The sequence below is a fragment of the Paraburkholderia sp. CNPSo 3076 genome (genome assembly GCF_026343935.1).
Taxonomy (GTDB): Bacteria; Pseudomonadota; Gammaproteobacteria; order Burkholderiales; family Burkholderiaceae; genus Paraburkholderia; species Paraburkholderia nodosa.
Genome location: NZ_JAPMAL010000004.1, coordinates 171,231 through 227,455, shown reverse-complemented (window position 1 = coordinate 227,455; position 56,225 = coordinate 171,231). Strand labels below are relative to the sequence as shown.

The following is a 56,225-nucleotide window of genomic DNA, read 5'->3' as shown; positions in this document are numbered from 1 at the left end:
CCTTCGGCAACGACCCGCTGCCCGAGGCAACGAGCGATGGAAAGGATCGCCTTCACAAGTTCGGCATGGCGCCGGTCAGTCGTGACTCGCTGTACGAACGTACGGTCGATCTTGAGCGTATCAATGGGGAATCGGGTCAAATAGCTGAGTGCGGAATAGCCGGTGCCGAAATCATCGATCGCAATCGATAGACCCATGCTTTCAAATTCGAGGAGCGCGCTCAGGACCGAGTCGTCCTCTTCCAGCAGCAGACTTTCGGTAATCTCAAACTCCAGCCACTCCGGTCGACAGCCGGTTTCATCGAGGACATCCTTGACCGTCAGTGCGAGGTCGCGCGACTGAAACTGTCTCGCCGAAAGATTGATCGACACTCTGTGGCGCTCGCCACGCCCGGTGTTCCATTCGACGGCCGAGCGACACGCTTCGCGAAGCACCCACCGCCCAAGATCGACAATAAGGCCGGTTTCCTCCGCAAGCGGCACGAACTGATCCGGGCGAATAAAGCCCACTCCAGGGCGATTCCATCTCAACAAGGCTTCCGAACCAATGACTTCCGCGCCGCGAAGCGTAACTTGCGGCTGGTAATACAACTCAAACTCGCCCAGATCGACTGCGCGCCGCAGCTCCGACTCGAGCGAAAGACGTGCCGTGGCCTCGACGGTCAGGTCCTTCGTGTAAAAGCGAAAACCGCGACGCCCTGAGCGCTTCGCAAGGTACATCGCAGAGTCTGCGTATCTCAGCAAGTCTTTCGCATCGGTGCTGTCGACGGGATACAGCGCAATCCCGACGCTGCACGATATGAACACTTCTCTTCCGTCGAGCAGGAAAGGTTCGTCGAGCCGGCTGATGATGCTCGCGGAGATCTCCTCGAGGATGCCGCGATCGGCAATCTCGGGCAGCAGAACGGCGAACTCGTCACCACCAAAGCGGGCAACCGTGTCCCCCACCCGCACGCATGAAACCAGGCGATGCGCGGCCTCACGCAGCAACTCATCACCGACCGCATGACCCATCGTGTCGTTGACACCCTTGAAGCGGTCCATGTCGATCATCATGACGGCCGTATAGTGGGCGTGCGTGCTGTTCGCGATCGCCAGACGCAATTGCTCGTTGAACAGGACGCGATTCGGCAGCGCCGTTAACGCGTCGAAGTACGCCATCCGATGGATCTTTCCTCTGGAAGCGTGCAGTTCCGAGATATCCCGCCCTACGGCAAGGACGGTTTCCACCTTGCCGTCCGCCCCCAGTTCCGCTGTCAACCGGATCAGCTGGCACAGTTCCCTGTTCTCGTCAGGCCCCCAGACCAACTCGAATTCCCTGTCGCTTGCCGTCGCGAATACTTCCCTGAGCTGCTGCTCATAGAGGACGGACCCTGGGCCGCCTGGATATTCGGCCGGCGTCCTGCCGAGCAGCGCTTTTGCCCCTCCATTGGCGAGCGCGGCGAAAGTTGGATTGACGTAGAGGCGTCGGCAATCCCGTCCATAACGGGCGACCGTATCGGGCGAGTTTTCAACGAGGGTTCGAAATTCGCGTTCCCGGCGGGCCAGCTTTTCCTCGAAACGGCGCCGTTCACTCATGTCGCGTGCCACGCCGAGAACGCCCGCCACCGTCCCCCCTGCATCGAACACCGGCAGGCGTCGAGTTTCGAGCAAAGTACGTTCACGGGTCGACGGAGCGACCACCCAATCGTCGTTCACGCAAACATGCAGCGCATCGATTGCTGCCTTGTCGCGTTCCCGGAAGTAGTCCGCCAGCTCGACATCGAAAATGTCGTAATCGGTTCTGCCGAGAATTTCAGCTTTCGGCCTGCCGACAAATTGCTCGAAGCTGTAATTGCAAAGGAGGAAGATCCCAGCGGTGTCCTTTAGCCACACCATATCGGGGATGGTATGGAGCACGGTCATCAACTGTGCGCGCGCGTCGGACAGTTGACGCGCCTTGTCTTCGAGGCGTCCGTTGAGTTGCAGGATCCTCTCGTATTGGGCCCGCTGCTCGGACTCCGCCCGCTTACGTTCGGTGATGTCCAGAATCGCACCGATCAAGCCGGCCTGGCGGCCCTCATCGTCGTGGAAAACCGCCTTGCTGAATTCCACGTCGCGCACGGCTTTCTTTGCGTTCTGGACCTTGAATTCGTATCGCTGGATACCGCCTTTCGCGAACAGCTCCTCGTCCATGGCGAAATAGGTTTGCGCCAGCTCGGAAGGACTCGTCTCAAAGACGGTCTTGCCGATGAATCGCTCCTTGGGGACGCCAAGAAATTCTTCGAAAGCCCGATTGAGATGAAGGTACCGCCCTTCCCTGTCTTTCGAAAAGACAGGAATGGGCATGGTATCGAGCAACGATTCGAGAAACGACTCGCGTTCACGGAGCTTCGCCTCCGCACGTTTGCGCGCCGTGATGTTGAAATAGATCGCGAGCACCGCAGGACCCGCGTCCGCTGTCGGATGGCTTACGAACTGCACGAGGTAATGCTCGCCCTGCATCTGCGGCAGCCCATCGAACGGCAGTTCCAGCTCACGCGCAACGCCAGTGATCGCGACTTCGCGAATGGTATCGAGGTACTGCTGCAGCGCCTGGGGTGAAAACATCCGGGCTTCGGCATTCGTCGCGCAGGCGCTTTCGGATGCGGCCCTCATCATCGCCGCGGCCGCGCTATTCATGTAGCGCCGTTGGCCCTGCGCGTCGTAACGGATGACCGGCATAGGCAGGTTGCTGAGCGGCTCGCCGTAGTCGCTTTCTGCGTCCATTCCAGGGTTTCTCATGCTGTCAAAGAGAATGTGTGCTCGTACAACGCCATCTACGCACGCGTTCCCGGAATCGGCAACTTCAACAACGCGCAACACGGCATGCCATCAATGCGGTAACGGCAGGATACGGAAATTCTGAAGAGCGTAAAAATGGGAGCCGAAGGATTTCCGGCAAGCACATGGCGGGCATTGTCCGCGAATTCATTCAACGTTTGCGTGTGTTATCGATCACGCCTCACTCTGGCATCGCTTTAGACGACATCGATATGTTATATAGGCGCAGTGCCTACTCTCGCCGAACCTGCATGCCGCTCCTCGATCTGCGCACGGTCATCCTGATGTCTTCGGTTATGCCAGGACTCATGGCAATCGCGTTGTTCTCGCTGGCCCGAAGCTTTCCTCAGAACATACGCGGCGTCCGTCATTGGGCATCAGGTGCGCTGGTGGTCAGCGTATCGGTACTCCTCCTCGCGTTTCGCGGCAGCGTGCCGGACTGGCTTTCGATCCTGGTTGCGAACTGCGGAATCGTCTTTGGCGCGGGGCTGGGACTCGTTGGCACCCAGCTCCTCTATGGGTGCCGACCCAGTTGGCGCTTCGTCTCGCTGCTCGTCTTCGTTGCGGCGGCCGGCACGACCTGGCTGTGGCTGGTCCATCCATCGGTTGCGGGCCGCACGATCGTGATCACCGGGGTGCTCGCGGTACTCTACGGCACGCACGGCGTGGTTATGCTCCGCCTGGGTCGACCCAGCCGCACGGCGCTTTCCATTGGCGCACTGCTTCTTGCCGAATCCGCAGTTGCGGGCGCACGCTGCATCTCCGTCGCGCTTGCGACGAGGGGCCTACCCGATCTCTTTCATCCGGAGTGGATGCAGACGGTGTATCTCACCGCGGGCGCCGCGTTTTCCCTGCTCGTGACAGTGGGCCTGCTGCTGATTGCCATGGAGCGGTTACGCATCCAGCTCGAGCGGCAGTCATACCGCGATCCGTTGACAGGTTTGCTCAACCGCCGCGCGCTCGCGCTCGCATTCGAAGAGGAACGTGAACTGGCGAAGCGTAACGGGGCCGTGCTCTCCATGCTCCTGATCGACCTCGACCACTTCAAGCGGGTCAACGACGAGCATGGGCACGATATGGGAGACAACGTCCTGATCGACTTCGCGGAGCGCGCCAGCGCGGCAATACCGGCGTCAGCGTATCTCGCGCGCTGGGGAGGAGAAGAGTTCGCCGTGCTGCTGCCGGCGCTCGCCCTCCAAGACGCTCATCGGCTGGCCGAAGCGATCTGCGCGCGAATCTGCGAGCCCGGCTTCACTGCGCCCGTGATTCGATACACATGCAGCATCGGCGTGGCCTGCCTTGCCGCCGCCGAAGCGACGATCCAGCAACTGGCGCGCGATGCCGACACGGCGCTCTATCACGCCAAGCATCTCGGCCGTAACCGCGTGGAGATCTGCGACCGCGCATTTGCCGCCTGAAACAGCCAGGCAGCCCGGTAGGCGACGAAATCAGTTCTTCACCGGGAAATACCAGAGATTGCGGTCGGTATAGCCGAACTGTCTGATGATCGATGCCAGCGTGCCGTCGGCCCGCATCTCGTCGAGCGTTCGCGACACCGCGTTGTTCAGATCGACGTCGCCCTTGCGCAACGCGTAGCGCGCGTACCCGTACTCCTGCGGCAGCGGCCTGTAGTCAGCCACCATTTGCATGGCGGCAGAGGGATGCTGCTTCAGGAATTGCCCGATCTTGATGTCGTCTTCCATCGCAACGTCGATGCGCCCCGCGATCAGATCGGAGAACTCCGCCTCGTTGCTCGTGTAGAGCTTGAGTTCCTTCAGGTCCTTGCGCCCTTCGAGCAACTGGTGATTGATGCTCCCGCGCACCGTGCCGACGGTATGCCCGGCAAAGTCGTCCCACCCATGAATCTTCGACGGATTGCCACGCTGTACCGCGATGCCCGATCCGTACCAGTATGCCGGGCTGGTGAATGCCACGACGCGCAAGCGCTGCTCATTCTCGTGCAGGTTGTCGACGATGACGTCGGCGCGGCCGGCGAGCAGCGCCGGAATCATCGCGTCGAACGGCACGATATCCCACGTGACCCTCGTGATCTTGAGTCGCTTCGTGATTTCGCGGAAGATGCGCACGTCCGCGCCGTCGAACGTGTGTGTTTTTTCGTCCCGGAAGGTCGACGGCGGATCGGCGGCGATCACGAGCGTGATGCCGTTCCTGATGGCGTGCGCGTACGATCCGTCTCCGCCATCGAAACGCACGTCGCTGATTGCGGTGTTATCAGCCGCATGAGCATTGGACAACAAGGTTGCAACACCCATCAATATCGATGCAAATGCCAGCGTAGCCTTACGCATGAAACGCCCCGAATTAGTTAGTTATCCAGATGTGGTGAATCGATCGTGTTAATCGCCTTGCTGCCTCGCGCGCGAGCGCGCCGGTCATCGCGGACGCACTACGGCGTTCGCCGTGCGCGTGGTGCCCATCTTGCGCTCGAGCCAGTGCACAACCAGGGCGCTCGGCCAGGAAAATGCCAGATAAAGCGCGCCGACCAGCGTGAATATCGTGACGTACTGGAAGTTCGTCGACGAGATGATCTGGCCGGTGAACATCAGCTCCTTGACCGTCACGATCGACACGAGCGAGGTGTCCTTGAAGAGCGAAATCGCATAGTTGCCGAGCGGCGGTACGACGATACGAATGGCCTGGGGAAGCACGATCAGGCGCAGCGTCTGGCCGCCGGACATGCCGAGCGCCTTCGCGGCCTGCGTCTGGCTCTTCGGCACCGCTTCGATGCCCGCGCGATACACCTCGGCGAGATACGCCGAATAGTTGATCGACAGCCCGATGACACCTGCCGTGAACGGCGCGAAGCGAATCCCGAATGAGGGCAGCACGAAGTAGATGTAGAACAGTTGCAGCAGCGCGGGCGTGCCGCGAATGACCTCGATATACACCGATGCAATGGCTCGCGGCAGCCGCGCGCGGCTGATTCTGGCGATGGCGAGCAGCAGGCCGAACGGCAGGCTGAGCGCCAGGATGCTAAAGGTCAGTTCGATGCTCGTGAGCGCTCCTTTGAGCAGATCGGGCAGATAGCTGCTCACGTCGTGCAGATCGAAAAGATCGAAAAAGGTGGTCAGCATAGGTCCTCGCCCCGTCGCGGGGGCACCAGTGATCCGCCAGGAAGATGCGCGCCAGCTCGCCGCGTTACGCGCCAACCCGCGCGCCGAGCATCCGGCTGATGCGTTCTGCATGGTTGCGCAGCGTGCGCCCCAGCGCGTGCAGGTCGTCGTCATCCAGTCCGTTCTTGAGCGTCGTCACGCTGATCGCAGCCACGCCTTCGCCGTCGCGGTTCGTAATCGCCGCGCCGACGCAAACCACGCCCAGATTGTCTTCTTCGTCATCGAATGCGTAGCCGCGCTCGGCGACCAGGATCAGATCCTTCATCAGCTCCGCGGGTGTCAGGCGGGTGTACTCGGTACGGCGCGGCATGCCGGTATGCGCCAGCAGCTTGACGACCCGCGCCGGCGGCAATAGCGCGAGCAGGGATTTGCCGAGCGCCGAGCAATGCGGGAGTTCGCGTTGTCCGAGCGCGGACGCGATCCGCACGATGCCCGGCGCCTCGACACGGTTGATTGCGACTGCGTAGCCGTAGTCGTCGAGCACCGCAAGCCGGGATGTGAGACCGGTCGTGTCGGTCAGCTCGCGCAGAACCGGCATCGCAAGCTGGGATATGCCGACGTCTGCCGCCGCCCGGTCGCCGAGGTGCACGAGCGCAAAGCCGAGCCGATAGCGCCGTGAGCCGCCGAGGCGCACATCGGTGACGTAATGACGGGCGAGCAAGGTCTGCAATAACTCGAACGCCGTGCTCTTCGACACGCCGATTGCCGTCGCAATCTCGGCAACGGTAAGCCCCTCGTTATCGCTGCCCCCCAGCGTCTCCAGGACATCGAGCGCGCGGCTTACGCTGCGAAGCGCGTTGCGCTCCCCAATGGTTTGGTCCGTTTGTGTCATTTGTATTTCGTCTTTTATCCGCTAGCGGGCGGTCGAGCGTTTCAGCCAGCTTAGCGCTGCCAATATTGACAGTCATCAAGGTGGAAACTACCATAAATAACGCGCCGAACGACGTTCGGCCTAGCCGAACAAAATATTTATTCGGCATACGGGACGCCTGATTCATGGCGTGCCTTACCCAGGTAAATGACAACAGGAGGCCGCAGGGCCGGTGGTGCGCTCGGGGCATGCATGCGCGGCGCCATATTCCGACGGCAAATAAAGATGGGAACAGTGTCAGAAAGGGGTTTGGACGGTGGCGGGGAACCGAGAAAGTCGGGCGCCTGGTCGTCGCAAGCCGCTCACAGCGATATCCTGCACATCAAATCGGTGATTCAGCGATTGTCTGCAGAGGACCTGAACGAGTCGCGTTTGCCGCCGGCTTATTGGCGAAAGCGCTTGCAGGAAATCATGCAAAGCCATCAATTGTCGAAAAGCCAGTTCGACGAAATCGACCGGCTACTCGCGACATTGAAGGAGTAATGGCGCACGGCAACGGCGACGGCTCACACGGCCGTCTTACGAACGACTAGCAGGCAAAAAGCGAATTCGCGGCGCGCACCGATTTACGGTCAATAGCCTGCAACCGCCACTGCCATGCTGTTTCGTTGCACGCGCTGTTATCCGACCAGCGCGCATCGCCATGGCCCGAGCGGACTTCCTGCCGCTCGTTCAGGCTGAGACCGCGCATGGTGCAAAGGGGTGCATCGGTTTGCGGGGCGCATAAGACCGTCTCGTCGCCGCCACCGCGGACGTCGCCCCACGAAGGCAGGTTGACACCTTCATGTGACTCGCGCGACCAGCGTTTCTGGTCGAGATCGATCCACACTAGGGCGAATTCGTGTTTGACTGCCGGGTTGGAACCATTGATCAGGATGGTCAGTCGCATGAGCACTCCGTGCAGTGCGGCTCGTTAGTGGGATCGCGGCTCGAATCGCAAGTTGTCAGTCTAGAAGTTCCGCGATGGAACGCAAGCGGATTTTCCATATATTGGGAAAACTCCGTGATGCGGATACGCACATAACGCGTAGGTCCAACCGAGATTCGATGACGGCGGCGCAGCTTCGGTTCGCCCGGGGGTCGGAATGGGTTCTCCGCATCCTTGCGTCCGATCTGGTCTATGCTCATGAAATCATATGATCTGAATCGGGGAGACGACGTGCTCACGTCCGCCAGGGGCGACAAGTTCTGGACCGCCGGCATTTTGCGCCGCATTTATGTTCTCAGGGTCCTGGGCTACGCGATCGGCTCCATACCCGTCCTGGCCTTGCTGCACGTGCAACATGCCCCGGCGCTGCTCTTCTTCGGCGTTCTTGCCATCTGTCTCATCTGGCCGCATGTCGCTTATTTGCGGGTACGCACTGTCGCTGACGATGCACTCCGCAAAGAGAAATGGAGCCTGCTCTTCGATTCGGCTTTTGGCGGCTGGCTGGCCGCGGCGGTTCATTTCGAACCGGTCGCAACCGTCGTCATCCTGTTGATGTTTGCGCTCGACACCATGGCGGTGGGTGGTTGGCCGGTCTTCGTCGCCGGGTTGGGCGCGAGTGCGGCGGGCCTTATCGCGGGAGCGGCAATCTTCGGTATCGCCGCAACGCCGCTGGACGTACGGATCGCGCCGGTGTGGCTGCCCATCATCTTTATCTATCCACTCCTTTTCGCCAAAACGACCCATGACATGTCAGTCAGGCTTCTCGATCGGTCGCGCCGTTTACGCGAACTCAGCGAATGCGACAGCCTGACCCGGCTCGCGAATCGTTCGGCGCTCAGCGCACGATTGCAGGCACTCCTTACTGATCCCGGCCGCCACGGCGAGTCCGTCTACGTTGTGTTCCTCGACCTGGACACGTTCAAGACCGTCAACGATGCGCTCGGGCACAGCGTCGGCGATCAACTGCTCGTCGAAGTTGCCGGGCGTCTGCGAGCCTGCGCCCGCCCGGGCGACATTCTCGGTCGCTACGGCGGCGACGAGTTCATGATCGTTGCGCCGCGCGGGCGGGACGACACACGCTTCGATCTGCCCGATGCCGTGCTCGCGGCGATCGCGAAGCCGGTGCTCGTCGGCAGAAATGAGCTCGTGGTGAGCGCGAGCGTCGGCATCAGCGTGTTTCCAGCGGATGGAGACAATGTCGAAACGCTGATCTCGTGCGCGGACATGGCGATGTACGCGGCCAAGAGTCGTGGCCGCAATTGCTGGGATCGCTATCGACCCGAAATGCGCGAGAACGCTGACGTAAAGCTCATCCTTTCGGCGCGTCTGAGAAAGGCGATCGAAGCAGGTACGCTGCGCGTGGACTACCAGCCACAGGTCGACATGCGCAACGGCCGGGTGCTTGGCGTCGAATCCCTTGCGCGTTGGCACGATGAGATTTACGGCGAGATCGCCCCTGCCGAATTCGTGTCGATGGCGGAAGCTTCGGGATTTGTCGCGACGCTCGGCGAGTGGGTGCTGCGTGAGGCTTGCCGTCAGTCGGCGCTTTGGAGGCACATGGGGATTGCGCCCGTGCGCATATCGGTCAATCTGTCGCCGCTTCAGTTGCAACGCACGGATATTGTCGAGACATTTCAGGCCATCCTGCAGGAGACGGGCGTCGATCCGACGGACCTCGAACTCGAGGTCACCGAGACTGCGTTGATGAAGCAACCGGAGATCGCCGCGCGCCGCCTTCACGAATTTCGCCGCGCGGGTATCCGTATTGCGATCGACGATTTCGGCATGGGCTACTCGAGCCTGAGTCAATTGCGCGCGCTGCCGGTCGATCGCATCAAGATCGACCGTACGTTCATGCAGGGCGTCGGGGAAACGGACACCGGTGCGATCGTGAAGGCGATCGTTACGCTTGCGCAGACGCTCGGTTTATCCGTCATCGCCGAAGGTGTGGAGACGCTCGCGCAGCAGGAGTTCCTGCTCGCTCTCGGTTGCGTGGAAGCGCAAGGATTTCGCTTCAGCAGACCGCTCGATGCCGGGAGCATCACGCGTGTGCTCGCCGACGGCAGCCCACTACCGCGGCCTTCGCTTGCCACGGTTGGCGAAAACGTCATCGTCTGAGCCGCGCAGCGCCGCGCGGGCAAGCAACGCCTGAAAGTCCACGCAAGTGCATGCTATGCTGGCGTCACGTGACTTGCCAAAACCCACAATACTCCAGCGCATCAGCGACATCAAAAAGTCCGTGTGCGGTCGTTGTGAATATGCCGCCCGACCCGGCTTGTGGTCCGCACGCCGCTGATACGCTGAAAACGCAATGACAAGCGCCATGCATAAGCCGTTCTCCATTCTTTTCGTCGATGACGACGAGATGTCTCGTACCCACTTCGCGCGCGCCATCCAGGGGCTTTACCCGGTCCATCTCGCGCGCAACGCCGACGAAGCCATCGAGATACTCGAGGAACACGGAGCGGACATCGCTGTCCTGGTGACCGACTTCCGCATGCCGGTCAGCAATGGCGATCAGTTGCTGCGTGAAGCCGCCCAACGATATCCCCATATCGTGCGGATTCTGGTGACCGCTTATGCCGACAAGGACATGTTGTTGCGTACGGTGAATACGGGCGGCGTATTTCGCATCATCGAAAAGCCGCTGCGGATCGAAACGGTACGCGAGACGCTGCGCGAAGCGATTGCGCAGTGGACCGAGCGTGAAACGCGTCAGCATCAATTGCTGGCGATGGACGAGACGCTTGCGTTCCTCGCGCACGAGTTGAACACGCCTCTGGCGACGATCGCACTGATTGCGCAAACCATCGAAAACGGCAGTGCCGGCGAGTCCGATCCGATGTCCCAGAGCAAGGTCGCCGATGCGGCAACCTCAATGCTCGCCAATGCGCAGTACTGCATGACGCTGATCTCTTCTTTCTGGGCGAGCATCATGCGATCTTTTGGCGGCGGCCTCGAAATCGACTCCACCTTGGGCGTCGGGACGACCGTCACCATGCGCTTTGGCACCCGCAAGGAACGCGCGAAAGCAACTGGCACGGAACGGCCGCTCGAACCTCAGTCCTCGCTCGATACGCCCGGCTGATCGACCGGGCTTATCGCAGCCACAAAATACTGATGCAACGCGTCGGCCGAGCGGTTCCCCAGCGCGGTGGTCTGGTCGAACCAGTCGGTCTCGACCGGCCATTGGCCATCGAGAACCCGCGGATAGATCTGCTTCACATACAGGTGCAGCGCTTTCGCGCCGATGTTCCCGCTGATACCCAAAAGAACGTGCAGCGTCGCATGCACTGCCCGGATGTCACCGGCCTCTACACTGCTTGCAAGCTGCGCCAGTAGCGAGCGGATTTGCGCAATGCCCTTGAGGAAGGTCTGATCCAGCATGTCGAGCGACGCCAGTTCGTCGAGGTGTGCCTCATCGAGCAGGTCGTTTTCCGCGATCGCGGCCCGATTGGCAGCGCGATTTGCAACCCGCATGACCGGCACCACCGGCCGCTCGCGTTTCTCCGGGACGCTCGCCACGCGCAAGTGTGCAAACTGCCGTGCGAGGCAGGCATAGAGCACGCCGACCTGCACGGGTTTAGTCATGACCTCGTTCATGCCCGCTGCGAGACAGGCCCTGACCGCCGCCATATCGGACTGGCCGGTCAGGGCCACAATTGGCATCTCGCCATACTCGTCCACGCGGGCGCGAATCCACGCTGCCGTCTCCACGCCGCCCATGCCGGGCATGTTCATGTCCATCACGATGGCGTCGACGTTGCCACCGCCCTGCAGGCGCGCCAGCACGCCCTGTCCGTTTTCCGCCTCCACGACGCTGGCGCCACATCGCTCCAGATAGCTCTTCGCCACCATCCGGCTGTAGGTGTCGTCGTCCGCGACGAGAATCGTCTTGCCGGCGAATCCGTCAAAGCGTGGGTGGCGCAAATGGCGATCGCCGCTTTCCATGAGTTTCTGCAGCGTACTCACCAGCTCCACCATGCGTATGGACTTGCTGATCGTTGCGTCCATGCCGGCACCCTTCGCGAGCACACGAGCCAGGTTGTGAGCTTCCGCCGTATAGCCGACCACAAGAAGGCTGCCGCCGGCCAGGTCGGCATCGGAACGGATCTTCTCCGTGGTCGTGTAGCCGTCGAGACCCGGCATGTTGATGTCCATCAGCACGAGATCGTAGGCGGAACGCTCTCGAAGGAGCGTCAGCGCGCGTTCGCCGCTCTCCGCTTCGACAACCCGGGCGCCCACCCCTGAAAACGCGTGGCAGACTTTCTCGCGTATCACCGCGTCATCGTCCACAAACAGTATCGCCTTCCCGCTAAAGAAATCCGTGGCGCGCGCGAGAAGCGTCTGCCGGTAAGCCGCGATTTCGCTCTCCGGTATGGCAGGAAAATCGAGCGTAAACTGGGTGAATCTGCCCGGTTCCGAACGGCACTCGATCGTGCCGCCGAACGAGCGCATCGCACGCTGGCAGTAGGCGAGCCCCAAACCCGTGCCGGCAGAATTTCCCTGGGTACGGAAAGGCTCGAACAGATGGGACATCATCTCGGCTGCGATGCCCGGTCCCGTGTCGTGAACGATCACCTTGTTCCGGTCGACAGTCAGCGTAAGTGTTGCCGCGGGATGCGCCGCCATGTGATGCAGCGCATTCTTGATCAGATTGAACAAGGTAAACAGATAGACGGTCTCGTCGACCTTGAAGGTAAAGTCTTCGAGGACCATCAGTTTCACGCGGCTGCGCTCCTTCCCGCCGCTAAAGCCGTACTCGTCGAGCGCCTTGCGTGTCGCCTCCGCGGCGCTCGCATAGTTGAGATTATCGGACTGCATGGGCTTGGCGCTGACTTCATCGAGCGTCATCGCGATGATTCTCAGCCCGCGATCGATCGCCAGCTGTCCGTGCGCAACGTGCTGCGAGAGCGAAGCCACCGCGTCGACCGGCAACGCCGGCGAGGGCCTCGACTCAGCCATCGCGGGCAGCGCCTCCTCGACGCGGTCGAGCACGTACCTGAGCTGGCTGAGCGGATTCCTCATTTCATGGGCGATCGTGCCCGCGAGCGCCCGAAGTGCGCCGTTCTTTGCCTGCGCCGTGATCCCCCGCATGTTGCTGTAGCTGAATGTGAGGCCCGCACTGATGCCGAACGCAAACACCGGCAGGTAGGTGTAGAGCAGCAAATGGCCGTCGACGTGAAGGGACTCCGGATTGACAATCCACGCGCAGAAGATGGCGAGGCCAACCCCGAGGGCGAGATTCAGCGCCAGCGCGACGAACGACGGAAATATCGCAATCAGGAAAAACATCATCCCGACTTCCGCCATCGACCAGATCATCGAATAGTGGCCGGTTATCAGGTAGTAGGTGAAAAAGAACGGTAGCGTATAAGCTACCGTCAGGAAGTAATACCACGGCAGGAAAGGCACTGCTGCTGCGGGCCAGAAGCGGCGCAGCAGCAACAGCAGACAGGCGAGCGCGCCGATCACCCGCATCAGCGTGCTTTCGTTGGGTTGGGGGTCGATGTACGTCCACCACAACCAGTACAGCGGATGTCCGATTGTCCCGATGACGCCCACCGCAAGCACGCTAAGGTCCGACAACCCGTACGCGTCGCGAACCCGCTGCTTCAGATAGCGAACGCCTCCTGCAATGCCTTTCATATCGTTCTCAATAAACTGATACCGCGCCTCAGAACAGGAAGCTGCTCACGTTGAACGACATGCCGGCGCTGCCGACCCAGCACATCGCCCTGTCGCCCCGCTTTAGCTTCCCGGTCTCCTTGGCCATTGAAATCGCGGCCGGAATCGAGGCGGAAACGAGATTTCCGGTATCCGGATAGATGTGATACATCTTATCGTCGATGCCTGCCTTCACGCCGTAGCCGTGCCACGCGGCCTTTGAGGAGGCGTGCGTAAACACGATGTCGATGTCCTTTTTGGGAACGGCCAGTCTGGAGAAGACTTCGGAAAGCTCATCTGAATTCTTGTGCAGTTCGTGGCCGAACGAGGTGAACCGCATTTCGCCGTTCTTGCCGATACGGTCGGTGGGGTGGCAATACCCCTCGTAGCCAGGAATCGGAATCGTGCACAGGTCCGAGACATCCGGCTTGCCGCGAAACGCGAAGCTGAAGTTGTCCGGCTCCTTCGCCACCACCAGCGTGGCCGTCGCCGCTTCGCCTATCGTAAACGACGGCAGCGTGTATTCGACCTGGGCGTGATGCTTGAGCGCGAAATTCGAGGGATAGAGCGGTCCCCCTGCGAGCATATTGAATTCGGCATTCACGATCATCGCGTTTTTATACTGGCCGGTCTTGAAGAGGCTGTCGACAATCGACATGGCCCGCGTCCAGCTCATGCAGGCATCGACAACATCGAAGCATTCGGCATTACCAAAGCCGAGCGTGCTCGCCATCATGTGACTGTTGCCCGGCTCGAGGAACCCTCTGCCGATGCCGACGAAGATGAACAGCTCGATGTGCTCCGGCCTCAGATATGTTTCCGATAACACCTTGCGCGTCGCCATCGCGACGTGATCGATCGGCGACTCGTGGCTGTCGCACCAGCGACGATGGACCAGACCGCTCCGGTCAAGCAGTGTCTTGATGGTTCGCACGGTCCTGTCGATGTCGCCATCGAAAGCTGTAGAGTGGGACCGGATCATATCGACAACTTCTTCGTTCGTGACGAGCCTCGAAGGGAGACTGACTGCGACGTTCTTGATAAGCATAGAGAATCCGTGAATCGCGAAAAGATGGATGAGTAAAGGTCTCGCGCGTATGGCACGCGGATACCTGGACACCAGATATCCGGCCGGACGGCCCCCGTACGTTAGCGCCCCCACCGTTTATCACGAATTCCCCCTCTTCCCTACGCGTTGACTTTCAGCGGCCGGGCCTCGAGCGCCCGGCGCTCGTCGCCATGCTCCCGGGAGCCTGCCTGCCGCCCTCCCATCCTTTCAATTCACCTTTTGACTGCCTGCGCCATTCGGCGACGGCTCAGGCTTCACAGCTCATGTTCGGTGCATACTTCGCGGGAGTCACCCCGAACGGAGTATCGGCAACATTGAGTGGAACTTGAGAGTCGGGCGATCCCGTACTGCGCACCTGCGCAAGACCGGCTTAATGATTTGGAGTGAAGCGCTTCGATGCCGTACTCGCCTACATCGAAACGAATATCGATGGGGATCTCTCAGTGGAAGCGCTGAGTCGCGTCGCGAATTTCTCGAAGTTTCATTTTCATCGGCAGTTTGCCGCCTATGTGGGAGTGCCAGTCGCACGCTTCGTGCAGCTGATGCGCCTGCGCAAGGCGGCACAACGCCTCGCTTCACGTGAGTTCTGTTCGGTGCTCGATGCCGCGTTCGACGCGGGCTTCGACAGCCCTGAAGCCTTCAGCCGCGCTTTCAAGCGCGCGAACTCGTCATTCCGGGCGACCGATGTGCCGTGGTTCGGCATACGTACGCGTGTTGGAAGAACGCGCGTACCTTAGCCAAATCGCGCCGGCAAATACGGCGTGGGATCGATGAACGGCGTTTCGCCGACGATCTGCTCGGCAAGGAGGCGCGCCGTGACTGGCCCGAGCGTGAGTCCATGATGATTGTGACCGAACGCGAACCAGAGCCCCGCATGGCGCGGCGCAGGCCCAAGCAGCGGGCGCATGTCGGGCGTGCAGGGGCGCAAGCCCATCCACGGCGTTTCGTCCAGCCGCGCGCCGAGGCCGAACACAGGACGCGCCTCGCGCTCGGCCGCATCGAGTTGCGCGTAGTTGGGCGGACGCTCGCGCGTGGCAAGCTCAACGCCCGTGGTGAGACGCAGGCCGCGACGCATCGGCGCGACGACGTAACCGCCTTCGATATCCACCACCGGACGCACGAGCGGCGCACGCGCCTCGCTCGCGTAGTGCATGTGATAGCCGCGTTTGACCATGAGCGGCACGCGGTAGCCGAGCGGCTGTGTCACGAGATCCGACCATGGGCCGAGCGCCACGACCGCAAGTTCGGCGCTCAACGGCCCTTCGTCGGTCTGCACTCGCCAGCCCTTGCCTTCGGGCATCAGCGTGCGCGCATCGCCCTGTGCAAATGCACCGCCTTCACGCACGAACAGTTGCGCATAGCCCTTCGTCAGCGCGCCAGGATCCGCCACGCTCGCGGGATCGATCCAGTGAATTGCGCCCGCATAGCCCGCGTTGAGTGAAGGCTCCAGCGCGAGCAGGCCCGGCGCGTCGAACATCCGCACATGCAGGCCATGTGCGTCGGCCACGCCCTGTGCCGTGCGCATTTCACGCTCGAAGCCGGCGGGCGAGCGCCATGCTTCGAGCCAGCCGATGGGCCGCACGATGTCGCGCAAGCCAGCACGCGCGATCAGCGCGTCGTGCTCGGCCACGCTACGCTCGATGAGCGGCAGCATATCGCGCGCAGCGTGCGCAAGGCGCGCCGGCGACGACTCGCGCCAGAACGACGCGAGCCAGCGCGCGTAGGCGGGCAACGAGCGCACGTCGTAGCGCAGCACGGTCGAGTCGTTGCGCACGAGGCGCAGCAGCGTGCGCCAGTCGCGCGGAAAGCCATAAGGCACCACCGACGACGACTCGATCAACCCCGCATTGCCATGGCTCGTTTCCTCGCCTGGCCCGCGCCGGTCGACGAGCGTGACCTGCACGCCGCGCGCCTGCAGATGCAGCGCGACGCTCACGCCCACGATTCCCGCCCCGAGAACGATCGCGCTTTGGCTCATGAAGCTGCTCTGGAGTCCGAAGTCATCGACATCACTTCGCGACGATATCGCGGCCGAAGTACTTCATCGACAGCTTCGTGAGCGTACCGTCCTGGCGCAGCGAATCGATTGCGGCCACCACCCTGGCCTTGAGCGCCGCGTCGTCCTTGCGCATGCCGAAGCCCGTGCCTTCGCCGAGCGTGGCCGGGTCCTTGAGCGGCGCGCCCGCGAATTCGAAGCCCTTGCCCTGCGGTTTCGAGAGGAAGCCGTCGGTGGCGGTCTGCACTTCCTGCACCGCGCCGTCCAGGCGCCCGGCCGCGAGGTCCGCGAAAATCTGGTCCTGGTTCTCGTAGGTGACGACGTTCACGCCCTGCGTGCCCCAGTGCTTGCGCACATAGTCTTCCTGCGTCGAGCCTTGCAGCACGCCAATCGACTTGCCCTTCAGGCTCGCGGCCGTGGGCTGCAGGCCCGAGGCGCGCTTCGCGACCATCTGGATCGGCATCACGTAAATGGCGGGCGTGAAGGCGATCTGCTGACGCCGCTTCTCGGTGATGTTCATGGCCGAGTTGATGACGTCGAACTTGCGAGCCTCGAGCGCGGCGATCAGGCCGTCAAAGCTGTTCTCCACCCATACGCACTTCATCTGGAGTTTCTGGCACACCGCGTTGCCGATATCGATGTCGAAGCCTTGCAGATCGCCCGAAGGCGTCTTGCTCTCGAACGGCGGATAGGACGCCTCCACCCCGAAGCGCAGCGTTTTCGGGTCCTGCGCGTGCGCCGCGCCCGCCGTCATGCCCGCCAGGCACGCGAGGCTGGCCGCAGCCGCAAAGCGAATCATCTTCCTGTTCATCGTCGTCACCCAATTCGTAATAAGTGTCTGTTCAAGTGTGTTGCGCTTTCGTGCGGCGCCCTTTCACGAGGGCCGCGGCCGCAGGAGGAATATAGACGAAAAATAAAAATAAAGTCTAGAATGGACAAAAATGTCTACATCGCGACTCTGGAGCCCCAACATGAACGAGATGTCCCAAGCCATCGCCGCGCCGCTCGTCGTCGACGCCGCCCAGGTGCGCGCCGCCCTGCCCAGCCTCGACGTGCGAGGCGAACTGGCCCGCCTCTTCACCTCGCTCGGCCGCGGCGATGCCGTGCAGCCGCCGCAAACCCTGACGCTGTTTCCGAAGCAGGCCGGCGACTTCATCACCTATCTCGGCGTGCTCGCCGAAGCGGGCGTGTTCGGCGCGAAACTCTCGCCGTACATCGTGGGCGCCGAGGGCCAGCCGCCCATCATCACGGCATGGACCGCGCTGATGTCGATGAAAACGGGCCAGCCGCTCATGTGGTGCGACTCTGCGCTGCTCACCACCGAGCGCACCGCCGGCACCACGGCGCTCGCCGTCGACCAGCTCGCGCCGCGCGAGGCGAAGCGCCTTGCCGTGATCGGCTCGGGCGCGGGCGCGCTGGCGCATCTTCGTCACGTCGCGCCGCTTCGCGCGTGGGAGAGCATTCGCGTGTTTTCGCCGAAGCTCGCCGGCGACGCACAGCGCCAGGCCGAACTGCGCGCGCTTGACGCACGGGCAAGCGTGGCACAGACGCCCGAAGCCTGCGTGCACGACGCCGACGTGGTGATGCTGTGCACCTCGTCGGGCAAACCCGTGCTCGCGCTGGACACGCTCACGAAACCCGCGCTCGTCACCTCGATCAGCACGAACGTCGCGCACGCGCATGAAATCGATCCGGCCGCGCTGTCCTCGCTCGACGTCTACTGCGACTATCGCCACACCACGCCGCCAAGCGCGGGCGAAATGGTGCTGGCCGCGCGCGAGCACGGCTGGTCGCCCGATGCGATCGCAGGCGATCTCGCGGAACTCGTCAACGGCGCATGCCCGCGACCGGCTTACGCGCGCCATGCCTTCTTCCGCTCGATCGGCCTTGGTCTCGAAGACATCGCCGTCGCGAACGCGTTGTATGAGCATCTGCGTCACGCCCGTTGATGCGCGGCGTCGAGCGATCGCAGTATCATCGACATCCTTGCTGCCGCAACCCGGTCCCAGTTCGATGCCGAAACGAGAAAACGAGAAAACCCGCGTGAAAAAAATCGCCAGCCCGAAGACCGCGCGCGACCTGCTGCTCGCGCGCTACGCGCACGTGGCGGATAGCATCACCACGCTGTTCTTCCCGTTCGCGGAGGTCGTGATTCACGACCTGTCGGACCAGACCGTAGCGTATCTCTCGAACAATCTCTCGAAGCGCGAGATCGGCGACGACGCCGCGCTCGAAGACGTCGAGGAAACCACGCGTAACAAGCTGCTCGGCCCCTACGAGAAGGTGAACTGGGACGGGCGCCGCATGCGTTGCGTGAGCACGGCGCTGTTCGACGACGAAGGGCACGCAGCGGGTGTCATGTGTATCAACTTCAACATCGCCGCGTTCGACGACATGCAGGCCACGCTCAACCTCTTCCTGCGCGGCGCAGGCGTGATTGCGCAGCCCGAGGAGCTGTTCAGGGATGACTGGCAGGAGCGCATCAACACCTTTCTGCACGGCTGGCTGCGCGAGAGGCAGATCGCGCTCAACTCGCTCACGCGCGAACACCGGCGCGAACTGGTCGAGGCGTTACACGCCGAAGGTGCGTTCAAGGGCAAGAGTTCCGCCAACTATGTGGCGAAGGTGCTGGGCATGGGGCGCGCGACGGTCTACAAGCATCTGCGTGAAATGAAGGCGGACGCCGAATAGCGCGCAAGCCCAGGAGCCTCTGCAGCAGTCCGGCTGTCGCTACTGCTGCGAAGGCTCCTTGTTCCCGCCACTCTAGCTTTCCGGATGGGCGGATGTGCGCGAGAAACGCACCTGATACTCGCGTGGCGAGAGACCCGTTTTGCGCTTGAACAGCACGCGAAACGAACCGGGATCGGCGTAACCTACCCGGTCGCTGAGGCTTTCGAGCGCGATGGGCCGGGTTTCCAGTAACTGTTTCGCCACTTCGATGCGAAGATTCTGCAGATATTCGAGCGGCGGGAGGCCCGTGGCCTGCTTGAAGCGGCGGTTCAGCGTCCGCTCGCTCACGGCGAGCCACGTGGCAAGCTCGCTTAAGCGGAACCCTTCGGCAATCGTCGCTTCCATGCGCTGCTGCGCCCGGGCAATGAGGGGATCCGTGTGACCGTGCTCGTCGACCAGCGTCGCATAGGATGCCTGATCAATGCGATTGACGTCGATCAGCAAGGATCTCGCCGTCACGGCGGCAAGCTTTTCGTCGGCGAGCATTGCCACGAGCCGTATCGCGAGATTGAGATATGACGTGACCGCGCCGCTGGAAATAATGCGGTCCTGCCCGGTCAGGACCTCGCGTGCGCGAAGCTCGACGGCCGGATAACGTCGTGCGAAGTCGGCCGCCTTCGCCCAGTGCGTGGTGGCGACCCGTCCGTCTAGCAGGCCTGCTTCGGCAAGCAGGTAATTGCCTGTGCAGTAGGCCGCCAGCACGGCACCTGCCTTGTGCTGGCAGCGCAGCGCCCTCGAGAGCTTTTCGATCTGCTCGCGGCGGCCGATGAAGGCTTCCATGTCGGAGAAAAACGGCGCCGTCAGCAGGATGGCGTGCGCGCCTTTGCGTCCGTCGATCTTGCCGTCCACCGCGATGCTCTGGCCCGACGCCGCCCTCACCGGCTGCCCGTCGAGAGATTCGACGCGCCACGCGAAACGCCGCGCGTCATGGCCCCCGCGCGCCCCCAGCTGATTGGCGGCATTGAAAACGTCGATGGGGCCGGCCACGCCGGAGGCCAGAATGCCGTCGTAAACCCAGATGCGGATCGTGATCATTGGCGTGTCCGATATGCCTTCAATAATGGCGATCTTGCCACTTCCTCGTCAGGCCGTAAAGCCGCATGATTTGTTCCGTCCCAACACCTGATTGAAGGAGTAGCGCCATGCCCATGATCGACGCCCTATGGCCCGAAGATGCCCTGACACCCGAAGCGGAAGCCCGCCTCGTCAAGGAACTCACCAACATTCTGATCCGCGCGGAAGGCTACGATCCCGGCAACCGGATCGCGCAGGGCGTGACCGTGCTCTATCTGCGTCGACCGGCCGCCGTATACGTCGCCGGGGAACGCTCGGCGCTGCCGCGCTACCGCATCGTTCCCTCGGCGCCGGAAGGTCAGTACACCGATGCTTCCCGCAAAGCGCTCGTCAGGGCCGTGACCGAGGCCGTGGCACGCGCCGAGAACCGTCCGCTCGAAGACGTCGCGCCGCGCGTATGGGTTTTCCCGACCGAGATTCCGGACGGCACGTGGGGCAGCCGCGGCAGCATCTGGACATTGCCCGACATTCATGCCCTGCTCGAAGGCGAGACCGAACGCGGCGTGGGCGCGGCGCGACTCGCGCGCCGACGCCGCGAAAAAGCGCGTACCACGCTCGCGGCAGCGCTCGACGCGGCATCCACGGGGCACCCCGACGAGTAATGGCGACATACATCGTTAATGCGCGTAGATCGGACCGAGCCCGGGCGTGTCCTGCCGGGACGAAACCGTAGCCGCACCCGCGCCTGGCGCCGACGAACCGTCCGCCACGCCGCCGAACCCCGAAGCGATCGCGCCGTTCTGCGCGCTCACGCGTGCCTCGGCGGCCTGAATTTCCTGCGGATAGTTCACATAGTCGGCGGTAGGGTTGTAGCCGGCCTTCTCCAGTTGCACGAGTTCCGCGCGAACCTGTGCACGCGTGAGCGGCTCGCTGGATTGCGCGAAAGAAACAACCGGAACGGCGACGATAGCGGCAACGACCAGCGACTTGATGAGTTTCATGGGATCCACCTGCAAGCAAAGTATTGGGTCAGACCACGGTTGCGTGGCACGTGCATCCAGTCGCCTCGAGTCTGCTTTGCGACACCGCCGACTGGCATGGACGTATTTGAAACCCTCAACGTATCCTGCTTGTTTCTGCGACTCCCGGCTTTTGCAAGCCTCCTTGTCCTTTGGCGCGATGGATACACAACGATACAAAGTCCGCAAAATCGCCGCGCGCCGTTCGGGCCGGCGCGCCTGCGCAAATCGTCTGAATGTTGCGGGTGCCCGGCTAGAGACGATCCACGTCGACTACGGCCTGCGCGAACGCCTGCGGCGCTTCCTGCGGCAGGTTATGGCCGATGCCGCCCGTAATGACGCGGTGCTCGTATTTCCCCGTGAACTTGCTCACATACGCGCTGGGCGGCGCGTGTGGCGCGCCGTTCGCATCGCCTTCGAGTGTGATCGTCGGCACGCCGATCGTCGGCCCCGGTACGAGCCGCGCCTCGTATTCGTCGTACTTCGCTTCGCCCGGCGCGAGGCCCAGACGCCAGCGATAGTTGTGGATCGAAATGTCCACGTGATCGGGGTTTTCGAAGGCCGCTGCGCTGCGATCGAACGTAGCGTCGTCGAACTGCCATTTCGGCGAGGCATTCCGCCAGATCAGCTTCGTGAAATCGTGGGTGTACTTCTGGTAGCCGGCGCGGCCCCGGTCCGTCGCGAAGTAGAACTGATACCACCACAGGTATTCGGCATCGGGCGGCAGCGGCACCATGCCGGCCTTTGGACTGCTAATGATGTAACCGCTCACCGAAACCAGCGCCTTGCAGCGCTGCGGCCAGAGCACCGCGATGATGTCGGCCGTACGCGCACCCCAGTCGAAGCCCGCGAGAATCGGCTGACGAATATTGAGTGCGTCCATGAGCGCGACGATATCGGTTGCGACGGCGGTTGGCTGGCCGTTGCGCATCGTGTTGGCGGAAAGAAAGTGCGTCGAGCCGTAGCCGCGCAGGTACGGAACGATCACGCGATAGCCGCGCGATGCGAGCAGTGGCGTGACATCGACGAAGCTATGAATGTCGTAGGGCCAGCCATGCAGCAGGATCACGGGGGGGCCGTCGGCCGGACCGTCTTCGGCGTAGCCGACATTGAGCAGCCCCGCATTGATCTGCTTGAGCGACGCGAAGGACGTGTGACTGCCCGGCTTGACGGGCGGCAGCGGCGCGGCCTTCGGGGCGGCAGTCTGCGCGTTCGCCGCGCGCGACGCGCCAAGCTGCGCCGCGGCGAGCATGAGCGCGCCGGTCCCCAGCAAACCGCGGCGGCTCGTATCGATTTTTTCGGCCATTTTCGTCTCTCCGTTTTACGCCGTGCGCAACGGCGGGCCACGGGCAGTATAGGTGAGCGCTCTTACATACGGCGGCTGCGTGGCTGCCCCGCATCGGGTTTGTATCGCCATGTATCGGGCCGCCGCGTGGAAACACGCACATACACAAAGCCGGGCCGCCCGACACGTGCGGGATACATCAGCACGCTTCAATACGTCAACCGGGCAAACCGCCCCGCACGAACCCTGGAGTCGCGAAGCATGTCCTGCATCGAAACCGTTCCGCACAGCACTGAATCATCGGGCAGCGTGAGCGCACAGATCGCCCGCCACTGCCTGCTGACGCGCACCCGGCAGATCGCACGCGTGCTGACCGCCCTTTACGACGAGGCGCTGCGCCCGCTCGGCATCAGCTCATCCCAGCTTTCGCTGCTCGTGCTCGTCGCGGAGTTCGGCCCGATGAGCCGCGCCGCGCTCGGCCGCAAGAACCATCACGACCGCACGACGCTCACGCGCAATCTGCAGCCGCTCATCGCGCACGGTTGGGTCGCCGATGGCCAGCCCGGGGGCGACGGCCGCAGCCGTGCGCTCTCGGTCACGCAAGCGGGCCGCGCGCTGCTTCACACCGCCGGGCCGGCGTGGTCCACCGCGCAACAGCGCGCCGCCAGCGTGCTGGGCCTGGAGGGCGCGAGCGCGCTCATGAACATCGCGGCGGATCTGCCGTCAGCCACCGTCTGAATTTTTTTCATCGTCAATGTTGCATATGCAACACCATCAGGAGCCTGCAATGAAAGTCGTCAAAGCCGCCGCCGTCCAGATCAGCCCCGTGCTCTACAGCCGCGAGGCAACTGTCGCCAAGGTCGTGCAGAAGATTCTCGAACTCGGCCGCAAGGGCGTGCAGTTCGCCACGTTCCCCGAAACCGTGGTGCCGTATTACCCGTACTTTTCCGCGGTGCAAACGCCCATGCAGTTGCTCGCGGGCACCGAGCATCTGCGCCTGCTCGAGCAGTCCGTGACGGTGCCCTCGCCCGCCACGGATGCAATCGGCGAGGCCGCACGGCAAGCGGGCATGGTCGTCTCCATCGGCGTCAACGAGCGCGACGGCGGCACCCTCTACAACACGCAATTGCTCTTCGACGCCGACGGCACGCTGATCCAGCGCCGCCGCAAGATCACGCCCACGCATTTCGAGCGCATGATCTGGGGCCAGGGCGACGGCTCGGGCCTGCGCGCCGTGGACAGCAAGGTGGGCCGCATTGGCCAGCTCGCCTGCTTCGAGCACAACAACCCGCTTGCACGCTACGCGATGATCGCCGATGGCGAGCAGATCCATTCGGCCATGTATCCGGGCTCGGCCTTCGGCGAAGGCTTCGCGCAACGCATGGAAATCAATATCCGCCAGCACGCGCTCGAATCCGGCGCTTTCGTCGTGAACGCGACCGCGTGGCTCGACGCCGACCAGCAGGCACAGATCGTGAAGGACACGGGCTGCGCGATCGGGCCGATCTCGGGCGGCTGCTTCACCACGATCGTCGCGCCGGACGGCTCGCTGATCGGCGAACCGCTGCGCGAGGGCGAAGGCGAAGTCATCGCCGACCTCGACTTCTCGCTGATCGACCGTCGCAAGATGCTGATGGACGCGGCCGGCCACTACAACCGCCCGGAGCTGCTCAGCCTGCAGATCGACCGCACGCCGACGGCGAACGTTCACGAACGTGTGCAGCACGCCGCTGCGGCGACCGGAAACGAAGGCGAGGAGCCACGCACGATCGTTGCCTGAGCGCGCACTGCCGCTCCGACTATTTTCTTCTTTAAATGTGCATATACACTACTTAGTGTTACGAAGCAGGTAAGCGAAATGACCACTCAAATCCAGCATGACCGTCCGATTCTCGTCACGGGCGCAGCAGGCGCAATCGGCGCCGTCGGCCGCAGCATCACCGAAAACCTGCTTGCGAAGGGCCATCGCGTGCGCGCGCTGGTGCGCCGCGAGGATGCACGCGCCGACGAGCTGCGCCGTCTCGGCGCACAGGTCGTGCTCGGCGATCTGACCGATCTCGATTCGATGCATCGCGCCATGGAAGGCGTCTCGCGCGTCTACTTCGGCATGTCAGTGTCGCCCGCTTACCTCGAAGCGACGATCAACACCGCGGCGGTTGCGCGCCATCACGGCATCGAAGCGTTCGTGAACATGTCGCAGATGACCGTCTCGCAGATGAGCATCACCGAAACCACCGACAGCGGGCAACAAAAGCAGCACTGGCTCGCCGAGCAGGCGCTCGCCTGGTCTGGCCTGCCCGTCGTCACCGTGCGGCCCACGGTCTTTCTGGAGAGCTTCTTCCTGCTTCTCGCCGCTGAGGGCGTGCGCAAGCACGACGAACTCGTCCTGCCGCTCGGCAAAGGCCGGACCTCGCCGATCTCGTCGCTCGACGTCGCGCGTGCCGTCGCGGAGATCCTCGACAATCCGGCGCCGCATATTGGCCAGGTCTACCACCTCACGGGCCTCGAATCCTGCGATATGGAGCACTATGCGCGCCTCTTCTCCGAGGTGCTGGGTCGCACGATTCGCTACCGCGACGTGCCCGTCGAGGCATGGGCTGCGAAGCTGGGCGAACTGGGCCTCTCCGCGCACATCGTCAAGCATCTCGCGGTCATGGCGGAACTGCACGCGCAAGGCCGCTACGACCGCATGACCGACGACCTGCGCAAGCTCACGGGCCAGGCGCCGATCGGCATGCGCGAATTCGTGACGCGCCACGCCGCGGCGTTTGCGAGCAGCGCCGCATCGGCTTGATGCGACGCGCGTTTGCGGGCCGGGACATCCGGCTCGAATCCCGTTGGCGAGCGATGCGCAACCGCAGTGCATGCGCGCGCCAGCACGACTACGCCTGGTATTGCGAAGCGTCCACGTACGCTCTGCCGCCAATACCAGAAAAACGGAGTAACTATGTCTGACGATCTTCTCATCCCATTGCCATCGCGCCGCCGCTTCATGGGCGCGACCGCGGCCGCCGTGGCGGCAGCTTCGCTGAGCCAGCTGGCGTTCTCGCAAACCCTGCAAGGCATCACGGAAGTCAAATCCGCACCGAACGGCGACAAGACCGCGATTCGCCCGCTGCGCGTGCATGTGCCCGAAGCGCAACTCGTGGATCTGCGCCGCCGCATCAAGGCCACGCGCTGGCCCGACAAGGAGACCGTGAACGACGAGTCGCAGGGCGTGCCGCTCGCCATGATGCAGGAGGTCGCACGCCACTGGTCGACCGATTACGACTGGCGCCGCTGCGAGGCGAAACTGAACTCACTGCCGAATTACATGACCGAAATCGACGGACTCGATATCCACTTCATTCATGTGCGCTCGAAGCACGAGAATGCCATGCCGCTCATCGTCACGCACGGCTGGCCGGGCTCGGTCATCGAACAATTCAAGATCATCGACCCGCTGACCAATCCCACCGCTTACGGCGCGAGCGCTTCCGACGCCTTTCACCTGGTGATTCCATCGCTGCCGGGCTATGGCTTCTCGGGCCGGCCGACCGAGGTAGGCTGGGGTCCCGAGCGGACTGCGCGCGCGTGGGTCGTGCTGATGAAGCGCCTTGGCTACGACAAGTTTGCGGCACAAGGCGGCGACCTGGGCGGTGTCGTCGCCAACGTGATGGCCAAGCAGGCGCCGCCGGAACTGCTCGGCATTCACGTGAATTTCCCGGCGACTGTCCCGCCCGAAATCGTCAAGGCGCTGCAAGCCGGCTCGCCGCCGCCAGCCAATCTCAGCGACGACGAAAAGCACGCCTACGAGCAGCTCGCGAGCGCAGCCAAATCGCGACGCGCCTACGCGCTCGAACAGGGCACGCGCCCGCAAACGCTCTATGGGCTCTCGGATTCGCCGATCGCGCTGGCCAGCTGGCTCCTCGATCACGGCGACGGCTATATCCAGCCGGCTGCGGCGCTCACATCGGCCGTGTACGGGCGCGACGTCAACGGAGAATCGGCGGGCGCGATGACGCGCGACGACGTACTCGACGACATCACGCTCTATTGGCTTACGAACACGGGAATCTCAGCCGCGCGCTTCTACTGGGAGTCGCATTTCAACTTTACCGCGGCTGCCGACGTATCGGTGCCGGCCGCAGTGAGCGTCTTCCCGCGCGAGAACTATCAGGCGCCGCGCAGTTGGACCGAGCGCGCCTATCACGACCTCATCTATTACAACCGGCCCGACAAGGGCGGCCACTTTGCGGCGTGGGAACAGCCGCAACTGTTCGCACAAGAGGTGCGAGCGGGCTTGCGGCCGCTGCGTCAGCAATAACGTGCGAGCCGTCTGTACGGCGCCGGGACGCGACTCCCGGCGCCTGCCTGAAACCCAAGGAACGTCCGACATGAAATTCAACGACACTGCGCCTGTATTGGCGCCCGAAAACGCGCCGCCGCTTTGGCTGGCGAGACTGGCAGAAAATGCGACGCTGGAAGCGACCGTCCTGAAGCGTCCGATAGAGGGCCGCGCAGATATCCTTTCCGTGATCAGGCATGCCGTTTCTCTCTATGAGTTCCAGCATCACAGCTACAAGGGGAAAATCGGCGACAGCCTCTACATGGAGTCCTATCGATCGCAGATCCAGGGAGAACCGATCGAAACCGTGGTCGTCGCGCATCTGAACCAGAATGGCGAAACGGATTCGGTCGTCATCAACCATCGGCCGCTCAAGGCAGCGCTGTTGTTTTCGGCACTGATGTGGGAGCGGGTAGACGAACGATTCCGCGATCACTATCTGAGCGGACCGGATGCGGCGGCTATGAAGACGACGTAGTTCGTCACCAGCGTCGAGCCGAGTGCGGTCGTCAACGGGTCGCACTGCCACCTTGCGCCTCCGCGATCCGGTCCCACTCGAGCGTCAACACGCCGGTTCGCCTGCGGCCGTCAATGTGGGAAAGGCTATTTTTCCGCCTTGCCATGCATGACCATGATTGTCTGCTGCATGAGGGCGCAGAACACTTCCTTACCCCCTTTCACCGCAAAGACCTCCGCCTGGGTGACGATCAGCGTACGTCCTGGCCGAACCACTTGCCCACGTGCTATCAATTTCTCGCCATCGGCGGGCGCCACGAGATTCATTTTGTATTCGACGGTCAGGACCGAGGCGCTCGCCGGAACCATGGTCATCGCGGCGTAACCCCGCGGCGCGTGTTGCTGTTCGTGCTGCCCATTACGGTATTGCTCTCTCTATCGCTCATTGCGGACATCGACCGTCCTCGTGGGGGGCTCATCCGCGTGATTCCCCAGAATCTCATCAGCCTGCAGCAATCGCTGCCGGCGAGCTGACACCGTGCGTGACCGATGGCCGAAAGCACGTGCGTGGTAACCTCCCGACGGCCAGTCTGCCGCCACCATCCCATTGCCCGCCGCAACCCGTTTGCCCTGCAAGGCACCCAGCACGACCGGCAACGGATCAGGAACAGCATATGAATTCAGTCAAATCAACCAGACGCGCGCTGCCAGGCAAGCGCGAGCTCGAGGCGATGTCGGCGTTCCGGTATGACCTGCGCAAGTTTCTGCGGGCTTCCGAAGAGATCGCCAACGCCGCGGGTATCACGACGCTCCAGTACCAGTTGCTGCTGCACGTATGCGGCTTTCCCGACCGCCACTGGGCAACCGTCGGCGAACTCGCGGAGCGGTTGCAGGCGGCGCCGAACGGCACTGCGGCGCTCGTCTCGCGCTGCGAGTCGGCCGGGCTCGTGACGCGCAAACCCGATCCCGCCGACCGTCGCCAGGTGCAGGTCCATCTCACACCCAAAGGCGAGATGTTCCTGCTCGACCTCGCGGCCGAGCACAAGGCGGTCTATGGCGCGTTCGGCTGGGTGTTCGATGAGGCCGGCAGCTAGCCCTTCCCGGAGCGGGCCTGCTAGCCTGGCGCGGTGAAAAAGGCAATTTATGTCACAATGTGCCTTAAATGCCATTTTCTCCGGCCACCCATGCGATTTGCGAACATTTTTGATCGGCGCACGATTGTGCGAAGCCATCGGCGCTGGCGCTATTTCGGCGTGTTCTGGCTTGGCGCCATCGCGACAGGGCTCGTCGCGGTCATCTACGCGCGGCTCATCGACTTCGGCTTCGACGTCTTTGTGCAGATGACCGCCCACAACTGGTGGTTGCCGCTCGTCATCACGCCGGCGATCGCCGCGTTCAGCGTCTGGTCCACGCGCCGCTGGTTTCCGGGTTCGGAGGGCAGCGGCATCCCGCAGGTCATCGCGACACTGCACGACGTGCGCAGACTCGGCCCGCGCCTGCTCACGCTGCGCATCCTGATCGGCAAGATCGCCCTGTCGTTCCTCGCGATCCTCGGCGGATTCACGATTGGCCGCGAAGGGCCGACTATCCACGTGGGCGCCGCGCTGATGTACAGCCTGCGGCGTTTCTACCCGGCGCGGCTGCGCAGCATGTACGGCGTCGGCCTCGAATACAAGCTTGCCCTCGCGGGCGCCGCCGCGGGCCTTTCCGCCGCGTTCAATGCGCCGCTCGCGGGCGTGGTCTTCGCCATCGAGGAACTCACGCGCAGCTTCGAGGCGAAAACCAGCGGCGTGATCATCACGGCCATCATCTTTGCGGGCGTCGTCTCACTCGCGCTGCAAGGCAACTATGTGTATTTCGGCACCATCGCCATCGGCAGTCATATGCCCGATCTGCTGGCGGTCGCCGTCATTCTCGTCGGCGTGATCACCGGCGTCGCGGGCGGCGTGTTCTGCTGGCTGCTGCTCAATACCGAACGATGGATGCCCGCCCGCTTGTTCACTCTGCGAAAGGACCGTCCTGTAGCGTTCGGCGCGCTATGCGGTTTGTTCATCGCCGTGATCGGCGTGGCGAGCGGCGGCCACCTGTTCGGCAGCGGCTATGCGGAAGCGCGCGGCATGCTCGAAGGCCACTCGCAGCTCGGCGCGGCTTATCCCGTGCTGAAAATGGCCTCGATGGTGGGCTCGTATCTGCCGGGCACGCCGGGCGGCCTCTTTGCGCCTTCGCTGGCGATCGGTGCCGGGATCGGCAATGCACTGCACATGGTGTTCGGGCAGATGCAATTGCCGATGCTGATCGCGCTCGGCATGGTCGGCTATCTGGCCGCCGTCACGCAGAGCCCGATCACGGCGTTCGTCATCGTCATCGAAATGATCGACGGGCACGCGCTCGTGATCTCGTTGATGGCGACGGCGCTCGTGTCGAGCCAGGTATCGAAGCTGTTCGCGCCGCCGCTGTACGAAGCCTTGGCGCATCGCTATCTGAAGCATTGACGCGCGCCAGCCCGCGCTCACCCGTCCACGAAGAGTGACGGTTGACGATTCCGTTCAGGCCGCATCGACGGTGTGTCTGATTACGCGCTGAGACGTCTGTTCGTCAAAACGGACGTCTAAAAATCCCGCCTATCGTTGCTCGAGCCATCCGCGCTCGCCTGCCTCCGGCAACCGAAAGAGCACTTCACATCGTGAAATGCATCTTGAATTCCCGAAGCGGTGCCGTTCCGATTTATGAAAACATGTTCTACAGCACAAAAATTGTTATCTATCTCATTGATAAATAACGAATAAATAAGTCATATGTCTTATATAAGACTTTGCTGCGACGCATCAGGAAGACCCTACAATTGAGCCATGCAGTGCGCTTCGACATACGCGGCGGCACGCTGAACCATTCATTCAATCGCGCTTTGCTCTTCGGAGACTTAGGAGATACACATGGCTCAATATCAAGACGACATCAAGGCAGTGGCTGGTTTGAAGGAGAAACAAGGCAGCGCCTGGAATGCCATCAATCCCGAATCTGCCGCACGCATGCGGGCCCAGAACAAGTTCAGGACGGGCCTGGACATCGCGAAGTACACGGCGAAGATCATGCGCGCCGACATGGCCGCCTACGATGCCGATCCGTCGAAGTACACGCAGTCGCTGGGCTGCTGGCACGGCTTCATTGGCCAGCAGAAGATGATCTCAATCAAGAAGCACTTCAACAGCACCGAGCGCCGCTACCTTTACCTGTCCGGCTGGATGGTGGCCGCGCTGCGCTCCGAGTTCGGCCCGCTGCCGGACCAGTCGATGCACGAGAAGACCTCCGTCAGCGCGCTGATCCGCGAGCTGTACACCTTCCTGCGCCAGGCCGACGCCCGAGAACTGGGCGGCCTGTTCCGCCAGCTGGACGCAGCTGTTGGCCCGGCCAAGGCCGCCATCCAGGAAAAGATCGACAACCACGTCACCCACGTCGTGCCGATCATCGCCGACATCGACGCGGGTTTCGGCAACGCGGAAGCCACCTACCTGCTGGCCAAGCAGTTCATCGAAGCCGGCGCATGCTGCATCCAGATCGAAAACCAGGTGTCCGACGAGAAGCAGTGCGGCCACCAGGACGGCAAGGTCACCGTGCCGCACGAGGACTTCCTGGCCAAGGTCCGCGCCATCCGCTACGCCTTCCTGGAACTGGGCGTGGACGACGGCGTCATCGTGTGCCGTACCGACTCGCTGGGCGCCGGCCTGACCAAGCAGATCGCCGTGACCAGCACGCCGGGCGACCTGGGCGACCAATACAATTCCTTCCTCGATTGCGACGAAATTTCGGCCGACGCACTGGGCAATGGTGACGTCGTCATCAAGCGCGACGGCAAGCTGCTGCGTCCGAAGCGCCTGCCGAGCAACCTGTTCCAGTTCCGCGCCGGCACGGGCGAAGCACGCTGCGTCCTCGATTGCATCACCTCGCTGCAAAACGGTGCCGACCTGCTGTGGATCGAAACCGAAAAGCCGCATATCGCCCAGATCGCCGGCATGGTCAACGAGATTCGCAAGGTCATCCCGAATGCCAAGCTGGTGTACAACAACAGCCCGTCGTTCAACTGGACGTTGAACTTCCGCCAGCAGGCATACGACGCGATGAAGGCCGCAGGCAAGGATGTGTCGGCCTACGAGCGCGCCCAGCTGATGAGCGTGGAGTACGACGAGACCGAACTGGCGAAGGCCGCCGACGAAAAGATCCGCACCTTCCAGGCCGACGCGTCGCGCGACGCCGGTATCTTCCACCACCTGATCACGCTGCCGACCTACCACACCGCCGCACTGTCGACCGACAACCTGGCCCGCGAATACTTCGGCGACCAGGGCATGCTGGGTTACGTGGCTGGCGTGCAGCGCAAGGAGATCCGTCAGGGCATCGCCTGCGTCAAGCACCAGAACATGTCCGGCTCGGACATCGGCGACGACCACAAGGAGTATTTCAGCGGCGAAGCGGCGCTGAAAGCGGCGGGTAAAGACAACACGATGAATCAGTTCTGATACTCGTCAGCCCCAAGGCAAAACGCCAACCCATGCGGGTTGGCGTTTTTTTTCGTCCGTCGAGGTAGCTCGCCGGGCCCCCGCCGCAGGAACGAAGAATGCGACTCCGGAGGGGATTCAACCACCGGAGCGCACAATCATGTCCCATCGACTCAAAACAGGCGATCGCGTCACGTGGAACACCCCGGAAGGCATGGCGACAGGCACGGTCGTCCGCCGGATCATCAGGGATACGGAACTGGAAGGACACACTGTCGCCGCGTCGAAGGATGACCCATATTACGAGGTCGAAAGCGAGAAAAACGGTGAGCACGCGGTGCAACCCGCCGAGGGACTGGAGAAGGTCCACAAGCACTGACCTGCGCGGGATTACACGGTCGAGTTTGTCGCCAGGCGCATCGACTTGCCGGCAACAGGTTCGGTTTGGCGTCGGCGGCAACCTCCTGTGAGCCCGATCGCTTTGAGGGACAGGCTCAATGTTCCCTGATACAACTCGCAACGTTCTGTGCACGAGGAGTCGGTAAACTTCCCGTGCGGGCAAGCCGATGGCTTGCCGAAACGCACCGGTGCTACCCTCATAATCCTTTCCCTGGCACGCGGCCGCGCACCAGCGCCGGGGAATACGACCTGGAACATATCGTGGACGACCGATTCGACCGACGCGAACTTTTGCTGCACCTTGGAGAGGTTCTGGAGGCGATGCGCAACGTCGGCGCGACTCAACCCTTTTCGCCTGTTGCGCATCTTGCGGCGCGCGAGCCTTCGTTGCAGGCGTTGCCCTTTCTGCAGCAGATGTCGCCTCGCATGCGTGCGAGAGATTTTCTTGAACGGGCCGCCAGTGCCTACGCGAGCTGGCCCAGGGCGCTATTGGAGACGGAACTCGATCGCATCGAGCTTGCCTCGACGGTGCAGCGCGAACTCTTCGGGGACGATCCGCAAGGTTGGGCATCGTACGCCGCCTACGTCAGGCAGAAGGTCAGCTGGTTCGGACTCGAGCTCGACGAGACGGCCCACGTCTCAACACGGTTGAACGATCGTGACGACGAGAACGGCGGAACATCACAGTCATCTGCGATGAGGACGGGCTGGCCGTGGAAGCCGATCGAGTAAGCTACGCGCCGCCGCTTCGCTAATGATCTCGCGCGCGAGATCGCATCACTTTCGAGGAGTTGTCCATGCCGCTCGCTACCGCCACTGCCAGCCTTGCCGCCGATGCGCCCAACTACGTCGTCGCCATCGAGGCTGGCCACCACTCGCTGACCGGCGACGAAGGCCCGCACGAAGGCGGCCAGGATCGCGGCCCCGCGCCATTCACGTTCGTGCTGTCCGGGCTCGCCGCGTGCACGGCCGCCACGCTGCGCATGTACATGCAGCGCAAGACCTGGCCAGCCGCCGCGATCGCCGTCGAGGTCAGCCTGCATGCGGATCACGACGGGACCCAGTACATCCGCCGCGGCGTTGCAGTCGACGGACCGCTTGAGGAAGCGCAGCGCGCGCGCCTTGCCGAAATCTGCGAAAAGACGCCAGTTACGCTTTTCATCAAGCGCGGCACGCGCATCGACACGACGTTGCGCATTGCATGACTAGCCTGGGCAGGCATACCGGCGCTGGCAGTCCGTTTGCCATAACGGTGCCGGCGTGCTTTACTGGTTTCTGGTTTGGGCGCATCACGCTGTGACCACCGCAACAAGCACCGTAGCCCCAATTTCATGAATCAGTCTGGCGACTTCATCGTACGCATCATGTCGGCCGACGAGGTGGCCCTGTCGGTCGAATGGGCAGCCGCAGAGGGCTGGAACCCCGGGTGGCACGACCCGCGCTGCTTCCGGGAAGCGGACCCGGACGGTTTCTTCGTCGGCGTTTGGCGCGGCGAGCCGGTCGCGTGCCTCTGCGCCGCCGCCTACGACGACAGCTTTGGCTTCATCGGTCTCTACATCGTGAAACCCGGATTTCGCGGCAAGGGCTTCGGCATGCGCATCTGGCAGCACGGCACGCGCTACCTGGGAGACCGTAACATCGGTCTCGATGGAGTCGTCGCCCAACAGGCGAACTACGGGAAGTCCGGGTTCCGGCTCGCGTACCGCAACATTCGCTATCAGGGGCGCGTGAGCGGCATCGGGTGCGCGTGCGTGGCGCCAGCCGCAGACGTGCCGTTCGAGCAGTTGCTTGCCTACGATCGCGCCTGTTTTCCCGCGGCGCGCGAGCGTTTCCTCCGCACCTGGATCGCGCAGCCGGATGCCGTTGCGCTCGCTACCGTCGACGCGGGCCGTGTCGCCGGATATGGCGTTGTGCGCCGCTGCGAGGCGGGCTGCAAGATCGGCCCGCTCTTCGCCGACGATACGGACGTTGCCACAGGCCTCTTTCGCGCGCTGGCGGCGAGCATGCCCGGCGAGGTCATCGTGCTCGACGTGCCGGAAACGAACCCTGCGGCCGTCGCGCTGGCACAGCGGCACGGTATGACGAGCGTGTTCGAAACCGCGCGCATGTACACGAAAAGCGCGCCCGCGATTGCGATCGATCGCGTGTTCGGGGTGACGTCGTTCGAGCTGGGCTGATAGCGGTTGATCGCTCTAAAGCTCGAGCCGATGAACATAGCCCGTGAGTTCGAGATAGCCGCGTCCTAGCGGTTTTCCTGCGGGTTTCGCGGCGGTGTTTGCCGTGCCGGTGCTCGCCGCGTCCGCGGGAAACGCCGTCACCGCGCCCTCCCAGTACACCGCGCCGGTGGTCGCACGGCTGTCGAACTCCTGATCGTCCATGAGCGGCACCAGCGTCAGATGTACGTCCTGCGCGTCGACACGCATCGCCACCGGATACTGTGCGCCGGTATGCGGCGAACGCCACTGGCGCAGCGGCGTGAAGCGAATGCTATCGGGCGATAGCGTATGTGTGCTGCCATCGGCGGCGCGCAGCGTGCCGCCTGCCCAGAACTTGCGGCCGGCCTTGTCGCGAATCTGCAAGGCCATCAGCGCGCCGCCGTCATCGAAGTTGATGCCGATCCAGTCCCAGCCGACCGCATCCTGGGCGAGCGGCGCCGACGACCATTCGTGATCGAGCCACGCCTGCCCTCGCACGTGCGCGGCGTTCCTGTTCGAATCATCACTGCGCTTGAGCACACCGTCGACTTGCAGCCACGGTACGCTGTAGTAGTAGCTCGCTTCGTCCGGCAGCGGACCTTTGCGGCTATACCCGCCTGCGCCGTTGACGAGCACCGGCTGCGTCGGCGCCAACGTGAAGGCGAACGCAAAGCCGGGCGTGGCGACGTTCAGGCGGTAGCGGCCGTCCGCGTTGCGCTCGAGCGACCAGTCTTCGATATGTACCGCCGTGTCCGTCTCGCTCGCATCGGCGAGACCAAAGCCGCGGCGCGCGATGCGCTGATCGTGCTGCAGGCTGCCCGCATGCGGATCGCTGAGCGCCACGTTGGCGAACAGCAGTTGATCCGGCGCGAAGCGGCTCGGGTTCGCGTCGTCGAGCGCGGGGCGCGAGCGGAAGAAGGTCGCTTCGAAGCCCAGCGATGCATCGGTAGCCGCGGCCCCGTCGGCATCCGTTTGCAGCCAGCCCGTCACGTACCACCATTCGGTGCGATAGCTCGAATGCGCGCCATAGTCGCGCGGGAATACGAGCGGCTGTCCGCTCGTCACCGCGGGATAGTCCGGCATTCGCGCCCACGCAGCGCCTGGCGGCAGCGCGGCGAGCGGCCATGACAGGAACCTGTGCAGAAACGTGCGCCGTCTCATGGCGTCACCAGTCGTCGCGCACGGCGCGCACGGCATCGACCGACATCGCGGCGCGTGAACTCAGGAGCGCCGTGAGCGCGGCGGCCACGACGACCGCCGAAGCCAGCGCGGCCAGCAAGCCCCACGGCATGTGCACGCTCATCGTCCAGTGAAACGACTGCGGGTTGACGACATGCACGAGCACCATCGCGAGACTCAGGCCCAGCGTCAAGCCGGCAAGCACGCCGAGCAGCGCAACGAGCGCGCCCTCCATCGCGAGCATGATCGCGATCTGGCGGCGCGTCACGCCGATATGCCGCAACATGCCGAACTCGCGCGTGCGGGCGAGCGCTTGCGACCCAAAGCTCGCGCCGACGCCGAACAGGCCGATGATCACCGCCACCGCTTCCAGCAGATACGTCACGGCGAAGCTGCGGTCGAAGATCCGCAGGCTCGCCGCGCGGATCTCGCCGGGCTGCGCGAACTCGAGGCGCTGCCCGCCGTGCACGCTCTCGCGCAAGCGTGCGATCGCCTGCGACGGCGCTACGCCCGGATCGAGCCACAAGGCGGCGTCGCTCACGCGCGTGTCGCGAGTCAGCCGGCGGTAGTCGCTCGCGTCGATCACGATGGCCCCGAACTGGCGTGCATAGTCGCGCCAGATGCCGGCCACCGTGAACGGCAAGCGCTGTCCCGCCAGCGGCAGCGTGATGCGCTGGCCTGTGTGCATCCCGTACAGATCGGCGGCCGCCTCGCTGATCCACACTGGCGGCGGCTCGCCGGCTTGCGGCACACGGGGCGCCGTCGTCAGCGGCAGGCGCGCGGCGGGGTTACGCGCATCGATGGGCCGCGCGAGCAGGCTCACGGGCGGCAGGCCAGCATTGAGCGAGATTTGCGTCGCGCGAAGAAATTCGGCGCGCGCAATACCGGGCGTGGCGGCGATGACTGCCTGATCGCCCGGCGACAGGAATGCACTGTCGCCGCCCGGAGAAGCGCGCAGATAGAGCGGCGCGGGCAGCAGCAACTGCAGCCAGTCGTCGACCGCTACGCGAAAGCTCGAGACCATGATCGCCATCGCCGTCATCAGGCTGAAGCTCGTGACGATGCCCGCGAGCCCAATCGTCGCGCGGCCGGGGGCGTTGGCGAGCTGCGCCAGCACGAGCTGCGGCAAGGCATGATTCGAGCGCGGCAGCACGGCGAACACGGCGCGCGCGAGCGCCGGCATCGCCAGCACGCCGCCCAGCAACAACAGCGCGATGGAAAGATAGCCGAACACCGGCAAGCCAACCACGGGCGGCAATAGCGCGGTTAAAAGCCCGGCGGCGATGGCGAGCAGCGCCGCCGTGACCGTGCGTTTCGTACGCAGCCGGGCGGCCGGCGCTTCCTCGTCGCCCGCCTTCAGCGCCCGCGCGGGTCGCGCCCTCGCGGCTTCGAGCGCCGGCGCGAGACTGCCGAGCACCGACGCGGCCAGCCCCAGCGCAAAGAAGATCGCCGCGGGCATCGCATCGAAATGCACGCGCGGCTGCACCCCTTCGAAATAGCCGCCGCCCAGATCGCCGCCCGCATAGCGGAGCACGGCGGCCGCGAGCGCGAAGCCGACGGCAAGACCCGCTGCCGCACCGAGCACGCCGAGAATGGCGCCCTCGGAGACGACGAGCCACAGCACGCCACGCTGCGTCACGCCGATCGCGCGCAACAGCGCAAACTGCGCACGGCGCCGCAGCACGGCGAGCGCCTGCATCGTGAAGACGAGGAACGCCCCCGTGAACAGCGCGACGAGCGCGAGCACGTTGAGATTCGCGCGATACGCACGCGAGAGCATCGAGGTGCGCTGCGCGTTGGCGCCCGGCGTGACGGCGGCGACACCCGCGGGCAAGCGCGGCGCGAGCGACTTCGCGAACACTTCGGCATCGACGCCAGGCTTGAGCTTGATATCGATGCGCCCGAGCGTGCCGAGCCGCTGCAAGCGCCATTGCGCGGCGCCGATGTCCATCACGCCGACGCGCACCGCATCGCCCGATGCGGGCAACACGCCCGCGACGCGCAGCGCGACCGAAGCGAGCCCGACCTGCACCGTGAGCGAATCGCCGGGCTTGAGCGCCAGCCAGCTCAGCGCGGCCGGCGAGAGAAATACGGTGTCGGGGTCGAGCAGATCGAGCGTGGTGGCCTTCGTACCGTTCGTGCCATGCGTGCCGTTCGTGCGATCGGCCAGCTCCACGCGTCCGACGAGATTCGGCGTGACATACCCAGCGCGAAACACATCGACGCCGAGCAGCTTCAACGACTCGTCCCGTCCCGCCACGCGCGCATCGACCTCGACCACGGGGCTTGCCGCGGCGACCTCGGGCATGCGGGCAACGCGCGGGTACAGCGCTTCATCGAAGCCCGCGCGCGGGCCGCGCAATTCGATATCGGCGTTGCCCATCAGCGAGTTGACGGTGGCCGACAGCTCGTTAAGCGCCGCGCGATTGATCAACTGCACGGCGTAGCCCATCGCGACGCCCGCCGCGATCGCGAGAATGCCGATCAGCGTGCGCAGCGGATGCGCGCGCATTTCACCGGCAATGAGCGCCGCGCCGACGCCGCCAGCGGGCAGGCGATTGCCCAGGCAACGCGACGCGCGCGATGCAGCAGCGTCGCGCGACGAACCCACGGCGCCGAACCAGCGCATCGCCTACGCGCCGCCTGCGCCGGGCGCGTACGGCTCGAGCCCGGCGGGCGTGAGCCGCAGCACGCGGTCGGCGGCAGCCGACACGGCCGCCGAGTGCGTCGCGAGCAGCACGCCCGCGCCGTTCGTTTGCGCCAGTTCGCGCAGCAGTCCGAGGATGCGCATCGCCGTGTCGTGATCGAGATTGCCGGTGGGCTCGTCGGCCAGCACGAGACGCGGCTGATGCACGAGCGCACGCGCGATCGCCACACGCTGCAACTCGCCGCCCGACAATTCACGCGGCAGCGCGCGCTCGCGCCCCCCGAGCCCGACGGCGTGCAGCACAGACGACACGCGCGCCGGCACGTCTTTCGCCCGCATGCCGTTCAGGAGCAGCGGCAGCGCGATGTTCTGCGCCGCCGACAGGTTCGGCAGCACATGGAACGCCTGGAACACGAAGCCCATTTTCTGGCGGCGCTGCAGGGTGGCCGCGTCGTCGTCGAGCGTGCCGAGGTCGTGTCCGTCGAAGACGATGTGTCCCGCGTCCGGCCGGTCGAGACCGGCCGCGAGATTGAGCAGCGTCGATTTTCCGGCGCCCGATTCGCCCATGATCGCGACGCATTCACCTGAGCGCAGTTCGAGATTCACGCCGCGCAGCACGTTGCGCGGCGTGGTGCCGTCATAGTGCTTCGATACGTTGGCGAGCGTCAGCATCATGTCGAGCGAAACGCAGCGCCTGTCAGGCGGGCCCCATGTCCTGCTGCGGCGTCGTCGCGGTCGAGCCCGGACGGCGCAGCATCTTGTCGACTTCGCCCGCGTGCAGTTCCTCGACCTGGATCATCTGGCGCGCGTACTCCTCGAGCGCAACCGAGCGGTCTTCCACGAGCGAAAGCAGCTCGTGGTAGAGGCCGAGCGCGATCTGTTCGGCCTCGAGCGATTCGCGCAGAATGGCCCCGATATCGAAGGTATGGGAATCGAGCAGCGGACCGATGGCGAGCGACGGATACGCGCCGAGCGTCGTGATCCATTCGCCAGCCTGCTGCGCATGCAAGAGCGACTCGTCCGCCTGCTGCCGCAGCCAGGAGACGATTGGAATGCGGCCGAATCCGAACACCAGGAACGAATAGTGCGTGTACCGCACCACGCCCGCCAGCTCGGATTCGAGGATCTTGTTCAGCACGGCGACGACGGGCTCCTTCTCGATCTCAGTCATGTTGCCTCCCATGCACGGCAAGTAAGCGGTGGGGACCATTCATAACACCTCCGTCTCGCAGAAATCTTCCAGAAAGCGTGTGCAAGCGCACTGACGAATTCGATTGTTGCACTTATCGAGGTTCGCCGCTGTAGTCGATCAAACGTGCATCGAGCAGGCGCGCAAGCGCCAGGCCGCCTTCGCGCATGATCGAATCGTGATTCCAGCGGAATACCAGCCGTGCGAGGGGCGCGAGCGCGAGCGCGCTCATCCACGCACTGGCCGTCCTGACGTGCCAATCGTAGCGCACCACCGTGCGGCTGCCGTCGGCTGCGAAATGCCAGCGCCCCACGCCCTCCAGCGTGCCGCTGGCCTCGCCCTCGAGGGCGATGAGCGGCGCGACGCGCGTGACGCGCACATCGATGATCACGCGATAAGGCAGCACGCCTTTCCACGTGTAACGATGCACCGCGCCCAGCCCGTCGGTCTCGCCCGCCCGCAACTCGCGTACCGCTTCGACGTTCTTCCACCACCTCGGCCAGTTCGGCGAATCGTGAATCGCGTCCCATACCGGCTGCACCGGCGCCTCGATGCACCACAAGGTGGTCAGACGGAATTCCGCCATCGTTCGCTTCCTCCTTGTTGGCGATACGGCTAACTGTGCATTGCATGGTGCAAAGCCGTGCTCCAGAATTACCTGTCTTCCACGTTCGAGTATAGGAGGGAGCCATGACGCTCCCAGACCGGGATTTCGTGGCCGTCGCGCAGGCACGCTTCGATGCGCTCGCAAACTACGAGGTCACGTTGAAATCGACATCGGCGGGAGCCGAAACGGTCGAGGTGCTCTATGGCTACCGAAAGCCCGGCTTCATTCGGATGGACTTCATCCGGCCACATGGCGGCGCCACGCTCACCTTCAGCCCGGAATCGGGGAAGGTCAAGCTCTGGCCGTTCGGTATCGACACGTTTCCGCGGCTCACGCTGAGCCCAGACAATCACATGATTCAGAGCCCGCAGGGTCATCGCGTCGACGAGTCCGATCTCGGCGCGCTGCTAGTCAATGTCCGTGCGCTCCAGGCGCATGGGGACACCCAGGTCGTCGGCGCCGAGACCATCGGCACGCACCAGGCGGCGCATGTGATCGTGACGTGCCGGCCCGGACACTTCGTGACCGGCGTGTTCCGCTATGAGTTGTGGTTCGAGTTGAGCCATGGGCTGCCCATCAAGGTCGTGAGCGAGGGCGAGTCACATGAGCCGATCGAAACGGTGCTGATGGAAAACCTGCGCATCGACGTGCCGCATTCTCAGCTCAGGCCGTTCGGCTAGTCGCGCGAGCGATGACTGCCATTGGGGATGTCACTTAATCCTCAGGTTAATCAAGGCGTAAACATGACATCCTACAATGCCTCAACCGCTTAGGATGCCAAATAACCAGCCAGCCCAAGCGTGCGCGACGAGCAAGCTTTCGTCGGAAAACATACGTCTGATCCCCCAATCGTTGCTAACGCAGTTAAAGGCGAATCCATCGACGGAATCTACCGTGAGCGCCCCGCTCGCCCGCCAACGGGAAGCGGCGCCGCTCTGCCCGTAAGGTAAATCCCCGTTTCCTGGATCGAAGGGACATGGCATGTTCAGAAACCTTATCGAGTTCGCAAGACAAGTGCGGCGCAGCGAAGACTTCAAGAACGCGCTCAATACGCCAGCCCGCCTCTCCCTGCATGCGAAGCAACGCCTCAACCGTGGCTGCTTCGTCATAGAAATTCGCGCCAATTCGGGCTTCTTTTCCGTCATGCAGATCGTCCTGTGCATCCTCCTGTACTGCGACGAGAAGCGTTTGACGCCCGTTATCTCGGCGCGCGGCGGCAGCTATGGCGACGCGGAAGGCAAAATCGACTGGCTAGCCGAATATTTTGAAAACCTCGCACCGTCCGCCGCGGCGAACGCGGCGAGGCCCGGTTTGCGAACGTCGATCGTGCGCGATCTCGGCGATCTGGGCTTTCGCCGTTACGAAGCCGGCCTCCGGCTGGAGCGCGCGAGTACGCTATTCCTGTCGAACTATCGGCCAGGCGAATCGATCCGCCAGGAAGTCGCGCGCATCAGCGAGCGGCTCGATATCGGCGCCTCGACGCTGGGCGTCCATTTTCGCGGCACGGATAAAAAGTTCGAGGCCCATACGATCGACTGGAGTGCGTTTTGCCGCATGGTCGAGACAACCCTTGCGGACGATCACCGGCTCACGAACATCTTCGTCTCCAGCGACGAGCAGGCCTTCCTGGACTTCTTCCGGAAGTGGGGCTTCGCTGTGCCCGTCAACGTCGCGCCTGCTGCGCTGCTCGCCAGCGGCGAGAAGCCCGTGCACTTCAGCGGACATCCCGGACTCGCCATCGGGCGCGAAGCCCTGGTCGCGAGCCTGCTACTCGCGAACTGCGGCCATTTGATCAAGACGCCCTCCTATCTCTCGGCGTGGTCGAAGATCTTCAATCCGTCGCTGCGGGTGAGGCTCGTCGTGCCGCCACGCGAAAACGCCTTCTGGTTTCCCGATAGCCAGATCTGGACCGAGCAGAACAAGCGCGACAACGACCTCGTCAATCCCGAAATCGAAAACGCCGCTTTCGGCTCGCCGTTCACGGTAGCCGGGACGACGCCAAACGCGGGAACCCTCCCCCGGCCCCTCGATCTTTGAAGACGTATCATCGGAGCCAGAACGCAGGGCGAGGGCAACTGCGAGCATCGTCATGGACTGGCTGGCCAATACTGTTCTCGTACTGCACGCGCTGGTCGTTCTCTTCATCGTCGGCGGCTTGTTCGCGATCTGGGTGGGCGCATGGCTCGAGCGCGGTTGGGCACGCAACCGCGTGTTCCGGCTCACACATCTCGTTGCGATAGGCATCGTCGCCCTTCTTGCGGTCCTCGACATCCCGTGTCCGCTCACGGTCCTCGAGGACTGGTTACGTACCGGACATGCGGGGCCGCAGGGCTTCGTCCAGCGCTGGGTGAGCGACTTGCTGTACTACAACTTGCCCGGCTGGGTGTTCGCGACGGCCTATGCAGCGTTCCTGCTGGTTGTGGCAGTCACGTGGTTTCGTGTCCCGCCGCGTTCGTGACGGCAACGGATCATCGATCATTCGGCCCGCAACGACACTGGCGGCGCGCCGCCTGTTCTCTCTGGCGCTTCGCCTCCCGAACCTCGAATCTTGCCTCCGCAGGGTATGCGAGTCGCATAATAGCGCTATCCGCACGCCTCGCGACACGCACGCTCAAGCGCCTCATGCGCCGTCAGTTTGCTGACGTCCGGCTTCGCGTCGCCGCCATGGCATGGAGGTTTTCAAATGACACAGGGCAGCTACGACATCGTGATCGCGGGCGGCGGTCTTGGCGGTGCAACGCTTGGCCGTGCACTGGCAGGCGCCGGTGTGCGCACGCTCATTGTCGAACGCGAGACGGCTTTCCGGGACCGCGTGCGCGGCGAGGGCATGATGCCTTGGGGTGTCGTCGAAGCGCGAGCGCTCGGCATCGATCGGCTGCTCTGCGATGACGGTGCGCACGTGGTCCCGTTCTGGAGGCGGTACAGCGGACTGGTGCCAGCCGAAAGCCGCAACCTCGCGGATACCACCCCCGGGCACACCCCGTGTCTGGACTTCTATCATCCGTCGATGCAGCGCACGCTGCTCGACGCGGCCGAGTCATCGGGGGCCATTGTGCTGCGCGGCGCCGAAGTCGTGCGCGTCGATCTGGGCGATGCGCCGGGCAAGCCGCCGGTCGTCGAGATTCGCACCGATGGCGGCACACATCGGGTGAAAGCGCGGCTCGTGGTGGGCGCCGACGGACGCAGGTCGACGGTGCGCAGAATAGCCGGCTTCACGCTCGACCAGGATCCCGGGCGGCTGGTCGTGGCGGGGGTGCTCTACGAGGGGCTCGACGCGCCGGAAGATTCGGTTCACCACTTCCAGTCCCCGGCGTTGGGACAGGCCGCACTGATTTTTCCGATCGGGCACCAGCGGTTCAGGTCGTACTTCGTCTCATGGGTCGGGCAGCGCGCGCACCCCATCAGCGGCAGCGGGCATATCCGCGAGTTCCTCGACGCCTGCGTCGATACGGGCGTGCCGCGCGACTGGTTCGAACGCGCGAGTGTCGTTGGCCCGCTCGCGGCGTATCCCGGCGCGGACATCTGGGTCGAGCATCCCTGCAACGGCGGCGTGGTGCTGATCGGCGACGCGGCGGCGGCCAGCGACCCGTCATGGGGATGCGGGCTGTCGCTGACGCTGCGCGACGTCAGGGTGCTGCTTGACCGTCTGCTCGCGAACGATGACTGGGAAGCCGCCGCGCACGCATACGCCTTCGAGCACGACCGCTATTACGGCGCCCTGCACCGCGTACTGGACTGGCTCACCCAGCTGCTGTACGAACGCGGCGCGAGCGCCGACGAGCGCCGCGCCCGCATCCTGCCGTGTTTCGCCATGGAGCCCGATCGCGCGCCCGATCTTCCCGGGCTCGGTCCGGAGACGCCATCGGACGAAGAGGCGCGCCGGCGGTTCTTCGTCGAGGATCGTTTTTTGCCGCACGGCTGATCGCGCGGCACATGTTCAACGTCGCTCACGTGAGCGGCCGGGCGCGCTTACGCGGCACTGTTCGCGATCCTTGCTTTGAGCGCCTCGATGACCGCCCGCACCTTGCCCGACGGGTAGCTCGTCGGCGCAAACACGGCCTGCACACTCAAAGGCACACCGGACCACTCGGGCAGCAAGCGGACTAGCGCGCCGGACGCAAGATCCGCCTGGGTCGAGAAATCGGTCAGCGCGGCAAAGCCGCCACCCGCGAGGACCGCCGCGCGCGCCGACGTCGCCGTGTTCACGCTCAGCGCATTCACGCAGCGCACGCGGCGCGCGGCTTGGCCGTGGCTGACGCGGCCCGCCGCGAGCCGCCCGGCGTCGCGCGTCAACTCGAGCGTCGACGGATGCCGCAGCACGCTCATCGCGATATGCGGCAAGGACGCCAACGCGTTCAGCGACCTCGGCATGCCGTGCCGCGCAACGAACGCCGGGCTCGCGACCAGCCAGCGCACGTAGCTGCCGAGTTTCACCGTGCGGTAGTTCGAGTCCGGCAGATTGCCCAGCCGCACCGCCAGATCGATCCCCTCGCCGATCAGGTCGACGTAGTGATCGGCGCAAACCAGTTCGATGTCGAGTTCCGGATAGATGCCACGCAGATCGACGAGCGCAGGCGCGACGATCTGCGCGCCGTAGTCGACGGGCGCGCTCACGCGCAGCGCGCCGCGTGCGGGCATGGCCTCGTCCGAGACGGCCGCGAGCGCCTCTTCCGTCATCTGCAGGATGCGGCAGCTGGCGTCGTAAAACGCACGGCCCGCATCGGTCACGGAGAGCTGCCGCGTGGTGCGCGTGATGAGGCTCGCGCCGATCTCGCGTTCGAGGCGCTGCATGTGCGCGCTGACCATCGTCTTGGCGATGCCGAGCCGCTCAGCTGCCGCGGTCAGCGACCCCGCTTCGACCACGGCGACGAACACCGCCAGCCGGTTCAGATTCACGTCGCGTATATCGGTCATTGGCGATTGTCCACTTTCGATAGAAAATGAATGCAAGCTTAGCAGTCTTCTCGCGCGCGCAGCCATTGCCTATTCTGAGCGCTCACTGCCGCTTCATCCCGAGGCGCTTTCGTTATGGAGAATGCGATGCCCGCTGTCCGTCCCGCCACGCCGATCCGCCTGTACACCACGCTGCTATCCGGCCACGGACACCGCGTCCGGCTGTTCCTGTCCATGCTGGACCTGCCGTTCGAGATCGTGCCGGTGGATCTCGCCGCGGGCGAACACCGCCAGCCCGCGTACCTGAAGCTCAATCCGTTCGGCCAGGTCCCGACCATCGTCGATGGCGAGACCGTGTTGTTCGATTCGAACGCGATTCTCGTCTATCTGGCCAGGCGTTACGGCGATCCGTCGTGGCTGCCCGACGATCCATCTGGCGCGGCTGCCGTGCAACGCTGGTTGTCGCTCGCAGCCGGTCCGATCGCGTTCGGCCCGTGCGCCGCACGCCTCGTCCACGTATTCAAGCGCGATCTCGATCTGGCGCGAGCCCAGGAAATCGCGCGGACGCTGCTGCCGCTGCTCGATGCCGAACTCGCGCACAAACCGTTCGCCGCGGGCGATCGCGTGACGATCGCCGATATTGCCGCGCATACCTACATCGCGCATGCACCTGAGGGCGGCGTCTCGCTGGAGCCGTATCCGCATCTGCGCGCGTGGCTCGAACGCGTGGCCGCGTTGCCGGGCTTTGTGCCGATGCCATCGACGAAAGCAGGCCTGCTCGCCGACTGAACGGCACTTGCGCGCCAACCACCCGAGGCCGTCATGATCGCTCTCCCCAAATTGAATCCGTACCGCGCCGCCGGGCCGTTTCACGACGGTGAGCGCGAGGCCCAATTGCGCGCGGGCGTGGCCGGCGTTGCACTTGAAAACGGCTCGCGCGGCATTCGCGATTACATGCCGGACCAGCATCGCGCGTTCTTCGCAATGCTGCCGTTCATGGTGTTCGGCGGCGTCGATGCAGCCGCTCAGCCGTGGGCGACGCTGCGTGCGAACACGGCGGGCTTCGTGTCGACGCCGGACAGCCGCACGCTGCGCATCGACGGCGGCGTGCTGCCGGGCGATCCGCTCGAAGGGAGCTGGGTGCCGGGCGCGCGTGTCGGCGGCCTTGGCATCCAGCCGCATACCCGGCGGCGCAACCGCGTGAATGGCGTGATCGAAGCGGTCGATGGCGGCGTGGTGACGCTCGCGGTCGAGCAGAGCTTCGGCAACTGCGCGAAGTACATCAATGGACGCGAGCCGGCATTCGTCGCCAATGCGCCGGCGCACGCGACGGTCGAACATGCGCAGGCACTCTCGGAGGAAGACCGCGCGCTGATCGCGCGCGCCGACGTATTTTTCATCGCCACCGCCAATCTCGACGATGCAGCGGGCGCGGCGGGCGGCGCCGATGTGTCGCATCGCGGCGGCATGCCCGGCTTCGTGCGGATCGACGACGCGCACACGCTGACCGCGCCAGACTTCAGCGGCAACAAGTTTTTCAACACGATCGGCAACCTGCTGCGCGATCCGCGCGCGGGGTTGCTGTTCGTCGACTTTGCGCGCGGGGATCTGTTGTATCTGGCCGTACGCGCCGAGGTAATCTGGGACGGCCCCGAGATCGCGCAATTCCCGCTGGCACAGCGGCTGGTGCGGTTTCATGTGGCCGAAGTGCGCCGCGTGCGGGAAGCCTTGCCGTTGCGATGGTCGGCGGTCGACTATGCGCCGCAGTTCGCGCAGGCCGCAACGCAATCCTCACCGGCGGCTGCGCCGAAGGAAGCCGACGCGCGCCCGTGGCGCACGCTGCGCGTGGCCGAGGTGCGCGACGAATCCCCGACGATCCGCTCGTTCCATTTCGAACCGGTGGACAGCGAGCCACTCGCCCCGTTCGAAGCTGGGCAGTACCTTTCGCTGCGCATCGCCATGCCCGGATCGGACAAGCCGCTCATGCGCACCTATACGCTCTCCGCGGCGCACGATGCCGCGCATCCGGCGCGCTACCGGATCAGCGTGAAGCGCGACGGCGCGGTATCGCGCTGGCTGCATGATCACGCACGTATCGGCTCGCTGATCGAGACGCTGGCGCCGCGCGGATCGTTCAGGCTCGATGCACGCAGCCCGCGCGCGATCGTGCTGGCGGCGGCGGGCATTGGCATCACGCCGATGCTGGCGATGCTCGACGCGGCACTCATGCTCGAACCGCAACGCCGGATCCACGTGTTTCATGGCACGCGCGGCGAGCATGAGAGGCCGTTCGCTGCGGCGCTGCGGGAGATCGAACGCGCGCATCCGAACGTCTCGGTGCATCTGTACGATAGCGCCGCGCAGCACGACTCGCCCGATGGCGACCGGCTCGCGGGCCGCGTGAACATCGATGCGTTGCGTCGCTTCCTGCCGTTCGACGAGTACGAATTCTATTTGTGCGGCCCCGAAGCGTTCATGCGCGATCTGTACGACGGGCTGCGCGCGCTGAATATTACGGACGAGCGGATCCGCTTCGAGGCGTTCGGGCCATCGAGCTTGAAGCGTGCACCTGATCACGCTCCCGTTGCGAGCGAGGCAACGACAGTCAGACCGGTGACCTTCGCGCGCACGGGGAAAACGGCGCACTGGGAGCCGCAGCAGGGCTCGCTGCTCGATGCCGCCGAGCGCTGCGGCGCCGACGCGGTGTCCAGCTGCCGCTCCGGCATGTGCGGGACCTGCACCACGCGCGTGCTCGATGGCGGCGTGGATTACGACGAACCGCCTGAGTTCGACGTCGAGCGGGGTTACGCGTTGATCTGCGTCGGGCGTCCGGCGGCGGGCGGCGTGACGCTCGATCTCTAGGCGCCGCTGCTTTCTTCACGCGCACGCAGCGGCGAAGTGGCTCGAGCACACCCGCGTCCAGCGTCAGCTCGGCGCGCGCAGAAATCGCACGACTTCGTCGTTGAATCTCTCGGGATACTCGATGTTGGAGAGGTGCACCGCCGGGAGCATCAGCAGCCTCGCGCCCGCAATCGCCTTCGCCATTTGCACGCTGTAGCTCGCCGCCGTCACCGTATCGTGCTCGCCGGCAATCACCAGCGTCGGCCGCACGATGCGCGCAAGCGACTCCCTCATATCCGCTTCCTGCACGGCGCCCCACGAACCCGCAAGGCCATGCCGGTTCGTCGTGGTCAACATCGCGCGGAATTTGTCTACCGCCGGATCCGTTGCTTCGAGCGTTTTACGAGCGCATGCAGCCACTCCTGAGCGAAGCAGAAGGCTTGCGTCAGCACGCAGCACAGCTAGCCGGCGGTGAAGAAAGCGAACTGAACGTGGTCCTTGGCGATCTGTGCCCGCGCCCGGTTGCGCTGAACCTGCTTGCGCGCTTTTTCGTCACGTGTCCGCGCACGCGGCTGAATCTGCATTTCGAATCAGTCGGCGGCCCTGCTGAGCGGCTGAAGGCCGGGCAAGCCGATCTGATCCTGCATCGTGTAGACACGACCGACCTGTCACTGGAGTGGATCGTGCTCGGCAAAGTGCGCCTGATTCCGGTGGGGGCGCCTGGCCTGCTGCCGGCACCACAAACCGGGACGCTGCGTGCGAAGCGCTTGCGCGGCTACGCGCAATGCGTGATGCGCGATTCCGCCCAGAAGCACGGCGACTCGAATTTTCTGGTCGTCGAGGGCGCGAGGCAAATCACTGTGCCCGACCAGGGCATGAAGAAGGATCTCATCATGCAAGCCCTTGCGTGGGGGCATCTGCCGGACTTCCTGATCGAAGCGGAGTTGCGTAGTGGCGCCTTGAAATCCCTTGCAAGCCGGTCGCTCCCCGGCCATACGGAGACACTGGTTGCCGCGCGGCGCCGCAACGCCTCGCATGGCCCGGTTGCACAGCGATTGTGGGCCTGTCTGCAGGCGAACGCGCCGATGATCTAGTCAGGCGACGCGCAAACTACGCCGGTGCATCAAGATGTTCTGGCCATCTTGCTGCGCAGTTGGCCAGCCGAAAGCCACAAGGCGGAGATGAGAAAGTAGACGGCGCCGACCGCTGCATAGCCCGCCACTTTGTCGATCGCAGAGGCCAGAGGCGCGCCGCCCTGCACGATGAAAAACACCCCCGCCAATGCCGACTGACCACCGCTTAGAATCATCGCCCATTGCGCGCCGAAGCGCTTCCAGCGACGCACCGCGGTGCCGAGTTGAAGCAACCCGGCAAGGATGGCCCACACGCCAAACACGCCCAGCACCCCATGCGCGCCCAGCTTCAACGCCACAATCACGGCGACCGTCGTCATGATACTGATGCCGACGTTGACGACTTGTGTACGGTTTTCAGCCGCCCCGCCGCTGCGCAACATGTCGATGTAGTTGGCCAAAGCATCCCATGCCGGATACACGACAAGCAGTGCGGCGATTCTGGCCGGCGAATGCTGCCCGAGCGAGAAAGCCAGTGCGACCCAGGCAGCGGAAAACGCGGTCCGTACAAAATAATACTGCTTGAGCCAGCTCTCTTCGCGAGTAAGCGTGATATCTGCGTGTCGATCAGCCATGGCAACTCCTGAACAGTTCGTGGCAATGGTGCAAAGGATCGCATTCGCCTCGCTTCTGCGGCATCGGTCGAATGACCGACCCTCGCGGGGTCAAATGGCGTTGTGACGTATAGTGATCGAACGCCTGACGTACGCCCTGCCTCCCATGCCGATGACCGACGACAAAGCTGGCCTTTTCCCGCTGCGCGTGTTCGATGCCGTGAAAGCACTCGCCTTCATCGGCGATCTGAGCATGGGACAGCCCACCGATCATTCGCCGCGCACCGGATGGCTCGCGGCGCGCCTCGCGCAAGCCACCCGCCTCGACGCGTCGACAATCGACACCGTGCGGGAGACGTCGCTGTTGCGCTGGTCGGGATGCACGGCGAACGCTGCTGGCTTCGCCGACGTTTTCGGCGACGACATCCAAAGCCGCGTCTCGATGCTTGACGGCCGCACAGATTGGGTCACGCCGCTTCAGTCTCGTGGCGGCGCCGCCGCGGTACTCACGCCGCTCGCGCAGACCCACTGCGAAGTGGCGGGCGAAGTGGCGCGCATGCTGGGCCTCCCCCTCGCGACCGAAACGGCGTTGCGTCATATCTTCGAAACGTGGGACGGCAACGGTGTGCCCGCGCATCTTGCACGCGAAGCAGTGCCGATGCCCGTATTCGTCGTCGCGCTTGCCGGAGATCTGGAGATTTTCTGTCGCACCTACGGTGTCGAGCAGGCGCTTGGTCTCATTGCGCAACGCGCCGACACGCGCTATCCACTGCAGTTGGTCGAGACCGCGCAGCGCGGTGCCCCCCTTTGGATCGCGGAACTGGAACGTGCGTCACCCGCCGATCTCGACGCTGCGCTGACGACATCGCCTATGCAGCAGGCAACCTCGGCGGAGTTGATCGCCGACGTCATCGACCTCAAGCTGCCCTGGATGACCGGCTTCTCGCGCGCGGTCGCGGCGACGGCCGCCCGGTGTTGCGAACGTCTCACAACGGACCAGGCCGCGCACGAACGCGTCTATCGCGCAGGATTGATTCACGGGATTGGGCGGGCGGCGGTGCCGAACGGCATCTGGAATCTGAGCGCGCGTTTGCCCGAAAGCGCCTGGGAGAAGGTGCGCCTCGTGCCCTACTGGACGTCGCGTGCAGGCAGACAGGCCGGCGCGCTCGGAGATGCGGCCGAACTCGCATCGTATGCGTATGAACGGTTGGACGGCTCGGGTTATTTTCGCGGGGCGCGCGACCACGCCATGACGCTGGAGGCGCGCGTGCTGGCTGCGTCGGTGGCGTGGGTCGCGTTGCGCTCGGCGCGCCCGTGGCGAGCCGCGCTTTCCGGCGACGCAGCCGCGCAACAACTGCGCGACGAAGTCACAAGCGGCCGGCTGAGCAGCGAAGCGGTCGATGCGCTGCTGGCCGAAGGCGCGGTCGCCGTCAGGCGCCCAATGAACAGCACGCCGCAGCGCGCGCCGCTAACGCCGCGCGAAATCGACGTGCTGCGTGCCATCTCGCGCGGTGCAAGCAACAAGCAAGCCGCGCGAGAATTGGCGCTGAGTCCGAGCACAGTACGCACGCACATCGAAAGCGTGTTTCGCAAGTTCGAATGCTCCAGTCGCGCGGCGGCAACGCTCAAGGCATCGGCAATGGGCTTGCTTTAGAAAGCATCCCGATACGTTCTGGAAGAAAACGCCGCGCGTTGCCGTGTCCGGTGGCAGCAACGCGCTGCGGCTATGCAAGTTAATGGCTTTTTTCGCTGATTTATTGGTGGTCTCTCACGCTTCCCGAATTATTTGGTGGTCTCTCACGCTGCCCGAACTTGTTTGATCTCCTCTGCTCCCCCGAATCAGGCATGACTCAGTCTATTTCTTGTCCCCCGGCTCTGGCCGCGAACCGATCCAGCAAACACTGCAGCCGACGCTCCTGAATGTGCAAAATCCCCGGTGTGGAACGGAGCTCGAGCACGCGGGAGTGCCAATAGCTCGCACCGAAAATCGCCATCGCCCTGTCCGCGCTAATCGCGCTTTCGAGGTGAGCAATGGCTGTGTCGAGAGTGTGGACAGTGTAGGGACTGGGAGGTCGCCGTTCTGTCTCTGTCTTTGTCTGAATCGTTTTCTCGCGCCCTGCGCGCTTGCCCCCCGCCTGGCTATCGGGTTCCTGCGCAAGCAGGGATTGCAGGCGCTCCTCATCGAGCGCGTCGTACCGGATGGCGTTGTCTTGCATCGCACGGCCTCCTCGTCGGCGATCGCTCACCAATTACCGTCCAGCGTGTTCCGGTGCTCGCTGATGATGACCCTCGGGCCCGGATTGTCGTGATTAACAAGGGTCGCATCGGTGCACACGGGGTGCGTCGCCGCGGCGCCACGCCGGTGGCGTGCGACCGACTCCAGCAGGCTCAACGTGATGCAGAAACTCCGGTCGATCTGCTCCGTCCAGCACTTCTGGTCATAGGCGGCCAGGGCCTGCACGAAGACGTCGTAGATCTGGTCCGGGAATGTCACGCCGCTCGACTCGATGCGGACCATGAGCGCCCTTGCCCGAAGCAGTTCCGCCAGAATCGTTGCGTCCGGCTGCGTCGCCGGTTCAGGCTCCGGCTTGCAAGGGCGTGCGCGGGTTTCGTCATCCGACGCGAAGCGGAAAATGTTCAACAGGCTTTTGAAGTCGGGATGCGGCGTATGCATGGTGGAGTCCCTCATCGTCCGAACTGCAGCGACTCCATCCTGCGCGTCCCGGGGCGCTGGCAAAACCGGCCATGCCGGGGGGAAAACGCCCCCAGAAGACGGCCCCAGAAGCGTCCCCCGCTTTGGGGGGATCGCAACCTGAAGGAATGCGGGTACAGTGATCCCGACTAGAGAGGCGCCCGATGGACAACCTGTATTTCCGCCACGTACTGCTCGTCGAAGACGAGGGCTTGACGCGTATCGCCATGAAGAGCCTGATCCTGACCTCGGAACCGACGCTCGACATCGATGAGGCCGGCTCGTACGACGCGGCTGTCGAGCGACTGCAGAACAAGGCCTACGACCTGGTCTTTCTCGACTACCAGATCGGGGACAATCACACCGGGCTTGATTTGCTGCGCTGGCTGCAGGAGAACGAGCGCGCGGCGCATGTGGTCATGCTGTCCGCACAGGACGACCGCGAGACCGTGCTGGACTGCATCAAGAATGGCGCCGGCGGCTTCATCTCGAAGGCCAGCGAGGAAGGCGGCGCGGTGTTCCGGGAAGCCCTCCAGACGATCCTGAATGGTCGGGTCTACCTGCCCAACAGCGTACTCGGCAAGGGTGGCCATACCCCGCAGTCCCCGGGCCCGAGCAAGGCCATTCCGATCGACTCGCTGAACCTGCCGCCGCGCCTCGCGCAAACCCTGGGTTTTCTCCTGCAGGGCATGTCGAACAAGGCCATCGCGCGAAAGATGAATATCTCGGAGAACACCGCGAAGGAGTACATCAGCGATCTGCTGAGCCGCTTTAACGTATCGCGGCGCACGTTCCTGATCGTCGAAATGGCGCGCCGCGGCATCGAGATTCCCACCGTTGCGCACGCCCCCGCGGTCTAGGTCGCCCGGGCCGATGCCTCTGTCAATTCAAGCATGCGCGCAATCAGCAGGTCGGGAGCCAACGGCTTGCTGAGCACGCAGCGCTCCGGCAACACACCCTGCGTGCTTGCCACGGCTTCCCCCGTCACCACGAGACACGGCACGGGCCGCGCAACGTGCTCGCCCAGGAGGCGGATGACGTCGTGTGCGGTCGAATTCTCCGGCAACCGGTAGTCGCTGATCACCAGGTCCGGCACGCGCTCGATCGTCCGCAAAAGTTCGTCGAGTTCGGCTGCGGAGCGAACCGAATCGGACAGCACTCCCCAGCGTGCAAACAACGCCTCCATCGAGGCGCGCACCAGGCTGTCGTCCTCGACCAGCAACACATAGAGACCGCGCAGCGACGACGGTGACGGCGACGCCGCCGCATCGGTGGGCGATATCGCGGCATCCCCGTGCGCGAATTGATCCGCCACCGGCATGCGCACCGAGAAGCGCGACCCGTGACCCTCGATCGACTTGAGTTCGAGACGATGTCCCTCGAGCAGGGACACCACCGCATTCACGATCGACAAACCGAGTCCGAGCCCTTTCTCGCGGTCCCGCTCCGGGTTGCCGAGCTGGACGAACGGCTGGAAGATCGCGTCCCAATGCTCCGACGCGATGCCGATGCCGTTATCGAGCACGTCGAGCCGCACATAATTAGGCATACGTACCAAACCCACGAGCACCGTGGAGCGACCCGCTTTCGACGGGTCCGAATACTTGATGCCGTTCGCAATGAGGTTACTCAGCACGCGGGGAATCCAGTCGGCGTCGGTGCGTACCCATGCGGGTTTTTGCAGCGCCTTCGCATAGCGCAGCACAACGCCGCGGCTCGCAGCGAACGACGCGAGCTGCTCGACCGTCTCCTCGGTCACGCGGCTCAGGTCGACGCTCGTATAGGTCGGGTTGACATGCCCCGATTCGAGCTTCGACAGGTCGAGCACCGCGTTGAAAAGACGCGCCGTCAATACCGACGCCTTGCGCGCTTCGCCGATCAGCTTGCCCGACGCTTCGATGTCGCGCGCTTCCAGCGCTTCGTCCGCCGCCGCAAGAAACAGGTTCAGCGCATGCATGGGCTGGCGCAGGTCGTGCGCGGCTGCGGCCAGAAAGCGCGATTTCGCCCGGCTCGCCTGCTCTGCGGCTTCGCGCTGCTGCTCGCGCAACGCAATCAGAGCTTCCGATTTGGTCTGCTGGTCGCGCCGTGCGCGCTCGAGATCATGGTGCTTTTGCGCAAGCTCTGCGTTGGCGCTTTGCAGCGCGGCGTTGCTCTGGGCAAGAGCCTGGACGGCAACATACCGGTCGCGCACATGCCGCTCGGCATTCACGTTGACGCTGTGTCCCAGCACGGCGACGTTCAACAGATAGAACATGCCCGCGGCGAAGTTGTCCGGCTCGACGGCCTGAGTGACCAGCTGTGCCATCACGATCACGGCGATCACGCACGCGGCCAGCATGAGCGTCGCCTTGGCCCGCAGGCGCAGAAAGCCAAACAGATAAAAGAGAATTAAATAAAAGCCGACAAAAAAATGGGTGAAATTGAATGGACGCGGGGCAAGGACCGTTTGCATCAACAGGCAAAAGCACATGAACGCCAGGCCCGACAGCAAGATCCAGTGTGCAACCTTGTCCCGATGAAATTCGAGCCTGAAGGCCAGCACAATGCCGACGGTCGCGCCAAGCGCACCGGCGCACCGGAACGCGAACACCACTGGGAAGTACGGCCGGAACACCGGACTGGTCTGCGCAAGGCTGATTTCCCAGAAGCCGAAACACACCCAGATCAGGGTTCCGAGCACCAGCGCCGCACGGCGAAAGTCGGCGAAGCGCCGGCCATACTCCTCCGTAAATTCCCGTTCGACCTGCGGATCCTCGAAGCGGGCGGGCCAGCAAAGCATATCGACCAGCCATGCGCGAACCGCGCTGGGCGCATGCGAGCGTTTGAGGAATGCCGATTCCGTCGCCGATTGAAATCTGAATATGCTCATCGCATCTCGCCGGTATGCTCGCTGGCTAACGAAGCAGGAAGCACGTCTCGTGCTTAGGCGTGCCAATCCATTCTAGTCGGTCACAGCCTGCCCCGCCCGCTTCCCCGCCGGAAGCGAGGATATCTTACGCCAGGCCATCCATAAGAGATGTCATATAACATGGTGTTCGGCGCGCGCCGATCCGGTATCGCGGCGGCTCTTTCCAGGCAACCTGCATACTTCGCATTCCTGCTTAATTTAGACGAAGTACACCTATGCCGGATCGAGACGTTCCTTCCCTTTGCGAAGTGGCCGGCCTCCTCTGCCAATCCACGCATTAATCTATTTCCCGTTTTGATCAGCATTCGTCATATGTTTCTGGCGCAACGAACGTAATGTCATGATTAAGCTGCAAAAATTGCCATACGCGGGGTTGTGACAATCACACGAAAATGACGCTGGGATGGCCAATAAACTTTCAATTTCCTTTTTATTTAACGAAATTGGAACGGTGTTTTATCGTCATAAATGCGATCGTGTCATGTTTTCCCTCTAATATCTGTTGCGACGTTTTCATGCAGCCTAGCCTGGAGAACAATATGGATCTGGCAAGAATCCGTCGCGATGCGTTCGCGATGCCCATGCACAACCCCGCGTATCCGCGGCCGCCGTTTCGCTTCGTCAATCGCGAATATTTCATCATCACGTACGAGACCGATCCCGATGCGCTGCGCGCCATCGTGCCGGAGCCGCTAAAGCCGGAAAATAATCTCGTGCATTACGAATTCATCCGCATGCCCGACTCGTCGGGTTTTGGCGACTACACCGAAAGCGGACAGGTGATTTCCGTACGCGATCCGCAAGGCCGCCTCGCAAATTACACGCATTCGATGTATCTCGACGACGAAGGCCCGATTGCCGGCGGCCGTGAAATCTGGGGCTTCCCGAAGAAGCTCGCGCGCCCCGTGCTCGCAGTCGATGGCAACGACACGCTGCTCGGCACGCTCGATTACGGCACGCAGCGCATCGCGACCGGCACAATGGGCTACAAGCATCACGTGCTCAACAGCGAAGACGAGCGCCGCAAGCTCGCCGACACGCCCAACTACCTTCTCAAGATCATTCCGCATGTGGACGGCACGGCGCGCATCTGCGAGCTCGTGCGCTTCTATCTGCGCGACGTGACGGTGCGAGGCGCATGGAGCGGCCCGGCCGCGATCGAGCTGCATCCGCATGCGCTCGCGCCCGTCGCCGATCT

Annotated in this window: 53 protein-coding genes and 1 pseudogene (2 of these 54 cut by a window edge); 30 read left to right on the top strand and 24 right to left on the bottom strand. The window is 63.7% G+C overall.

From position 1 onward, the window contains the following. Positions 1 to 2,747, bottom strand: the 5' portion of a protein-coding gene (locus M3A49_RS06870) for an EAL and GGDEF domain-containing protein (protein WP_266228024.1). 151 nt of this gene lie to the left of the window's left edge; only the first 2,747 of its 2,898 coding nucleotides appear in the window; the start codon lies at positions 2,745 to 2,747; the stop codon falls past the left edge of the window. Positions 2,748 to 2,926: 179 nt separating this feature from the next. Between M3A49_RS06870 and M3A49_RS06865 the strand changes: the two genes are divergently transcribed. Then, positions 2,927 to 4,219, top strand: a complete 1,293-nt coding sequence (locus tag M3A49_RS06865; protein WP_266228023.1) for a GGDEF domain-containing protein — start codon at positions 2,927 to 2,929, stop codon at positions 4,217 to 4,219. Positions 4,220 to 4,249: 30 nt separating this feature from the next. Here M3A49_RS06865 and M3A49_RS06860 read toward each other — a convergent pair whose 3' ends face one another. The 3 genes from M3A49_RS06860 to M3A49_RS06850 all read right to left on the bottom strand — a co-directional run bounded on the left by M3A49_RS06860 (position 4,250) and on the right by M3A49_RS06850 (position 6,767). After that, on the bottom strand, positions 4,250 to 5,014 hold the full coding sequence (locus M3A49_RS06860) for a substrate-binding periplasmic protein (protein ID WP_266228022.1): 765 nt from the start codon (positions 5,012 to 5,014) through the stop codon (positions 4,250 to 4,252). Positions 5,015 to 5,194: 180 nt separating this feature from the next. Beyond that, on the bottom strand, positions 5,195 to 5,896 hold the full coding sequence (gene ehuD, locus M3A49_RS06855) for an ectoine/hydroxyectoine ABC transporter permease subunit EhuD (protein WP_266228020.1): 702 nt from the start codon (positions 5,894 to 5,896) through the stop codon (positions 5,195 to 5,197). A 64-nt stretch (positions 5,897 to 5,960) separates the two neighbouring features. After that, positions 5,961 to 6,767, bottom strand: coding sequence for an IclR family transcriptional regulator (locus M3A49_RS06850; protein WP_266228019.1), 807 nt, complete (start codon positions 6,765 to 6,767; stop codon positions 5,961 to 5,963). Between the two features lie 264 nt (positions 6,768 to 7,031). Between M3A49_RS06850 and M3A49_RS06845 the strand changes: the two genes are divergently transcribed. Next, a complete protein-coding gene (locus M3A49_RS06845; RefSeq protein ID WP_266228018.1) occupies positions 7,032 to 7,289 on the top strand; it encodes a hypothetical protein in 258 nt (85 codons plus the stop codon). Positions 7,290 to 7,335: 46 nt separating this feature from the next. Here M3A49_RS06845 and M3A49_RS06840 read toward each other — a convergent pair whose 3' ends face one another. Further along, positions 7,336 to 7,695 (bottom strand): DUF3564 family protein, encoded by a 360-nt coding sequence (locus tag M3A49_RS06840; protein ID WP_266228017.1) that lies wholly within the window; start codon positions 7,693 to 7,695, stop codon positions 7,336 to 7,338. A 270-nt stretch (positions 7,696 to 7,965) separates the two neighbouring features. Here M3A49_RS06840 and M3A49_RS06835 point away from each other — a divergent pair, with 270 nt between their 5' ends. Continuing rightward, on the top strand, positions 7,966 to 9,852 hold the full coding sequence (locus M3A49_RS06835; RefSeq protein WP_266228016.1) for a putative bifunctional diguanylate cyclase/phosphodiesterase: 1,887 nt from the start codon (positions 7,966 to 7,968) through the stop codon (positions 9,850 to 9,852). A gap of 193 nt (positions 9,853 to 10,045) precedes the next feature. Next, positions 10,046 to 10,822, top strand: a complete 777-nt coding sequence (locus M3A49_RS06830) for a response regulator (protein WP_323183112.1) — start codon at positions 10,046 to 10,048, stop codon at positions 10,820 to 10,822. On the opposite strand, the gene M3A49_RS06825 is transcribed toward M3A49_RS06830, so the two are convergent. Continuing rightward, positions 10,795 to 13,383, bottom strand: a complete 2,589-nt coding sequence (locus tag M3A49_RS06825) for a hybrid sensor histidine kinase/response regulator (RefSeq protein ID WP_266228015.1) — start codon at positions 13,381 to 13,383, stop codon at positions 10,795 to 10,797. The genes M3A49_RS06830 and M3A49_RS06825 overlap by 28 nt on opposite strands. A gap of 28 nt (positions 13,384 to 13,411) precedes the next feature. After that, a complete protein-coding gene (locus tag M3A49_RS06820) occupies positions 13,412 to 14,521 on the bottom strand; it encodes a 3-oxoacyl-[acyl-carrier-protein] synthase III C-terminal domain-containing protein (protein ID WP_266228014.1) in 1,110 nt (369 codons plus the stop codon). A 332-nt stretch (positions 14,522 to 14,853) separates the two neighbouring features. On the opposite strand from M3A49_RS06820, the pseudogene M3A49_RS06815 reads away from it, so the two are divergent. Beyond that, positions 14,854 to 15,132: pseudogene (locus tag M3A49_RS06815) on the top strand (helix-turn-helix domain-containing protein); the annotation flags it as partial. A gap of 71 nt (positions 15,133 to 15,203) precedes the next feature. Here M3A49_RS06815 and M3A49_RS06810 read toward each other — a convergent pair. Together M3A49_RS06810 and M3A49_RS06805 are read right to left on the bottom strand one after the other, a co-directional pair. Continuing rightward, entirely contained in the window at positions 15,204 to 16,448 is a 1,245-nt protein-coding gene (locus M3A49_RS06810; protein WP_266228013.1) for an NAD(P)/FAD-dependent oxidoreductase, read from the bottom strand. A gap of 31 nt (positions 16,449 to 16,479) precedes the next feature. Next, positions 16,480 to 17,277: an ABC transporter substrate-binding protein gene (locus tag M3A49_RS06805; protein WP_266228012.1), complete on the bottom strand. Its 798-nt coding sequence runs from the start codon at positions 17,275 to 17,277 to the stop codon at positions 16,480 to 16,482. Between the two features lie 169 nt (positions 17,278 to 17,446). Here M3A49_RS06805 and M3A49_RS06800 point away from each other — a divergent pair, with 169 nt between their 5' ends. After that, on the top strand, positions 17,447 to 18,415 hold the full coding sequence (locus M3A49_RS06800; protein WP_266228076.1) for an ornithine cyclodeaminase family protein: 969 nt from the start codon (positions 17,447 to 17,449) through the stop codon (positions 18,413 to 18,415). A 94-nt stretch (positions 18,416 to 18,509) separates the two neighbouring features. Beyond that, a complete protein-coding gene (locus M3A49_RS06795; protein WP_254354540.1) occupies positions 18,510 to 19,157 on the top strand; it encodes a helix-turn-helix transcriptional regulator in 648 nt (215 codons plus the stop codon). Positions 19,158 to 19,229: 72 nt separating this feature from the next. On the opposite strand, the gene M3A49_RS06790 is transcribed toward M3A49_RS06795, so the two are convergent. Continuing rightward, positions 19,230 to 20,231, bottom strand: coding sequence for a GlxA family transcriptional regulator (locus M3A49_RS06790; RefSeq protein ID WP_266228011.1), 1,002 nt, complete (start codon positions 20,229 to 20,231; stop codon positions 19,230 to 19,232). Positions 20,232 to 20,338: 107 nt separating this feature from the next. On the opposite strand from M3A49_RS06790, the gene M3A49_RS06785 reads away from it, so the two are divergent. Next, on the top strand, positions 20,339 to 20,872 hold the full coding sequence (locus M3A49_RS06785; protein WP_266228010.1) for a tautomerase family protein: 534 nt from the start codon (positions 20,339 to 20,341) through the stop codon (positions 20,870 to 20,872). 15 nt (positions 20,873 to 20,887) lie between these two features. Here the strand turns inward: M3A49_RS06785 and M3A49_RS06780 are convergent, their stop codons facing one another. After that, complete coding sequence (locus M3A49_RS06780) at positions 20,888 to 21,211, bottom strand: DUF4148 domain-containing protein (protein WP_266228009.1); 324 nt, start codon at positions 21,209 to 21,211, stop codon at positions 20,888 to 20,890. A gap of 271 nt (positions 21,212 to 21,482) precedes the next feature. Then, positions 21,483 to 22,535 (bottom strand): alpha/beta fold hydrolase, encoded by a 1,053-nt coding sequence (locus M3A49_RS06775; RefSeq protein ID WP_266228008.1) that lies wholly within the window; start codon positions 22,533 to 22,535, stop codon positions 21,483 to 21,485. A gap of 240 nt (positions 22,536 to 22,775) precedes the next feature. Between M3A49_RS06775 and M3A49_RS06770 the strand changes: the two genes are divergently transcribed. The 5 genes from M3A49_RS06770 to M3A49_RS06750 all read left to right on the top strand — a co-directional run bounded on the left by M3A49_RS06770 (position 22,776) and on the right by M3A49_RS06750 (position 27,319). Beyond that, positions 22,776 to 23,252 (top strand): MarR family winged helix-turn-helix transcriptional regulator, encoded by a 477-nt coding sequence (locus M3A49_RS06770; protein WP_266228007.1) that lies wholly within the window; start codon positions 22,776 to 22,778, stop codon positions 23,250 to 23,252. A gap of 49 nt (positions 23,253 to 23,301) precedes the next feature. Next, a complete protein-coding gene (locus tag M3A49_RS06765) occupies positions 23,302 to 24,294 on the top strand; it encodes a carbon-nitrogen hydrolase family protein (RefSeq protein WP_266228006.1) in 993 nt (330 codons plus the stop codon). A 78-nt stretch (positions 24,295 to 24,372) separates the two neighbouring features. Next, complete coding sequence (locus tag M3A49_RS06760) at positions 24,373 to 25,308, top strand: NAD(P)H-binding protein (protein WP_266228005.1); 936 nt, start codon at positions 24,373 to 24,375, stop codon at positions 25,306 to 25,308. 153 nt (positions 25,309 to 25,461) lie between these two features. Then, positions 25,462 to 26,820, top strand: a complete 1,359-nt coding sequence (locus tag M3A49_RS06755; RefSeq protein WP_266228004.1) for an epoxide hydrolase family protein — start codon at positions 25,462 to 25,464, stop codon at positions 26,818 to 26,820. Positions 26,821 to 26,890: 70 nt separating this feature from the next. Continuing rightward, complete coding sequence (locus tag M3A49_RS06750) at positions 26,891 to 27,319, top strand: hypothetical protein (RefSeq protein ID WP_254354545.1); 429 nt, start codon at positions 26,891 to 26,893, stop codon at positions 27,317 to 27,319. A 125-nt stretch (positions 27,320 to 27,444) separates the two neighbouring features. Here the strand turns inward: M3A49_RS06750 and M3A49_RS06745 are convergent, their stop codons facing one another. Then, positions 27,445 to 27,672: a PaaI family thioesterase gene (locus M3A49_RS06745; RefSeq protein ID WP_266228003.1), complete on the bottom strand. Its 228-nt coding sequence runs from the start codon at positions 27,670 to 27,672 to the stop codon at positions 27,445 to 27,447. Between the two features lie 299 nt (positions 27,673 to 27,971). Between M3A49_RS06745 and M3A49_RS06740 the strand changes: the two genes are divergently transcribed. From M3A49_RS06740 to M3A49_RS06710, 7 genes are all read left to right on the top strand, one after another. Beyond that, entirely contained in the window at positions 27,972 to 28,391 is a 420-nt protein-coding gene (locus M3A49_RS06740) for a MarR family winged helix-turn-helix transcriptional regulator (protein WP_254354547.1), read from the top strand. A 90-nt stretch (positions 28,392 to 28,481) separates the two neighbouring features. Then, the gene (locus M3A49_RS06735; RefSeq protein ID WP_266228002.1) at positions 28,482 to 29,789 is read left to right on the top strand and encodes a chloride channel protein; all 1,308 of its coding nucleotides are present in this window, start codon (positions 28,482 to 28,484) and stop codon (positions 29,787 to 29,789) included. 441 nt (positions 29,790 to 30,230) lie between these two features. Next, on the top strand, positions 30,231 to 31,811 hold the full coding sequence (locus tag M3A49_RS06730; protein ID WP_266228001.1) for an isocitrate lyase: 1,581 nt from the start codon (positions 30,231 to 30,233) through the stop codon (positions 31,809 to 31,811). A 139-nt stretch (positions 31,812 to 31,950) separates the two neighbouring features. Next, the gene (locus M3A49_RS06725; RefSeq protein ID WP_028204606.1) at positions 31,951 to 32,169 is read left to right on the top strand and encodes a DUF2945 domain-containing protein; all 219 of its coding nucleotides are present in this window, start codon (positions 31,951 to 31,953) and stop codon (positions 32,167 to 32,169) included. 281 nt (positions 32,170 to 32,450) lie between these two features. Next, positions 32,451 to 32,921 (top strand): hypothetical protein, encoded by a 471-nt coding sequence (locus tag M3A49_RS06720; protein ID WP_266228000.1) that lies wholly within the window; start codon positions 32,451 to 32,453, stop codon positions 32,919 to 32,921. Between the two features lie 65 nt (positions 32,922 to 32,986). Continuing rightward, on the top strand, positions 32,987 to 33,394 hold the full coding sequence (locus M3A49_RS06715; RefSeq protein ID WP_266227999.1) for an OsmC family protein: 408 nt from the start codon (positions 32,987 to 32,989) through the stop codon (positions 33,392 to 33,394). Between the two features lie 126 nt (positions 33,395 to 33,520). Beyond that, positions 33,521 to 34,366 (top strand): GNAT family N-acetyltransferase, encoded by an 846-nt coding sequence (locus M3A49_RS06710; protein WP_266227998.1) that lies wholly within the window; start codon positions 33,521 to 33,523, stop codon positions 34,364 to 34,366. 15 nt (positions 34,367 to 34,381) lie between these two features. On the opposite strand, the gene M3A49_RS06705 is transcribed toward M3A49_RS06710, so the two are convergent. From M3A49_RS06705 to M3A49_RS06685, 5 genes are all read right to left on the bottom strand, one after another. Then, positions 34,382 to 35,545, bottom strand: coding sequence for a lipocalin-like domain-containing protein (locus M3A49_RS06705; protein ID WP_266227996.1), 1,164 nt, complete (start codon positions 35,543 to 35,545; stop codon positions 34,382 to 34,384). A 4-nt stretch (positions 35,546 to 35,549) separates the two neighbouring features. Continuing rightward, complete coding sequence (locus M3A49_RS06700; RefSeq protein ID WP_266227995.1) at positions 35,550 to 38,192, bottom strand: FtsX-like permease family protein; 2,643 nt, start codon at positions 38,190 to 38,192, stop codon at positions 35,550 to 35,552. A 3-nt stretch (positions 38,193 to 38,195) separates the two neighbouring features. Beyond that, the gene (locus tag M3A49_RS06695; RefSeq protein ID WP_266228075.1) at positions 38,196 to 38,882 is read right to left on the bottom strand and encodes an ABC transporter ATP-binding protein; all 687 of its coding nucleotides are present in this window, start codon (positions 38,880 to 38,882) and stop codon (positions 38,196 to 38,198) included. A 25-nt stretch (positions 38,883 to 38,907) separates the two neighbouring features. After that, a complete protein-coding gene (locus M3A49_RS06690) occupies positions 38,908 to 39,381 on the bottom strand; it encodes a ferritin-like domain-containing protein (RefSeq protein ID WP_266227994.1) in 474 nt (157 codons plus the stop codon). A 112-nt stretch (positions 39,382 to 39,493) separates the two neighbouring features. Next, on the bottom strand, positions 39,494 to 39,985 hold the full coding sequence (locus M3A49_RS06685; protein WP_266227993.1) for an SRPBCC family protein: 492 nt from the start codon (positions 39,983 to 39,985) through the stop codon (positions 39,494 to 39,496). Between the two features lie 104 nt (positions 39,986 to 40,089). Between M3A49_RS06685 and M3A49_RS06680 the strand changes: the two genes are divergently transcribed. The 4 genes from M3A49_RS06680 (at position 40,090) to M3A49_RS06665 (ending at position 43,928) form a co-directional block, all read left to right on the top strand. Further along, on the top strand, positions 40,090 to 40,686 hold the full coding sequence (locus M3A49_RS06680) for a DUF1571 domain-containing protein (RefSeq protein ID WP_266227992.1): 597 nt from the start codon (positions 40,090 to 40,092) through the stop codon (positions 40,684 to 40,686). A 301-nt stretch (positions 40,687 to 40,987) separates the two neighbouring features. Then, positions 40,988 to 42,043: a hypothetical protein gene (locus M3A49_RS06675; RefSeq protein WP_266227991.1), complete on the top strand. Its 1,056-nt coding sequence runs from the start codon at positions 40,988 to 40,990 to the stop codon at positions 42,041 to 42,043. 52 nt (positions 42,044 to 42,095) lie between these two features. Next, positions 42,096 to 42,464: a DUF2784 domain-containing protein gene (locus M3A49_RS06670; protein ID WP_266227990.1), complete on the top strand. Its 369-nt coding sequence runs from the start codon at positions 42,096 to 42,098 to the stop codon at positions 42,462 to 42,464. 177 nt (positions 42,465 to 42,641) lie between these two features. Next, complete coding sequence (locus tag M3A49_RS06665) at positions 42,642 to 43,928, top strand: FAD-dependent oxidoreductase (protein ID WP_266227989.1); 1,287 nt, start codon at positions 42,642 to 42,644, stop codon at positions 43,926 to 43,928. A gap of 47 nt (positions 43,929 to 43,975) precedes the next feature. On the opposite strand, the gene M3A49_RS06660 is transcribed toward M3A49_RS06665, so the two are convergent. Beyond that, positions 43,976 to 44,920 (bottom strand): LysR family transcriptional regulator, encoded by a 945-nt coding sequence (locus tag M3A49_RS06660; RefSeq protein ID WP_266227988.1) that lies wholly within the window; start codon positions 44,918 to 44,920, stop codon positions 43,976 to 43,978. Positions 44,921 to 45,046: 126 nt separating this feature from the next. On the opposite strand from M3A49_RS06660, the gene M3A49_RS06655 reads away from it, so the two are divergent. Together M3A49_RS06655 and M3A49_RS06650 are read left to right on the top strand one after the other, a co-directional pair. Then, positions 45,047 to 45,688, top strand: coding sequence for a glutathione S-transferase family protein (locus M3A49_RS06655; RefSeq protein ID WP_266227986.1), 642 nt, complete (start codon positions 45,047 to 45,049; stop codon positions 45,686 to 45,688). Between the two features lie 33 nt (positions 45,689 to 45,721). Further along, positions 45,722 to 47,761 (top strand): pyridoxamine 5'-phosphate oxidase family protein, encoded by a 2,040-nt coding sequence (locus M3A49_RS06650; RefSeq protein ID WP_266227985.1) that lies wholly within the window; start codon positions 45,722 to 45,724, stop codon positions 47,759 to 47,761. A gap of 63 nt (positions 47,762 to 47,824) precedes the next feature. On the opposite strand, the gene M3A49_RS06645 is transcribed toward M3A49_RS06650, so the two are convergent. Beyond that, complete coding sequence (locus tag M3A49_RS06645) at positions 47,825 to 48,097, bottom strand: alpha/beta fold hydrolase (protein ID WP_266227984.1); 273 nt, start codon at positions 48,095 to 48,097, stop codon at positions 47,825 to 47,827. Positions 48,098 to 48,150: 53 nt separating this feature from the next. Here M3A49_RS06645 and M3A49_RS06640 point away from each other — a divergent pair, with 53 nt between their 5' ends. After that, positions 48,151 to 48,834 (top strand): substrate-binding domain-containing protein, encoded by a 684-nt coding sequence (locus tag M3A49_RS06640; RefSeq protein ID WP_266227983.1) that lies wholly within the window; start codon positions 48,151 to 48,153, stop codon positions 48,832 to 48,834. Between the two features lie 29 nt (positions 48,835 to 48,863). Here M3A49_RS06640 and M3A49_RS06635 read toward each other — a convergent pair whose 3' ends face one another. Next, positions 48,864 to 49,448 (bottom strand): DUF308 domain-containing protein, encoded by a 585-nt coding sequence (locus tag M3A49_RS06635; protein WP_254354566.1) that lies wholly within the window; start codon positions 49,446 to 49,448, stop codon positions 48,864 to 48,866. A gap of 151 nt (positions 49,449 to 49,599) precedes the next feature. Between M3A49_RS06635 and M3A49_RS06630 the strand changes: the two genes are divergently transcribed. After that, positions 49,600 to 51,081, top strand: coding sequence for an HD domain-containing phosphohydrolase (locus M3A49_RS06630; protein ID WP_266227982.1), 1,482 nt, complete (start codon positions 49,600 to 49,602; stop codon positions 51,079 to 51,081). Positions 51,082 to 51,277: 196 nt separating this feature from the next. Here the strand turns inward: M3A49_RS06630 and M3A49_RS06625 are convergent, their stop codons facing one another. Together M3A49_RS06625 and M3A49_RS06620 are read right to left on the bottom strand one after the other, a co-directional pair. Continuing rightward, on the bottom strand, positions 51,278 to 51,643 hold the full coding sequence (locus M3A49_RS06625; RefSeq protein ID WP_266227981.1) for a hypothetical protein: 366 nt from the start codon (positions 51,641 to 51,643) through the stop codon (positions 51,278 to 51,280). 26 nt (positions 51,644 to 51,669) lie between these two features. Then, the gene (locus M3A49_RS06620; protein WP_266227980.1) at positions 51,670 to 52,101 is read right to left on the bottom strand and encodes a hypothetical protein; all 432 of its coding nucleotides are present in this window, start codon (positions 52,099 to 52,101) and stop codon (positions 51,670 to 51,672) included. Positions 52,102 to 52,283: 182 nt separating this feature from the next. On the opposite strand from M3A49_RS06620, the gene M3A49_RS06615 reads away from it, so the two are divergent. After that, positions 52,284 to 52,979, top strand: a complete 696-nt coding sequence (locus tag M3A49_RS06615) for a response regulator (RefSeq protein ID WP_028204625.1) — start codon at positions 52,284 to 52,286, stop codon at positions 52,977 to 52,979. Here M3A49_RS06615 and M3A49_RS06610 read toward each other — a convergent pair. After that, positions 52,976 to 54,988: a hybrid sensor histidine kinase/response regulator gene (locus M3A49_RS06610; RefSeq protein ID WP_266227978.1), complete on the bottom strand. Its 2,013-nt coding sequence runs from the start codon at positions 54,986 to 54,988 to the stop codon at positions 52,976 to 52,978. The two genes, M3A49_RS06615 and M3A49_RS06610, sit on opposite strands and share 4 nt — an antisense overlap. Positions 54,989 to 55,566: 578 nt before the next feature. Between M3A49_RS06610 and M3A49_RS06605 the strand changes: the two genes are divergently transcribed. Then, positions 55,567 to 56,225, top strand: the 5' portion of a protein-coding gene (locus M3A49_RS06605; protein ID WP_266227977.1) for an acetoacetate decarboxylase. The gene runs 139 nt beyond the window's last position; the window shows 659 of its 798 coding nt (coding positions 1-659); it begins with the start codon at positions 55,567 to 55,569; its stop codon lies off the right edge, out of view.

Bases quoted from the DNA above. Each gene is read 5' to 3' on its own strand.
- M3A49_RS06725 (WP_028204606.1), top strand. From the start codon at position 31,951: ATGTCCCATCGACTCAAAACAGGCGATCGCGTCACGTGGAACACCCCG.
- M3A49_RS06830 (WP_323183112.1), top strand. From the start codon at position 10,046: ATGACAAGCGCCATGCATAAGCCGTTCTCCATTCTTTTCGTCGATGAC.
- M3A49_RS06780 (WP_266228009.1), bottom strand. From the start codon at position 21,211: ATGAAACTCATCAAGTCGCTGGTCGTTGCCGCTATCGTCGCCGTTCCG.
- M3A49_RS06645 (WP_266227984.1), bottom strand. From the start codon at position 48,097: ATGTTGACCACGACGAACCGGCATGGCCTTGCGGGTTCGTGGGGCGCC.
- M3A49_RS06680 (WP_266227992.1), top strand. From the start codon at position 40,090: ATGACGCTCCCAGACCGGGATTTCGTGGCCGTCGCGCAGGCACGCTTC.
- M3A49_RS06675 (WP_266227991.1), top strand. From the start codon at position 40,988: ATGTTCAGAAACCTTATCGAGTTCGCAAGACAAGTGCGGCGCAGCGAA.
- M3A49_RS06745 (WP_266228003.1), bottom strand. From the start codon at position 27,672: ATGACCATGGTTCCGGCGAGCGCCTCGGTCCTGACCGTCGAATACAAA.
- M3A49_RS06755 (WP_266228004.1), top strand. From the start codon at position 25,462: ATGTCTGACGATCTTCTCATCCCATTGCCATCGCGCCGCCGCTTCATG.
- M3A49_RS06635 (WP_254354566.1), bottom strand. From the start codon at position 49,448: ATGGCTGATCGACACGCAGATATCACGCTTACTCGCGAAGAGAGCTGG.
- M3A49_RS06825 (WP_266228015.1), bottom strand. From the start codon at position 13,383: ATGAAAGGCATTGCAGGAGGCGTTCGCTATCTGAAGCAGCGGGTTCGC.
- M3A49_RS06765 (WP_266228006.1), top strand. From the start codon at position 23,302: ATGAAAGTCGTCAAAGCCGCCGCCGTCCAGATCAGCCCCGTGCTCTAC.
- M3A49_RS06660 (WP_266227988.1), bottom strand. From the start codon at position 44,920: ATGACCGATATACGCGACGTGAATCTGAACCGGCTGGCGGTGTTCGTC.
- M3A49_RS06840 (WP_266228017.1), bottom strand. From the start codon at position 7,695: ATGCGACTGACCATCCTGATCAATGGTTCCAACCCGGCAGTCAAACAC.
- M3A49_RS06640 (WP_266227983.1), top strand. From the start codon at position 48,151: ATGCAGCCACTCCTGAGCGAAGCAGAAGGCTTGCGTCAGCACGCAGCA.
- M3A49_RS06770 (WP_266228007.1), top strand. From the start codon at position 22,776: ATGTCCTGCATCGAAACCGTTCCGCACAGCACTGAATCATCGGGCAGC.
- M3A49_RS06850 (WP_266228019.1), bottom strand. From the start codon at position 6,767: ATGACACAAACGGACCAAACCATTGGGGAGCGCAACGCGCTTCGCAGC.
- M3A49_RS06630 (WP_266227982.1), top strand. From the start codon at position 49,600: ATGACCGACGACAAAGCTGGCCTTTTCCCGCTGCGCGTGTTCGATGCC.
- M3A49_RS06685 (WP_266227993.1), bottom strand. From the start codon at position 39,985: ATGGCGGAATTCCGTCTGACCACCTTGTGGTGCATCGAGGCGCCGGTG.
- M3A49_RS06610 (WP_266227978.1), bottom strand. From the start codon at position 54,988: ATGAGCATATTCAGATTTCAATCGGCGACGGAATCGGCATTCCTCAAA.
- M3A49_RS06805 (WP_266228012.1), bottom strand. From the start codon at position 17,277: ATGAACAGGAAGATGATTCGCTTTGCGGCTGCGGCCAGCCTCGCGTGC.
- M3A49_RS06670 (WP_266227990.1), top strand. From the start codon at position 42,096: ATGGACTGGCTGGCCAATACTGTTCTCGTACTGCACGCGCTGGTCGTT.
- M3A49_RS06695 (WP_266228075.1), bottom strand. From the start codon at position 38,882: ATGCTGACGCTCGCCAACGTATCGAAGCACTATGACGGCACCACGCCG.
- M3A49_RS06715 (WP_266227999.1), top strand. From the start codon at position 32,987: ATGCCGCTCGCTACCGCCACTGCCAGCCTTGCCGCCGATGCGCCCAAC.
- M3A49_RS06735 (WP_266228002.1), top strand. From the start codon at position 28,482: ATGCGATTTGCGAACATTTTTGATCGGCGCACGATTGTGCGAAGCCAT.
- M3A49_RS06865 (WP_266228023.1), top strand. From the start codon at position 2,927: ATGGCGGGCATTGTCCGCGAATTCATTCAACGTTTGCGTGTGTTATCG.
- M3A49_RS06690 (WP_266227994.1), bottom strand. From the start codon at position 39,381: ATGACTGAGATCGAGAAGGAGCCCGTCGTCGCCGTGCTGAACAAGATC.
- M3A49_RS06810 (WP_266228013.1), bottom strand. From the start codon at position 16,448: ATGAGCCAAAGCGCGATCGTTCTCGGGGCGGGAATCGTGGGCGTGAGC.
- M3A49_RS06785 (WP_266228010.1), top strand. From the start codon at position 20,339: ATGCCCATGATCGACGCCCTATGGCCCGAAGATGCCCTGACACCCGAA.
- M3A49_RS06845 (WP_266228018.1), top strand. From the start codon at position 7,032: ATGGGAACAGTGTCAGAAAGGGGTTTGGACGGTGGCGGGGAACCGAGA.
- M3A49_RS06790 (WP_266228011.1), bottom strand. From the start codon at position 20,231: ATGATCACGATCCGCATCTGGGTTTACGACGGCATTCTGGCCTCCGGC.
- M3A49_RS06650 (WP_266227985.1), top strand. From the start codon at position 45,722: ATGATCGCTCTCCCCAAATTGAATCCGTACCGCGCCGCCGGGCCGTTT.
- M3A49_RS06655 (WP_266227986.1), top strand. From the start codon at position 45,047: ATGCCCGCTGTCCGTCCCGCCACGCCGATCCGCCTGTACACCACGCTG.
- M3A49_RS06700 (WP_266227995.1), bottom strand. From the start codon at position 38,192: ATGCGCTGGTTCGGCGCCGTGGGTTCGTCGCGCGACGCTGCTGCATCG.
- M3A49_RS06615 (WP_028204625.1), top strand. From the start codon at position 52,284: ATGGACAACCTGTATTTCCGCCACGTACTGCTCGTCGAAGACGAGGGC.
- M3A49_RS06750 (WP_254354545.1), top strand. From the start codon at position 26,891: ATGAAATTCAACGACACTGCGCCTGTATTGGCGCCCGAAAACGCGCCG.
- M3A49_RS06775 (WP_266228008.1), bottom strand. From the start codon at position 22,535: ATGGCCGAAAAAATCGATACGAGCCGCCGCGGTTTGCTGGGGACCGGC.
- M3A49_RS06705 (WP_266227996.1), bottom strand. From the start codon at position 35,545: ATGAGACGGCGCACGTTTCTGCACAGGTTCCTGTCATGGCCGCTCGCC.
- M3A49_RS06620 (WP_266227980.1), bottom strand. From the start codon at position 52,101: ATGCATACGCCGCATCCCGACTTCAAAAGCCTGTTGAACATTTTCCGC.
- M3A49_RS06710 (WP_266227998.1), top strand. From the start codon at position 33,521: ATGAATCAGTCTGGCGACTTCATCGTACGCATCATGTCGGCCGACGAG.
- M3A49_RS06800 (WP_266228076.1), top strand. From the start codon at position 17,447: ATGTCCCAAGCCATCGCCGCGCCGCTCGTCGTCGACGCCGCCCAGGTG.
- M3A49_RS06740 (WP_254354547.1), top strand. From the start codon at position 27,972: ATGAATTCAGTCAAATCAACCAGACGCGCGCTGCCAGGCAAGCGCGAG.
- M3A49_RS06730 (WP_266228001.1), top strand. From the start codon at position 30,231: ATGGCTCAATATCAAGACGACATCAAGGCAGTGGCTGGTTTGAAGGAG.
- M3A49_RS06625 (WP_266227981.1), bottom strand. From the start codon at position 51,643: ATGCAAGACAACGCCATCCGGTACGACGCGCTCGATGAGGAGCGCCTG.
- ehuD (WP_266228020.1), bottom strand. From the start codon at position 5,896: ATGCTGACCACCTTTTTCGATCTTTTCGATCTGCACGACGTGAGCAGC.
- M3A49_RS06760 (WP_266228005.1), top strand. From the start codon at position 24,373: ATGACCACTCAAATCCAGCATGACCGTCCGATTCTCGTCACGGGCGCA.